This window comes from Agromyces arachidis (genome assembly GCF_052805135.1).
In genome coordinates this window covers 1-54,943 of sequence record NZ_JBRBDK010000012.1, presented here as the reverse complement: position 1 = coordinate 54,943, position 54,943 = coordinate 1, and the positions used below count along the sequence as shown (strand labels likewise).

The following is a 54,943-nucleotide window of genomic DNA, read 5'->3' as shown; positions in this document are numbered from 1 at the left end:
GGCGACCGAGGCGCCGTCGCTCGCCACCCTCGTGCGATGCTTCATCCTCGGCATGCCGGTCCCGACCGGCGACCTCGCCTCGGCGATGCCCCGGCTCGGCGTGGACGGCGCCCGGGGGCTCGGTCTCGTGCGCGTCGGCGGCGGAGAGGCGGCGCCGCTCGTCGACCTGCGGCCGTACGCCTTCGCCGACGCCGTCGGCGAGGGCGAGTGGTGGATCGCCTCGGACCCCGGGGAACTCGCCACGGGCGGCGCGCTCCCCGAGGCGCACGTGCTCGGGGTCGGCGGCGCCTCGACGACGCTCAGCGGCCTGCTCATCCAGCGTCGGGAACCCACGACGCTCGACCTCGGGACCGGGTGCGGGATCCAGGCCATGCACGCGTCGCGCTTCAGCGACCGGGTGGTGGCGACGGATGTCTCGCGACGGGCGCTGCGCTACGCCGCGCTGAACCTGAGCCTCAACGGCATCCGGAACGTGGAGCTGCGCCACGGGAGCCTCTACGAGCCGGTCTCCGCCGACCGCTTCGGCCGCATCGTGTCGAATCCGCCATTCGTGATCACGCCCCGCCGCGACGGCGTGCCGAGCTACGACTACCGCGACGGCGGCATGGTCGGCGACGGGCTGGTGGAGGCGGTGCTGCGCGGCGCCGCCGACCACCTCGAGCCCGGCGGCATCGCCCAGCTGCTCGGCAACTGGGAGTACCGCCGCCACGGCGACGACCTCGGCGACGACCTCGGTGACGGGCTCGAGCGCGTCGCGGGCTGGCTCGCCGAAGCCGGACTCGAGTACTGGGTGGTCGAGCGCGAGCGCCAGGACCCGGGCGAGTACGCCGAGACGTGGATCCGCGACGGCGGCACGCAGCCCGGCAGCCGCGAGTTCGAAGCGCTGTACGCGGCCTGGCTCGACGACTTCGCCGAGCGCGGCGTCGAATCCGTCGGCTTCGGGTACCTCCTGCTCCGGCGGCCCGCACCCGGCGACTCGGCCCGGCTCGCGCGCGCGGAGCGCCTGCACGGACCGCTCGGCGACGCGACCGGCGGTCTCGGCGCCCATCTTTCCGCCTGCGTCGCGGCGATGGACCGGATCGGGGCGCTCGACGACCTCGGACTGCGCTCGGCGCGCGTCGCGGTCGCCGACGACGTCACCGAGGAGCGCCATCACTGGCCTGGCGCGGAACAGCCCACGGTCATCCTGCTGCGGCAGGGCGGAGGCTTCGGCCGCACGGTCGACGCCGGCACCGGCCTCGCCGCCCTCGTCGGCGCGGCGGACGGCGAGCTCCCGCTGGGCGTGCTCTCCGACGCGATCGCCCACCTGCTCGAGGTCGACCCGACCGTCCTGTGGGACGAGCTCGGCTCCGCGGTGCGCGAGCTCGTGGCTGGCGGCATGCTGCGACCCGTCGACTGACGCGCGCATCCGGGGATCGTCCGGCCGTCGGCGGTAGTGTCGTGGACGCACCGAAAGCGAGCCCATGCCCGACAGCCCCCTCTCCGCCTCCCCGTACGAGGTGCTCGGCGTGCCGTCCGATGCGGACGACGCGCAGCTGCGCCTGGCCTACCGGCGCGCGCTCCGTCACGCGCACCCGGACACCGGGGGAGACGCCGCCCGCTTCCACGCCGTGCAGGCGGCGTGGGAGCTCGTGGGAACCCCGGAGGCCCGTGCGGCGTTCGACCGGGGCATCCGCACCACCGCCCCCTCCGACGCACCCCACGACCCCTTCGCCCCGGCTGCGCCGCGACCCCGGCGCGACTCGCGGCCCCTCGCGCGCTCGTACGGGCACCCGGGCGGCTTCTCGCGGGAACGGTACCTCGCGCTCATCCGCGAGTGGGCCGGCCGCGGCGTGACCCTCGACGACCCGTACGACCCGGCGCTCGTGCGCGGCGCGCCCCGCGACATCCGCCACGTGCTCGCCGACGCGCTCGCCGAGGAGGAGACCGCGCGCGCCCTCTCGACGCTCGGCATCGCCTACACGGTCTGGCACGACCTCGCGACGGATGCCGCGGGCCCCGGCCTGCCGCCGAAGCTCGACCACCTCGTGCTCGGACCGACGGGGCTCATCGCCATCCAGTCCGAGGACTGGGGCGGACCCGTGGCGCTGAAGCGCGGCGAGCTGATCGGCGAGGCGCTCGACGGCGAGCGACCCTTCCGCGCGCTCGCGGCGCGCGCGAAGGCGGTGACCCGGCCGGCGCGAGTGAAGCCGACGGCGCTCGTCATCGTGGTCCCCGACGAGCACGCCGCCGCTCCGCTCGAGGTCGGCGGCACCAATCGCGGTGCGGCCGTGGTGCTGATGCGCCGTTCGCGGCTGGCCGCCGCCATCCGCGAGGGCATCCCCGGCTCGCCGCAGCTCGGCGGGGTCGACTCGATGGAGGTCCGCGCCCGCCTGCAGGCGACCGTGCGCTTCGCGTGAGCCGCGGTACGCGAAGATGGAGGGATGGGCATCCCTGACGTCGACGCGTACCTCGAGGACTTCACCGGATTCGTGACGGCATCGCCGTCGTCGTACCACGCCGCCGCGGAGGTGGCGCGCCGGCTGGAGGCGGCGGGATTCGAGCGGCTCGACGAGCGCGAGGCCTGGCCGACCGGCGCGGGGCGCCGGGTGGTGGTGCGCGACGGCGCGGTGATCGCCTGGGTCCAGCCCGCGACGGCGGAGCCGACGACGCCGTTCCGCATCCTCGGCGCGCACACCGACTCGCCGTCGTTCAAGCTGAAGCCGAACCCGTCGAGCGCCTCGGCCGGGCTCTCGCAGGCCAACGTCGAGGTGTACGGCGGCCCCCTGCTGAACTCCTGGCTCGACCGCGAACTCCGTCTCGCCGGGCGCCTGGTCACGCGCGACGGCGCCGAGCACCTCGTCGCGACGGGCCCGCTCCTGCGCATCCCGCAGCTCGCGATCCACCTCGATCGGGGCGTGAACGCCGACGGACTCACGCTCGACAAGCAGCGTCACGTGCAGCCGATCTGGGGCGTCGAGGGCGGCCCCGAGCCGGCCGACGTCGTCGCCCACCTGGCCGGCCTCGCCGCCGTCGACCCCGAGGAGGTCGCCGGCCACGACGTGCACGTCGTCGACGCGGCCCCGCCCGCACGTTTCGGGCGCGGCGACGTCTTCCTCGCCTCCGGGCGCATGGACAACCTGACCTCGGTGCACGCCGGCCTGACCGCCCTGCTCGCGGCGCCCGTCGACGCGGGCCACATCTGCGTCCTGGCGGCCTTCGACCACGAGGAGCTGGGTTCGGAGTCGCGCTCCGGCGCGAGCGGGCCGTTCCTGGACGACGTGCTCACGCGCATCGGCGCCGGCCTCGGGGCCGGCGTCGAGGACCGCCGCCGCGCGTTCGCGCAGTCGTGGCACGTCTCGAGCGACGCGGGCCACGCCGTGCACCCGAACTACCCCGAGCGGCACGACCCCGTGAACCGGCCCGTGCTCGGCGGCGGCCCGCTGTTGAAGCTCAACGCCAACCAGCGCTACGCGACGGATGCCGCGGGCTCCGCGCTCTGGGCCGATGCGTGCCGCCGTGCGGGCGTCGGGATGCAGCCGTTCGTCTCGAACAACGCAATCCCCTGCGGCTCGACGATCGGGCCGCTCACGGCGACGCGCCTCGGCATCCGCACGGTGGACGTCGGTCCGCCGCTGCTGTCGATGCACTCCGCGCGCGAGCTCGCGCACGTCGAGGACCTGGCCGGCCTCGCCTCGGCCGTCGCCGCGTTCTTCGCCGCGAGCTGATCGGGTCGGAGCCCTCGGCTCCGGCGTCGGCCTCGGCTCGTGCCCCGGCCTGCGCTTCGGCAGGATCTCGCTCATCGACGGCACGATCCGCATCGCGCACGCGGCGGCCCGGTGCGAGCATCGGCCCATGACCACGACCTCCGCCGCACCCGCCCTGTTCGACGACGTCGCCTCGCCGGAGGACGCCGTCCGGCACTTCCGGGCGCGGCTCGCATACGAGACCGACGTGTCGGACGTGGCCGCCGCGCTCGCCGGGGGCCCGCGCGGATTCGTGCTCGTCGATACCCGGAGCGAGGTTGCCTGGGCCGCCGGGCGGATCCCCGGCGCCGTGCACCTGCCCGGACGGCGTATCGCCGACCTCGCCGGCGAGCGCCTCGCGCCGGGCACTCCCGTCGTCGTCTACTGCTGGGGGCCCGGCTGCAACGGCGCGACGAGGGCGGCGCTCGCGTTCGCCGCGCTCGGCCACCCGGTCAAGGAGATGCTCGGAGGGTTCGAGTACTGGGCCCGCGAGGGCTTCGAGGTGGAGCGCGACGGCGGAACCGAGCGGCATCCGCTCGACCCGCTCACGAACGTCTCGACCGGGGGCCCGGTCGTCGCGTGCGCCTGCTGACCCGCCCGCCCCGCGGGAACGGTCAGCGCAGCGGGCCTCGTCTCGACTCGAGCCAGAGCGTGTGCTCGCGCAGGCCGTTGCGCACCGCCGCCTTGATGATCAGGTAGCCGATCCAGAGGCTGAGCGCGATCGTCGCGAGGTACACGATCGTGAAGATGATCAGCGCGAAGGCGCCGACTCCGCCGATGACGTTCGGGTCGATGTTCGGGTCCACCCGCCATACCTTGCCAGAGGCGGCGGGGCGGAGGAAGGGACCCGTCCGGGGGACACGCGGCCGCGAGCGGTCAGCACTCGATGACGTTCACCGCGAGGCCGCCCTCGCTGGTCTCCTTGTACTTGGTCATCATGTCGATCCCGGTCTGCCGCATGGTCTCGATCACCGTGTCGAGCGAGACGATGTGCGTGCCGTCGCCGTGCAGCGCGAGTCGGGCCGCCGAGACCGCCGTCGAGGCGGCGATCGCGTTGCGCTCGATGCACGGCACCTGCACGAGTCCCGCCACCGGGTCGCACGTGAGCCCGAGGTGGTGCTCCATCGCGATCTCGGCCGCGTTCTCGATCTGGCGGGGCGTGCCGCCGAGCACGCCGCACAGCGCGCCCGCCGCCATGGCGCACGCCGAGCCGACCTCGGCCTGGCAGCCGCCCTCGGCGCCCGAGATCGACGCGTTCTTCTTCACCAGGCTGGCGATCGCCGCGGCGGTCAGCAGGAAGCGGCGCAGGCCCTCCTGGTCGGCGCCCGGCACGAACCGGAGGTAGTAGTGGCCGACCGCCGGGATGATGCCGGCCGCGCCGTTCGTCGGGGCCGTGACGACCCGCCCGCCCGATGCGTTCTCCTCGTTGACGGCCAGCGCGAAGGCGTGCAGCCACTCCGTGGAGGTGTCGCGCACGTGCTCGTCGCGGTCGTACTCCTCGAGGCGGCGGCGCACCTCCGGGGCCCGGCGCTTCACCTTGAGGATGCCCGGCAGGGTGCCCTCGGTGCGCAGCCCGTGCTCGACGCACTCGGCCATGGCCGCCCAGATCGCGTCGAGGCCGGCGACGATGTCGTCCTCGCCGTGCACGGCGACCTCATTGCGCCAGGCGACGTCGCAGAAGTTCACCCCGTGCCGGTCGCAGAGCTCGAGCAGCTCGGCGGCGGTCGAGTACGGCAGCGGATGCCGGAGCGCCTCGGCCTGCTCGGGCGCGTCGCCCTCCCGGCGCACGAAGCCTCCGCCGACGGAGTAGTAGGTCTCCTCCGCCAGGGGGAGCGCGTCGTCGTCGCCCCAGGCCTGCAGCGTCATCGCGTTGGGGTGACCGGGGAGCCGCGTGCGCGGCTCGAGCGAGACGTCGGCCCGGGTCATGGTGACCGGATGGCTGCCGGCGAGGCGGACCTCCCGGCCCTCGGTCCCGAGCCGCTCCCACGCGCTCCGGACCTCATCGGGATCGCAGTCGTGCGGGGTCAGCCCGGCGAGGCCGGCGACCACCGCGTCGGGGGTGCCGTGACCGAGGCCGGTGGCGCCGAGGGAGCCGTACAGCGAACAGGTCACCCGGCGGACTCGCTCGAGTCGGCCGTCGGCCGCGAGGGCCTCGATGAACGTGCGGGCGGCCCGCATCGGCCCCACGGTGTGGGAGCTGGAGGGCCCGATCCCGATCGAGAACAGGTCGAGGGCGGAGACGAACGCTGTCACCCGTCCAGCGTACGCCCGCTGCGACGCAGGATTCCGGTGCGGACGTGCAAGATCCTGCACATCCTGCGAGGCTGCGCGCGGGTGCGGCAGGGCCTGCGGACGACCGGGCCCGTTCACGGAGTCGGCCCAGCTTCGTCGCCATAGGCTGTCGGGATGCCCATCCATCCCGTTGCCGACGCCGTGCCGCCCGCCGGCGGCCTCGTCGTGCGTCTCATGCGCGACGACGAGTCGCCCATGGTCGGCGCACTCGTCCGGCGCGCCTACGAGGCCGACTTCGACCTGACCGAGGACTACCTCGTCGAGATCGAGGCGGTCGCCGACCGTGCGCGGGAGCACGAGGTGTGGATCGCAGAGGACGTCGCGAGCGGCGAGGTGCTCGGCACGGTCACCACGCCGCGCGCCGGCCGGCGCATGTCGGCGGTCGCGCGGCACGCGGACGAACTCGACTTCCGCTTCCTCGGCGTCTCCTCGGCGGCACGAGGCCGCGGTGTGGGCGAGGTGCTCGTCCGGTGGGTCGTCGACCTGGCGGCGAGCCGCGGCATCCGTCGCGTCGTGCTCAACACCGGACCGCAGATGGCCGCGGCCCAGCGCCTGTACGAGCGGCTCGGCTTCGAGCGGCTCGACGACCGTGCGTTCACGTTCGAGCGCCCCGACGGCACGAGCATCACGATCCTGGCCTACGGTCTCGACGTCCGCTCGCCGATCGAGGTCACGGCGGCCTGAGCCCGCAGGCGACCGGCGGAGCGCTCAGCGCCCGCCGCGGCGGCTCGTGATCCGACCGGTGTCGAAGCCGAGCAGGTGCAGGCCGCCGTGGAAGCGCGCATGCTCGACCTTGACGCATCGGTCCATGACGACCGTGAGGCCCCGCTCCTCGGCGTCGTACGCGGCCTGCTCGTTCCAGATCCCGAGCTGCACCCAGATCACCTTCGCGCCCGCGGCGACGACCTCGTCGACGACCGACGGGATGTCGCTGCCGCGCCGGAAGACCACGACGATGTCGGGCACCTCGGGCAGGTCCTGCAGGCTCGCGTACGCGGGCCGGCCGAGGATCTCGGTCTCGTTCGGGTTCACGAAGTAGACCCTGTAGTCGCTCGACTGCTGCAGGTACGTGCCGACGAAGTAGCTCGAGCGCTGGGGCTTCGGCGACGCGCCGACGATCGCGATCGACTCCGCCGCGTCGAGGATGCGGAGCCGCTGCTTCGCATCCGGCCCGATCCACGTGCGCTGCGACTTCAGCAGCTTCGCCAGCGGCGAGCTCGCGGGGAGTTCGCACGAGAGCCCGTTGACGAGGCGGACCGTCTCGACGTCGGTTGCCGCCGCATCCGTCTCGGTCGTGGTCGCGGCGGTGTCGCTCGCGATGCTCATCGTGCACCGCCCACGGCGGTCACGACGCGGTCGCGCGTCGCGGCGGCGAGCGCCTGGTCGAGGTCGGCGATGATGTCCTCGACGTCCTCGATGCCGACCGAGAGGCGCACGACGCCGGGCAGCACGCCCGCGTCGACGAGCTGCCGGTCGGTGAGCTGCGCGTGCGTCGTCGACGCGGGGTGGATGATGAGCGTCTTCGCGTCGCCGATGTTCGCGAGGTGGCTGGCGAGGTTCACCGACTCGATGAGCTTCTGGCCGACCTCGCGGCCGCCCTTGACCTCGAAGCTGAAGACCGAACCCGGCCCCTTGGGCAGGTACTTGCCGGCGCGCTCGAAGTGCGGGTGGTCGGGCAGGCCCGCCCAGAAGACGCGCTCGATGCGCGGGTCGGCGTCGAGCCACTCGGCGACCGCGCGGGCGTTGTCGATGTGCGCCTGGATGCGGTACGGCAGCGTCTCGACGCCCTGGGCGAGCAGGAACGCCGAGTGCGGCGCGAGCGCCGGGCCGATGTCGCGCAGCTGCTCGGCGCGAAGGCGCGTGAGGAACGCGTACTCGCCGAAGTTGCCCGACCACTGCAGGCCGCCGTAGCTCGGCACGGGCTCGGCGAACAGCGGGAACCTCTCCGAGTGCCAGTCGAAGCGGCCCGACTCGACGACGACCCCGCCGAGCGTGGTGCCGTGGCCGCCGAGGAACTTCGTCGCCGAGTGGGTGACGAGGTCGGCCCCCCACTCGATCGGGCGGTTGAGGTAGGGGGTCGCGATCGTCGAGTCGACGATGAGCGGGATGCCGTGCGCGTGGGCGACGTCGGCGAGCCCCTCGAGGTCGGCGACCTCGCCCGACGGGTTCGCGATGGTCTCGACGAAGATCGCCTTGGTGCGCTCGGTGATCGACGGGGCGTAGTCGGCCGGGTCGGAGGAGCGCACGAACGTCGTCTCGACGCCGAAGCGGCGGAGCGTGACATCCAGCTGCGTGATCGACCCGCCGTACAGGTTCGCCGATGCCACGATGTGGTCGCCGCTGCCCGCGAGGCTCGCGAAGGTGATGTACTGCGCCGACAGCCCGCTCGCGGTCGCGACGGCGCCGAGGCCGCCCTCGAGGCTCGCGACGCGCTCCTCGAACGCGGCCACCGTCGGGTTCGCGAGGCGCGAGTAGATGTTGCCGTACTTCTGCAGCGCGAAGCGCGCCGCGGCATCCGCCGTGTCGTCGAAGACGAACGCGCTCGACTGGTAGATCGGGAGCGCGCGGGCGCCCGCCTCGGCGTCGGGGATGTTGCCCGCGTGGATGGCGCGGGTCTTGAAGCCGTACTCGCGGTCTGCCATGGGGACACGGTAGCCGGGGGCGCCGCGGCATCCGCTCGCCGCCGTAACCCGGGGAAACGGAGGCCGCCGCCCCGCCGATGCCGTGCCCTCTCGAGCTAGCCGCCGAGGACGTCGTCGGTCGTCACGACTCGCGCGAACCCGCCGCCGTCCAGGTTCACCGCGGTTGCGCGGGCCAGCTCGGCCGCGGTGAGGCGGAGGCCGCCGGGCCCGGCCATCTCGAACGTGTGCGTCGCGTCGATCGGCAGCACGACGTCGTAGCCGAGGTTGCCGCCCATGCGGGCGGTCGTCTCGACGCACTGGTTCGTCTGGATGCCGCAGACGACCAGCTGCCTGATGCCGCGCTCGTCGAGCCACGCCTGCAGGTCGGGCTCGCCGTAGAACGCCGAGTTCACGTGCTTGGTCACGAACAGGTCGTGCGGCGCGTCGGCGACGACCGGTTTCAGGGCGTTGCCGGGGGATCCGGCCGCGAGCGGGGAGCCGGGCGTGCGCGAGTCGTGCCGGACGAGCACGATCGGCCGCGCGGCATCCGTCCACGCCCGCACGAGCCGGCCGATGTTCTCCTCGGCGTCGGGGTTGTCGCGCTCGCCCCAGTACGGGTCGTCGAAGCCCTGCTGCACGTCGATCACGATGAGGGCGGCGGTGTCGTCGAAGTCCATGCGTCCATGCTCGCGCGACGGTCGGCACGGCGTCGCCCGGCCGGCTGCCATTCCTCCGCGACCGGCTGCCAAACGGCGCCGGCGTGGGCCGGGTGATCCTGGAGCACGCGATCCTCCCCGTCGTCGGGGGACCGTCGACGGGCATCGCCGGGCGTCGCCGGGCACCGCGCGGCGGGTCGGCGGCCGGGGCGGCCTGCGGCCGCGCGCTGCACAGGGCCTGATCAGACGGCGTTGCTAGCCTCGGGCCAGGTCGCCGGACGGCGGCCCCGGACGAGGGAACCCAGTACCCGGAACGCGACAAGACTGGCCGAAGGAGTGCCGTCATGTCGTGGATCGTCCTCATCGCCTCGGGTGTGCTGGAAGCCGTCTGGGCCACCGCCCTCGGCAGGTCCGAGGGGTTCACCAGGCTCTGGCCGTCGATCGTGTTCGGCGTCGCGCTCGTCCTGTCGATGGGCGGGCTCGCCTGGGCCATGCGCGGCATCCCCGTCGGCACCGCGTACGCGGTCTGGGTCGGCATCGGCGCGGCCCTCACGGTGACCTGGGCCATGGTGACGGGGGAGACCGAGGTCTCGGGGGCGCGCCTCGCGCTCATCGCGGGCCTCGTCGGGTGCGTCGTCGGCCTGAAGCTCGTCGGGGGCGCCGATCACTGACCTCCGGACGGCTCGACGGGAGGTTTCTCCTCGTGAGTGCACCGCCGGATCGCCCGTCCGCGCGGAAACCTCCCGTCGAGGAGGTCCGCGCGATCGGCATGTAAAGAATGCTTGACATAGTGTCGAGAATGGTTGACACTTGCCATGTCAAACATTCTTCACATCAGGAAGAGGGAACGGATGTCGTACGAGGAGAAGGGCACGTGGTCGTTCCTCGTGGTCACGATCGTGGCCTACGGGGTCTACCTCTGGCTCGTGCTCGCGCAACTGGCCGACGGGACGCCGGTCGACGAGGCCGACTACGCGATCCCCATGCTCTGGACCATCGGCGGCGCGATCGTCGCCGGCATCGTCGGACGCATCCTGCTCGAGATCATCACGCCGAGCGAGAGCCACCGCGCCGACGTGCGCGACAAGCAGATCGACCGGGCCGGCGAGCAGGTGGGCAACTCGCTGGTCATCGCCGCCGGCGTGGGCGCGCTCATCCTCGCGATGCTCCAGGTGCACTGGTTCTGGATCGCGAACGCGATCTACCTCGGGTTCGTGCTCGCCGGCATCCTGTCGAGCGTCGCGAAGCTCGTGATGTACCGCCGGGGGGTGCCCGCATGGTGAAGCCCACGCGGGTCACGAACGACATCCGTTCGCTGCGCTTCCGCCACGGCGAGATGACCCAGGCCGAGCTCGCCGAGCGACTCGGGGTCACCCGCCAGACCGTCATCGCCATCGAGCAGGGGCGGTACTCGCCCTCGCTCGAGATGGCCTTCCAGATCGCTCGGGTGTTCGGGGTGCCGCTCGACGACGTCTTCCAGTACCCCCATGAGGAGGTGTCGGCATCATGAGGATCGCCGCGTATCACCGGTACGGTGCCCCGGAGGTCGTCGGGGTCGAGGAGCGGGAGCGGCCGGAGCCCGGTCCCGGAGAGGTCCGCGTGCGCGTGCATGCGGCGTCGGTCGGGGCGGCGGATGCCGCGGGCCGGTCGGGCTCGCCCTGGTTCGCCCGGCTCGCGTTCGGCCTGCGCCGTCCGCGCAACGCGGTGCTCGGGTCGGACTTCGCCGGGGTCGTCGAGGCGGTGGGCGCCGGCGTGACCGGGCTGCGCGTCGGCGACCGCGTGTTCGGGGCGACGGGGGCCGACGGGGGAGCCCACGCCGAGTCGATCGTGGTCCGCGAGGACGCGGCCGTCGTGCCGCTGCCCGCCGGGGTGTCCGTCGAGACGGCGGTCGCGCTGTGCGACGGCGCCATGACCGCGTTGCCCTTCCTGCGCGACGCGGGCCGGGTCGGGCGAGGCTCGCGGGTGCTCGTGAACGGCGCCTCCGGCGCGGTCGGGTCGGCGGCGGTCCAGCTCGCGATGCACCTCGGGGCAGAGGTCACCGCCGTCTGCGGGCCCGCGCACGTCGACGCCGTCGCACGTCTGGGCGCCGCCCGGGTCGTCGACTACACGCGAGTCGACCCGATGCGACCCGGCGCCGACGGCGCCCCCTACGACGTCGTCTTCGACGCGGTCGGGAAGTCCACGTTCGGCCGCGCGCGACGCGTCCTCGCCCCCGGCGGTCGCTACCTGACGACCGTCCCGACCTGGGCGATCATGCTCCAGCAGCTGACCAGCCGGCTCGGCGGCCGACGGGCGATCATCCTGTTCACCGGCCTGCGCTCCGCCGCAGCCAAGCGACCCGACCTCGAGGCGCTCGCGGCGCTCGCCTCCTCCGGCGTGCTCGACCCGCTGATCGATCGGGTGCTGCCGCTCGATTCCGTCGCGGAGGCGCACCGCATCGTCGACACCGGACACAAGGCCGGCTCGGTCGTGCTCACGCCCGTGCCGGAGCTCCAGGAGGCATGATGCGCGCGCTCGTCCAGCACGGCTACGGGGGGCCCGAGGTCCTCTCCGTCGACGAGGTCCCCGAGCCGTCGCCGCGGGCCGGCGAGGTCGCCATCGCGGTGACGGCGGCCGGCGTGCATGCCGGCGACGTGTGGGTCATGCGCGGCGAGCCGCTGCTGCTGCGGGCGGCGTTCGGCCTCCGCCGACCGCGCACGCCCGTCGTCGGTCGCGACATCGCCGGTCGCGTCGCGGCCGTCGGCGCCGGGGTGACGGACCTCGCGGTCGGCGACCGCGTGTTCGCGGAGTCGGACCAGGCCGGGTTCGCCGAGACCGCCGTGGTCGACGCCGCGTTCGTGCGCCGCGCCCCTACCGTGCTCGACGACGTGCACGCCGCGGTGATCCCGGTGTCGGCCACCACGGCGCTGCAGGCGCTCCGGCTCGGCCGGGTCGGTCGCGGCGACCGCGTGCTCGTGATCGGCGCGTCGGGCGGCGTGGGCACCTTCGCGGTGCAGCTCGCCACCGCGTTCGGCGCCGAGGTCACCGGCGTCGCGAGCGCCGCGAAGGCCGACCACGTGCGCGCCGCGGGCGCGACGCGCGTCATCGACCGACGGACCGACGACCCGACACGGGCGGGCGACGTGTACGACGTGATCATCGACCTCGTGGCGGCGCACTCGATCTCGGCGCTCGAGCGCATCCTCGCCCCGCGCGGCACGCTCGTGCTCTCGGCCGGCACCGGCTCGCGCCTCCTCGGGCCGCTGCCCCGGCTCGCCGCCGCGGCGCTGCGCTCGCCGTTCACCCGCCGCCGGTTGAAGCCGCTCGCGGCAAGGCGCAGCGGAGACGACCTCGACGAACTGCGCGAGCACGCCGAGGCGGGACGGCTGCGGCCCCGGGTCGACGAGGTGTTCCCGCTCGAGCGGGCGCCCGAGGCGCTCGCCCGGCTCGCCTCGGGCGCGGTCACCGGCAAGGTCGCGATCCTGGTCCGCGGCACTCACGACACGGATGCCGCCGGCCGGGCCGCGTCCCGGGGCGCGACGCCCCGGCAGCCCGCGGACTGAGCGCCGGCCCCACCGCAGGCGATCAGCCGAGCAGCGCCGCGCCGTAGGCGAGCGCGGCGACGAGCACCCACGACGACAGTCCCACCAGGAGAGCCCGCCAGCCGGTGCGGACCAGTGCGGCGATCCGGATCGACGCGCCGAGCGCGAACAGCGCCATCGCGAGCAGCGTCGTCTGCACGAGGTCGGCGGCGGCGAGCAGCGGCTCCGGCACCGGGACGAACGTGCGGAGCAGGACCGCGGCGAGGAATCCCACGACGAACAGCGGCACGACGGCGGGACGGGGGCCGGCGGCATCCGTGGCCCGTCGTCGCTCGACCCCGGCGGTGACCGCGACCATGGGCGCGAGCAGCAGCACGCGCGTGAGCTTCACCACGACCGCGACCGCCAGCGCCGACGTCCCCGCGACCTGCGCCGTCGCCACGACCTGGCCGACGTCGTGCACCCCGGCGCCGACCCAGTGGCCGAACGCCGGCGCGTCGAGGCCGAGCGGGATCCGCAGCGCGGGCAGCACCGCGATCGCGAGGGTGCCGCACAGCGTCACGAGTGCCACCGGCACCGCCTGCTCCTCGTGGCGCGCGCGCACCGCGGCGCCCATCGCGCCGATCGCGGAGGCTCCGCAGATCGCGAAGCCGCTCGCGACCAGGAGCGGTTCGCGGCCCGGCAGGCCGAGCGCACGACCGAGCCACCACGTGCCGCCGAAGGCGAGCACCACCACGGCGACGGTCGTCAGCACCGTCACCCACCCGAGCGCGGCGATGTCGCCGAGGGCGAGCTTCAGGCCGAGCAGCACGATCCCGGCGCGGAGGAGCGTGCGCGCGCTGAAGGCGAGCCCCGGACGGAGCGGGCCGTCGAGGGCGGGTCGCGCCCGCCGCACCTGGCCGATGACGATGCCCGCCGCCACCGCGATCGTCAGGAGGGGGATGGCGGGAACCGCGAGATGCGCCAGCCAGGCGACGACCGCGGCCCCCGCTGCGACGGCGAGGCCGGGTATCCGCTCCCGGAACCGCCGCGCGCGGCCGGGTTCCACGGCCGCGTCCTCGTCGCGCGGGTTCATCCCCAGCCCGGCAACCAGAAGTGGAGCTGCCGGAACTCGGGGCTCACCGGCATCGCGGTCCACAGGGGGAGGAAGAACAGCGACACCGCGATCGTCACGGACAGGTACACCGCGACCGTGGCGATGCCCCGCTGACGGCGCCACCGCAGGTCGTCGGGCCGCCCGAGCACGAGGCCGAGCACGTAGACGAGCGCGAGCGTCACGTAGGGCTGGTAGGCGATCGTGTAGAAGTGGAACACGGTGCGCTCGAGGTACAGGAGCCACGGCAGGTATCCCGCCGCGACGCCCAGCAGCACCGCCCCGGCCTGCCATTCGCGGTAGCGCGCGAAGCGGTACACGAGGTACACCGCGGCGAGCGTGGCCGCCCACCAGATCAACGGGTTGGCGATGCCGATGATCGACGCGACGCACTCGTCGGCGCCGCATCCCGACTCGTCGGCGTAGTACATGTTCGTCGGACGGAGCATCAGCGGCCACGTGAGCGGGTTCGCCGACCACGGATGCTCGCTGCGCACCCCCACGTGGTAGCCGAAGGCGGCCTGGTGGTAGTGCCAGAGGCTCTGCAGCGGGAGCGGCACCCACGACCAGAAGCCCGTCGCCGCATTCTCGGCCTGGGCGGCCCAGTCGCGGTAGTACCCGCCCGACGTCGCCAGCCAGCCCGTCCACGACGCCAGGTAGGTCGCCGCGGCGACCGGGACGAGCAGGAGGAACGTGACGGGCCCCTGCTTGACCACCGCGCCCTCGACGTAGAACGGCAGGCCGGAGCGGCGCCGCGCCAGGGCGTCGACGAGCACGAGGTAGATCCCCACTGCGGCCAGGAAGTACAGCCCCGACCACTTGACCGCGATCGCCGCGCCGAACGCGACGCCGGCCGCCACGACCCACGGGCGGGCCCAGACGACCGGCCCGGAGCGCGGTTCGCCGCCGCCCTCGCGGAGCGCCGCGAGTCGAGCCCGGAACCGCGACGACGTCCGGGCCCGGTCGAGGAGCACGAACCAGAATCCGAGCAGGCCGAAGAGCATCAGCCAGTTGTCCAGCAGTGCCACCCGGCTCATCACGATGGCGTTCCCGTCGATCGCGAGCAGGAGGCCGGCGATCACGGCGAGGGTCGTCGAGCGGAAGAGGATGCGACCGACCATCGTCATCGCGAACACCGCCACGACGCCGGCGAGCGCGGTCGAGGCGCGCCACCAGAACGCGCTGTCCGCGCCGAAGACGGCCATGCCGAGGCCCAGCATCCACTTGCCGAGGGGCGGATGGACCACGTAGGAGCCCTCGTCGGAGAACGCGTCGGTGTCGCCGCGGGCGAAGCCCGCGTCGGCCCCCTCCGGCCACGCCGACTCGTAGCCGTTCGCGATGAGGGTCCACGCGTCCTTCACGTAGTAGGTCTCGTCGAACACCACGACCTGCGGGTGGCCGAGGCTCCAGAACCGCAGCGCCGCGGCGACCAGCGCCACCGCGACGGGGCCGCCCCAGTCCCAGAGCGCCCGACGGCGCGGGGTGCGCAGGAGGTGCGCCCACCACTCGTCGAGGCGGGAGCCGCGGGGGCGGTCGTCGACGGCCTCGACGCTCGGCGCGGGCGGCGATCCGGCCGGCGGTGCGCCGGCCAGGACGGTGGGTCCGGTGTCCGAGGCGGCGTCGGGGACGGCGTCGCGCGCGTCGGCGTCGGCCCCGTTCGCACCCATGCGCCCCACTGTAGCCGCGCCCGGGTGGGCCTCCGTGCGTCAGACTGGAACCGTGATCATCCTCGCGGCGACGCCCATCGGCAACCTCGGCGACGCCTCGGCGCGGCTGCGCCAGGCCCTCGAGGATGCGGACGTCGTGGCATCCGAGGACACGAGGGTGACCCAGCGGCTGCTCGCCGCGCTCGGCGTCGCCAATCGGCCCAAGCTGATCGCGCTGCACGAGCACAACGAACGCGCCCGCGCCGGCGACCTCGTCGACCTCGCGCGCGAGGGCGACCTGCTCGTGCTCAGCGACGCGGGCATGCCGACCGTCTCCGATCCCGGCTTCCCGCTCGTGCAGGCGGCGGTCGCCGCGGGCGTGGCCGTCACGGCGATCCCCGGGCCGAGCGCGGTGATCACCGCGCTCGCCGTGTCGGGCCTGCCGACCGACCGGTTCGCGTTCGAGGGGTTCCTGCCGCGCAAGCAGGGCGAGCGGATGCGGCGGCTGGCCGAGCTCGCGCCGGATCGCCGCACCCTGGTGTTCTTCGAGGCGCCGTCCCGGATCGCGGCGAGCCTGGAGTCGCTCGCCGAGGCGTTCGGCGCCGACCGGCCCGCGGCCGTGTGCCGGGAGTTGACCAAGCTCCACGAGGAGGTGCGCCGCGGCCCCCTGGCCGAGCTCGCCGAATGGGCCGCGGGCGGGGTGCGGGGCGAGATCTGCATCGTCGTCGGCGGCGCACCCGAACCCGCGCCGGCCGACGAGGGGGAGGCCGTGCAGCGCGTGCTCGCGCTCGCGGCATCCGGGACCCGGCTGAAGGACGCCGCGGCGACGGTGGCCGCGGAGACCGGGCTCGGCAAGCGCGACCTGTACGAGGCGGCGCTCTCGGCGCGTCGTCCCGACTGAGCGCCGGCCCCGGATCGGGCGCGTCCGACGCCGCCCAGACCGATTCATTCGCATGCATCGGAATCACAGGTGGCTCCCAAGCGGCTCCCACCGTGCGAGCGCAGGATGACGGCGACATCGGAGTCCAGGGGGTGACGTCATGGCACAGGCGGTTCGGTTCAGTGAGTTCGGCGGTCCGGAGGTGCTCGAGGTTCGGGAGGTCCCGACGCCCGAGCCCGGACCGGGGGAGGTGCTCGTCGAGGTGTACGCCGCGGGGATCTCGCCGGTCGAGACGGCGGTACGGGCCGGATCGAACGCGGACCGGTGGCCGGTCGAGTTCCCCTCGGGCCAGGGTCGCGAGTTCGCCGGGGTCGTCGCGAAGGCCGGAGCGGGCGCGGGCCGGTTCCGGCGCGGCGCGGAGGTCATCGGCTACGTCGCCCGCGGCGCGCAGGCCACCCACGTGGTTGTGCCCGAGGCGCAGCTCGTGCCGAAGCCCATCTCGCTCTCCTGGGAGGTCGCGGGGTCGCTCTACGTCGCCGGGACGACCGCGCTGGGCGCCGTGGAGGGCGTGAACCTCGGTTCCGGCGACGTCGTGGTGGTCACGGCCGCGGCGGGCGGCATCGGCTGCCTGGCCGCGCAGCTCGCGAAGGCCCGCGGCGCCGTCGTGATCGGCACCACGACCGAGGAGCGCTTCGACTTCATCCGGCAGTTCGGCATCATCCCCGTCGCGTACGGCCCGGACCTCGCGGCCCGCGTCCGGGAGATCACCGGATCGCCGGTCACCGCGTTCCTCGACTTCCTCGGCGGCGGGGCCGACGAGGCCGCCGCGCTCGGCGTGGCGCCGTCGCGCGTGTTCACGACGACCGACTGGGCCGCGGTCGAGGACCACGACGCGGTCAAGCTCTACGCCGGCGACACCCTCGCGCTCGGGCGCGTGGCCCAGATGGTGGCCGATCGCCAGGTGCGGCTGCCCATCGCCGACGTCTTCTCGCTCGCCGAGATCGGGGACGCGTACCGGCAGCTCGACCAGCGCGACTCCGCCGGGAAGATCGTCATCGGCATGAAGCTCGTCGACTACAAGGGCCAGAAGGTGAAGCCCGCCCGCATCAAGCAGCAGGACGTCACCATCGGGATCCCCACGCCGCACGACCGGGTCGCGGTCGAGGACATGCTCCCGCCGGTGATCGGCGACGGACGCGCGCGCCGGCTGCGCACCGGACCGATCCCCACCGTGGAGGTGCCGGTCGGCGCCGGGGCACCCGCGCGCTGAACGTCGCCCGCGCACGTCCGGGGCGGATCCGCCCCGGCGTCGCGCCGCCGGCGCCGCCCGTAGGATTGAGGGCATGGCCGACGGCTCCTCGTTCTACATCACGACCCCCATCTTCTACGTCAACGACGTGCCCCACATCGGGCACGCGTACACCGAGGTGGCCGCCGACGTGCTCGCGCGGTGGAACCGCCAGGCGGGTCGCGACACCTGGATGCTCACCGGCACCGACGAGCACGGCCAGAAGATCCTCCGGACCGCGACCGCCAACGGCGTGAGCCCGCAGGAGTGGGCCGACAAGCTCGTCGCGGAGGCGTGGAAGCCGCTCCTCGACACCGTCGACGTCGCCAACGACGACTTCATCCGCACGACCGACGAGCGGCACGAGGCGAACGTGCGGAAGTTCCTCCAGCACCTGTTCGACGAGGGCTGGATCTACACCGGCGAGTACGAGGGCTACTACTGCGTCGGCTGCGAGGAGTACAAGCAGCAGTCCGAGCTCATCGACGGCGAGGGCGAGTACGCCGGCCAGCTCGTGTGCGCCATCCACTCCAAGCCCGTCGAACTGCTGCACGAGAAGAACTACTTCTTCCGCATGTCGGCCTTCCAGGAGCGCCTGCTCGAGCTGTACGAGAGCCGCCCCGACTTCGTCCAGCCCGAGTCGGCCCGCAACGAGGTCGTGAGCTTCGTGCGCTCGGGACTCGCCGACCTCTCGATCTCGCGGTCCACGTTCGACTGGGGCGTGAAGGTGCCGTGGGACGAGACCCACGTCGTCTACGTGTGGTTCGACGCGCTGCTCAACTACATCACCGCCGTCGGGTACGGACAGGACGATGCGGAGTTCGCGCGTCGCTGGCCGGCGCAGCACGTCGTGGGCAAGGACATCCTCCGCTTCCACGCGGTCATCTGGCCGGCGATGCTCATGGCCGCCGGCCTCGAGGTGCCGAAGGGGGTCTTCGGTCACGGCTGGCTCCTCGTCGGCGGCGAGAAGATGTCGAAGTCCAAGCTGACCGGCATCGCGCCCGAGCAGATCACCGACACCTTCGGCTCCGACGCGTTCCGGTACTACTTCCTCTCGGCGATCTCCTTCGGGCAGGACGGCTCGTTCTCGTGGGAGGACCTCGCGGCCCGCTACCAGGCCGAGCTCGCCAACGGCTTCGGCAACCTCGCCTCGCGCGTGGTGGCGATGATCGGGCGGTACTGCGACGGGGAGGTGCCCTCGGGCAGCGCCGGTCGCACCGACGCCGACGAGGCGATCGCGACGCTCGAGGCCGAGGTGACGGATGCCGCCTGGCGGGCCGTCGAACGGCTCCAGGTGCACGAGGCGATCGCGGAGACCTGGCGTCTGGTGGACGCGCTGAACGGCTACCTCACCGAGCAGGAGCCCTGGGCGCTCGCGAAGGATCCCGCGAATCGCGAGCGGCTCGAAGCGGTGCTCGCCACGGCCTACCACGGTCTCGGCACGCTCGCCGTGCTGCTCTCGCCCGTGGTCCCGAAGTCGACCGCGAAGCTCTGGACCGCGCTCGGGGCGCCCGGGACCGTGCAGGAGCAGCGCATCGAGCGGGCCCACGAGTGGACGCCCGGCGCTCGCGTCACGGCGCTCGAGCCGCTCTTCCCGCGGGTCGAGGTCGCCGAGTGACGGCTCCGGCCGACCACCTCCGAACGCGCTCCGACGGCGGTCGCGCGGCCGAGTACCCGCCGCTGCCCGAGCCGCTCCCGGTCGCCGTCTACGACAACCACACGCACCTCGAGATCGCCGACGGGGCGCTGCCGCTGACCGCGCACGAGCACCTCGAGCGAGCGGCCTCCGTCGGCGTCGCCGGCGCGGTCCAGGTCGGCACGGATGTCGCGACGAGCCGATGGTCGGCCGAGATCGCGGCGCGCGAGCCGCGCCTGCTCGCCGCCGTCGCGCTGCACCCGAACGAGGCGCCCGAGCTCGACGCACGCGGCGAACTGGATGCCGCACTCGCGGTCATCGACGAGTTCGCGGGACGGCCGCGCGTCCGGGCGGTCGGCGAGACCGGCCTCGACTTCTACCGCACCGGCGAGGACGGCCGCGACGCGCAGTTCCGGTCGTTCGAAGCCCACATCGACATCGCGAAGCGCCACGGCATCGCCCTCCAGATCCACGATCGCGACGCCCACGACGAGGTCGTCGCGACCCTCCGGAGGGTCGGACCGCCGACGACCACGGTCTTCCACTGCTTCTCGGGCGGCGAGGACCTGGCGAGGCTCGCCGGCGAGTCCGGCTGGTATTGCTCGTTCGCGGGCAACGTGACGTTCAAGAACGCGGAGAACCTCCGCGAGGCCCTCCGCATCCTGCCGCGGGAGCTCCTGCTCGTCGAGACCGACGCGCCGTACCTCACGCCGGTGCCGCTGCGCGGACGCCCGAACGCCCCGTACCTCGTGCCGCACACGATGCGGTTCATGGCCGACGTCCTCGGCGCCGACCTCGACGAGCTCTGCGCGCAGGTCGCGGGCAACACCGTCCGCGCGTACGGATCGTGGGCGGAGGGGCTCGCGCCGTCCGCCGACGGGCCCGTGGCCGATCCGGCGGGATCGCCGTGATGCGGCGCGCCGCGACCACCGCGGCACCGGCGTGCCGCAGCATCGAGACCGTGCGGGGGTACAGCCGGTGAACGCGCGCCGCCACGAGGCCGACGGCGCGGACCGAACGCCGCGCCTGCTCGGGCCCGCCGAGATCCGCGACCTCGCCGAGCTCCTCGGCGTGACGCCGACGAAGAAGCTGGGCCAGAACTTCGTGCACGACGCGAACACCGTGCGCCGGATCGTGCAGGCCGCCGGCGTCCGTCCCGGCGAGACCGTCCTCGAGATCGGACCCGGCCTCGGGTCGCTGACGCTCGGGCTGCTCGAGGCGGGCGCCGACGTCGTCGCCGTCGAGATCGACGCGCGCCTCGCGGCGCAGCTCCCGCACACCGCGAGGGTCATGCAGCCCGACGCGCGCCTCACGGTCGTGCACGACGACGCTCTGCGCGTGATGACGCTGCCCGGCGAACCGAGCCGGCTCGTGGCGAACCTGCCGTACAACGTCTCGGTCCCCGTGCTGCTGCACCTGCTCGAGCACTTCCCGTCGCTGCGCAGCGGCATCGTGATGGTGCAGGCCGAGGTCGGGCACCGGCTCGCGGCGGAGCCGGGATCCAAGGTCTACGGCGCGCCGAGCGTGAAGGCCGCCTGGTACGGGCGCTGGCGCATCGCCGGCCAGGTCTCCCGGATGGTCTTCTGGCCGGTGCCGAACGTCGACTCCGTGCTCGTCGGCTTCGAACGCGGCCCGGCGCCGGGCGACCCGCCGGGCACCGAGGCCGAGCGGGTGGCCGTGTTCGACCTGGTCGACGCCGCGTTCCAGCAGCGCCGGAAGATGCTGCGGCAGTCGCTCTCGGGCCGGCTGGGCGGCTCGGCGGCCGCGGCGAGCGCGGTGCTCGAGCGTGCCGGGGTCGACCCGCAGGGGCGCGGCGAGCAGCTGACCGTCTCGGACTTCCTGCGCGTCGCGCGGGCCGCGATGGCCGAGCGCATGCCCTAGCGTGGAGCCATGACGATCGCGGCGACCGACGAGGCGGTGCACGTCCGGGCGCCCGGCAAGATCAACCTCTTCATGCGCGTCGGCGAGGCCGGCGCCGACGGCTACCACGACGTCGCCACCGCGTACCAGGCGGTGTCGCTGTACGAGGACGTCCGGGCCTGGCCGGACGACGAGATCACGGTCGGCTTCACCGGGTCCGTCGACACCTCGGACCTGCCGACGGATGCCTCGAACCTGGCGGTCCGCGCCGCCCGCCTCCTCGCGAAGCACGCCGGCGTGCCCGGCGGCGTGCGCCTCGAGATCGACAAGCACGTGCCGATCGCCGGCGGCATGGGCGGGGGGTCGGCGGATGCCGCGGCCACGCTCGTCGCGTGCGACGCGCTGTGGGGCACCGCGCTCCCGAAGGAGGAGCTGCACGCGCTCGCCGCGTCGCTCGGCGCCGACGTGCCGTTCGCGCTCACCGGCGGCACGGCGATCGGCACCGGGCGCGGCGATCGCCTCAGCCCCGCGCTGGCCACGGGATCGTTCCACTGGGTGCTCGCCGTCGCGGAGTTCGGCCTGTCCACGCCGGCGGTCTACGGCGAGCTCGACCGCCGCCGCGACGCCGGGCTCGAGGCCGACTGGCAGCCCGGCTCCGCGGTCGCGTCGGCGGCGCCCGCCGTCGACCTCTCGGTGCTGCAGGCGCTGCGGGCCGGCGACCCGCACCGGCTCGGCGCCGCACTGCACAACGACCTCCAGTCGGCGGCGCTCTCGCTCGCGCCCGGCCTCGGCCGGATCCTCGAGATCGGCCGAAGCAACGGCGCGCTCGCCGGACTCGTCTCGGGTTCCGGGCCGACCGTGGCGTTCCTCGTCGAGGACGGCGACGCGGCGATCGAGCTGCAGGTCGCGCTGTCTGCGGCCCGGCTCACTGCGGTGCACGTGCACGGACCCGTGCACGGTGCGCGCGTCGTGCTGCGCTGACGCCCGGCGCCGCCCCGGTGCGCAGTGGCTAGGGTGGAGCGCGACATGGCACACCTCCTCGGCGCCGAGCGCCTGCACCTCGAGTTCCCCACCCGCACCGTCTTCGACGAGGTCACCCTCGGCATCGACGAGGGCGACCGCATCGGCATCGTGGGGCGCAACGGCGACGGCAAGTCGACGCTGCTGAAGCTGCTCACGGGGCGCCTCGAGCCCGACGGCGGCCGCGTGACCGTGCGTCGCGGAGTGCGGATCGGCATGCTCGACCAAGCCGACGCCATCGACCCGGATGCCACGGTCGCCGATGCGGTCGTCGGCGGCATCGAGGAGCACGTCTGGGCGGGCGACGCCAAGGCGCGCGACGTGATCGCGGGCCTCCTCGCCGACGTGCCCTGGCAGGGCCGGGTGGGCGACCTGTCGGGCGGGCAGCGTCGCCGCGTCGGGCTCGCCGCGCTCCTGGTCGGCGACTGGGACGTGCTGTTCCTCGACGAGCCGACGAACCACCTCGACGTCGAGGGCATCGCCTGGCTCGCACGCCACGTGAAGGGCCGCTGGGCGGCGAACGACGGCGCGCTCGTCGTGGTGACGCACGACCGCTGGTTCCTCGACGAGGTGTGCACGGCCACGTGGGAGGTGCACGACCGCATCGTCGAGCCCTTCGAGGGCGGGTACGCCGCGTACGTGCTGCAGCGCGTCGAGCGCGACCGGATGGCCGCCGCATCCGAGGCCAAGCGCCAGAACCTGATGCGCAAGGAGCTCGCGTGGCTGCGCCGCGGCGCGCCGGCACGGACGTCGAAGCCGAAGTTCCGCATCGAGGCGGCGAACCAGCTCATCGAGGACGAGCCGCCGGTGCGCAATCCCGTCGAGCTCAACCGCCTCGCGGTGTCGCGGCTCGGCAAGGACGTCGTCGACCTCCTCGACGTGACGGTCGAGTACCCGGTGCGGGATGCCGCGCCCGGCGCGCCGGCGACCCGGACCGTCCTGCACGAGCTGGAGTGGCGCATCGCGCCGGGGGAGCGCACCGGCATCCTCGGCGTGAACGGCGCCGGCAAGTCGACCCTGCTGAAGCTGGTGACCGGCGAGGTGCAGCCGACCACCGGCCGGGTCAAGCGCGGCAAGACGGTCAAGATCGCCGTGCTCAGCCAGGAGCTCGCGGAGCTCGTCGAGTGGGCCGACGAGCGGGTCAGCGCCGTGGTCGCGGCGCAGAAGTCGAGCTACGTGTTCGGCTCGGGCTCGAAGGCGGTCGAGCTGACGCCCGGGCAGCTGCTCGAGCGCCTCGGGTTCACCAGCCAGCAGCTCGCGACGCCGGTGAAGGACCTCTCGGGCGGCCAGAAGCGCCGGCTGCAGCTCCTGCTCATCCTGCTGCAGGAGCCGAACGTGCTGATCCTCGACGAGCCCACGAACGACCTCGACACCGACATGCTGGCCGCGATCGAGGACCTGCTCGACGCGTGGCCCGGCACGCTCCTCGTCGTCAGCCACGACCGCTACCTCGTCGAGCGCGTCACGGACCGCCAGGTCGCGATCCTCGACGGGCACCTCCGCGACCTGCCGCGAGGCGTCGAGCAGTACCTCGAGCTGCGCCGCCAGCAGGAGGCGACGGATGCCGGGCGCGCGGCTTCCGCGGCCACGGCGTCGTCCGGCGCGGCGGCCGCGGCGGCGCCCGGACCCGCGCTCGCCGGAGCCGATCGGCGCGCGGCCGAGAAGGAGCTCTCGTCCATCGACCGTCGACTCGAGAAGCTGCAGGCCCAGATCGCCGAGCAGCACGAGCGACTCGCCCGCCACGACCAGTCCGACTACGTGGGCCTCGGCGCCCTCGGCGACGAACTGCGCGCGCTGGAGGGCGCGGTGGCGGACCTCGAAACCCGCTGGCTCGAAGTTTCCGAGCAGTTGGAAGGCTGAGTTCGCAGGATCTGTGACATGGCGTGACAACCACGCCAATCGAATGAAGCATCTTCGCCTACCGTGGGAAGCGCGTTCGCGAACGCGGCATCGACGCCCCACCGCCACCAGCGGTGGGGTTTCGTCATGCCGGGCACCATCCGCCACCAGCACCCGTTCGCGCGCGTCGAAGCGAAAGAGGAACCCCGCCCATGTCCGGAACCCGAACCAAGCTCGTCGCCGCGCTCGCCGCGGCCCCCCTCGCCATCGGCCTGGTCGCCTGCTCGTCGGCCGGCGCGGCCGAGACCGCCGACGTCGTCCGCATCGGCGTCGTCGGCAAGTCCGACCCCCAGTGGCCCGCCTTCGAGGAGGCCGCCGCCGAGGCCGGCATCGACGTGGAGCTCGTCGACTTCGCCGACTACACGCAGCCCAACCCGGCGCTCGCCGAGGGCGAGCTCGACCTCAACCAGTTCCAGCACATCGTCTACCTCGCCGACTACAACGTCTCGGCCGACGCCGACCTGCAGCCGATCGGCGCGACCGCGATCTACCCGCTCGGCCTCTACTCGCTGAACCACGACTCGGTCGACGACATCCCCGCCGGCAGCACCGTCGCCGTTCCGGACGACCCCTCGAACCTCGCCCGCGCGCTGCTCGTGCTGCAGTCGGCGGGCCTCATCGAGCTCGAGGGCGGCGGCTCGATCTTCTCGACCGTCGACGACATCGACGAGGCGGCCTCGAAGGTGGCGGTGACGCCCCTCGACGCGTCGCTGACCCCGACGAGCCTGCCGGATGTCGCCGCCGCCGTCATCAACAACGACTTCGTGCAGGACGCCGGCCTCACCTTCGCCGACGCGATCGCGCAGGACGACCCGAGCGACCCCAACGCGCTGCCCTACGTCAACGTCTTCGCGGCCCGTGCCGAGGACGCCGACGACGAGACGTACCTGAAGCTGGTCGAGATCTTCCAGACCGACCCCGAGGTGCAGGCGGGCCTGATCGAGGCGTCGGGCGACACCGCCGTGGCGCTGACGACCCCGGTCGACGAGCTCCTGGGCTCGCTCGCCACGGTCGAGGACGACACCCGCGCCCACGGCTGATCCCGACCACGACACGACCCCGCACGCGCGCGGGCGACGAGCCCCCACCGGGCGACGCCGCCCGCACGCGCGTGCGCGGAGGAGGTACCGCATGGCGCTCGTGACCCTCGAGCACGTGAGCAAGTCCTACCCGGCCGTGGGCCGGAACGCGGAGGCCGTCACCGCGGTCGACGACGTCTCGCTCGAGATCGAGGCCGGTGACGTCTACGGCATCATCGGCTACTCGGGTGCCGGCAAGTCGACGCTCGTGCGACTCGTGAACGCGCTCGAGCCCGCGACGAGCGGCTCGATCCGCATCGACGGGCGGGAGATCACGGGACTCCGCGAGCGCGAGCTCCGCCGCATCCGCCTCGGCATCGGCATGGTCTTCCAGCAGTTCGAGCTGTTCGAGGCGAAGACCGTGCGCGGCAACGTCGCGTACCCGCTGAAGGTGGCCGGCTGGGCGAAGGCCGACGTCCGCGCCCGCGTCGACGAGCTGCTCGCGTTCGTCGGCCTCTCGGACAAGGCCGACGCCCGCCCCGACCAGCTCTCCGGCGGGCAGAAGCAGCGCGTCGGCATCGCCCGCGCGCTCGCGACCCGGCCGCGCATCCTCCTCGCCGACGAGGCGACGAGCGCGCTCGACCCCGAGACGACGCACGAGGTGCTCGCGCTCCTCAAGCGCGTGAACGAGGAGCAGGGCGTCACGATCCTCGTGATCACGCACGAGATGGACGTGATCCAGTCGATCGCCACGAAGGTCGCCGTGATGGACGCGGGCCGCGTGATCGAGCACGGCGACGTCTTCGACGTGTTCTCCGCCCCGCGGCATCCGTCGTCGAGGAGGTTCGTCGGCACGGTGGTCAAGGGCGTGCCCTCGCCGGCCGAGCTCGCGGTGCTCCGCGAGCGGCACGAGGGGCGCATCGTGACCTGCTCGTTCCGCGACGGCGACGCCTCGCAGGCGCGCGTCTTCCTCGACCTCGCCGAGGCGGGACTCGAGTTCGAGCTCGTCTACGGCGGCATCAACGACATCCGGGGCCGCGCGTTCGGCCACCTCACCCTCGCCGTGCGCGGCGACGACGCCGCGATCGACGGCGCGCTCGCCGCGGTCGCGCGGCACGCCGACGTGACGGAGGTGCGCTGATGGACCGGCTCCTCGAACTGGGTCCCGAGTTCTGGGCCGCCGCCGGCGAGACGCTCTACATGGTCGCGCTCACGATGCTCTTCGGCGGCGCGGGCGGGTTCCTGCTCGGCCTCGGGCTCTACGCGACGAGGCGCGGCGGGCTGCTGCCGAGCACCATCGTGAACCAGGTGCTGAACCTCGTCATCAACTTCTTCCGGCCGATCCCGTTCATCATCTTCATCGCGGCCGTGCAGCCGCTGACCCGCGCGGTCATCGGGGTGGGCATCGGCACGGATGCCGCGATCTTCGCGCTCTCGCTCGCCGCGGCGTTCGCGATCGGGCGCATCGTCGAGCAGAACCTCGTCACCGTCCGGCCCGGCGTCATCGCGGCCGCACGGTCGATGGGTGCGGGCCCGGTGCGGATCCTCGGGACGGTCGTCGTGCCCGAGGCCCTCGGCCCGTTGATCCTCGGCTACACGTTCATCGTCATCGCGGTGATCGACATGTCGGCCATGGCGGGTCTCATCGGGGGCGGCGGCCTCGGGTACTTCGCGCAGCTCTACGGCTTCCGGCAGTTCGAACCGGTCGTGACGTGGGCGGCGGTGCTGCTGATCGTGGTGTTCGTGCAGGTCGTGCAGTTCGCCGGCAACCGGCTCGCGCGGCGGGTGCTCAGGCGGTAGGCGCCGGGGTCAGGCGAAGCCGAGCGAGAGCTTCCGCAGCAGCGCGGCGAGACGGCGCTGCTCGGCCGGCGGCAGGCCCGCGAGCAGCTCGGCCTCGGCGTCGACGAGCCGCGTGATCGCCGCGTCGACGCGCGTGAGCCCGGCCGGCGTCATCTCGACGAGGATGCCGCGGCCGTCGTGCGGGTCGGTCTGGCGCGTCACCAGCCCGCGCGCGACGAGCCGGTCGATCCGGTTCGTCATGGTCCCGCTCGAGACGAGCGTCTGGGCGAGGAGCGCCTTAGGCGGCAGGCGGAACGGCGCGCCCTCACGGCGCAACGCCGAGAGGACGTCGAACTCCCACGACTCGAGCTCGGAACGCTCGAACGCCTGCCTCCGCGCCCGGTCGAGGAGCTTCGCGAGCCGGCCCACCCGCGAGAACACCTGCAGCGGCGCGAAGTCGAGGTCGGGGCGCTCCCGCTCCCAGTCGTCGACGATCCGGTCCACCTCGTCCCGGTCCGCGGTCGTCATGCGGCCAGTATCCCATCGACGACGACTCCGCCCGGCGGAGCCGGGCGGCGTTCCGATCCGGCGGATGCCGCGTGGCAGACTTGGTAGGCGCGCTCGGCGGACTCCGCCCGGCGCGGTCCGCCATGGTGTAACGGCAGCACGACAGCCTTTGGAGCTGTGAGGCCCAGGTTCGAATCCTGGTGGCGGAGCATGGACAACAACCTCGCCATCATCGTCCTCGCCGCGGGTCAGGGGACCCGCATGAAGTCGGCCACGCCGAAGATCCTGCATCCGCTCGCGGGTGCGCCGATCATCGCGCACGTGCTCGCCACCGCGCGAGCGCTCGACGCCGCGCACGTGGTCGCGGTGGTGCGGCACGAGCGCGACCTCGTCGCGGAGGCGATCGCGACCGAGCTGCCGGGCACGATCATCGTCGACCAGGACGAGATCCCCGGCACCGGGCGGGCCGTCGAGCAGGCCGTCGAGGCGCTGCCGGCCGACTTCGCGGGGGAGGTGCTCGTGCTGAACGGCGACGTGCCGCTGCTGAACGCCTCGACCCTCACCGAGCTGCTCGAGCGGCACCGCGCCGACCGGCTCGCCGCGTCGGTGCTCTCGGCCCGCTACGACGACCCCACCGGGTACGGCCGCATCGTGCGCGCCGCCGACGGGTCGTTCGACCGCATCGTCGAGCAAAAGGACGCCTCCGAGGTCGAGCTCGCGATCGACGAGGTCAACGCGGGCGTGTACGCGTTCGGCGCGAACGCGCTGCGAGACCAGCTCGCGAACCTGACCACCGAGAACGCCCAGGGCGAGAAGTACCTCACCGACGTCATCGAGCACCTGCGGGCCGCGGGCTCTGAGGTCAAGGCGCGACCGGTCTCGGAGGGCTGGCTCGTCGCGGGCGTGAACGACCGCGCGCAGCTGTCCGAGACGGCCGCGCGGCTGAACGCCCTCATCGTGCGGGGCTGGCAGCTCAACGGCGTGACCATCGAGGACCCGGCGACCACCTGGATCGACCTGGCGGTGCGCATCGAGCCCGACGTCACCATCCGCCCCGGCACGCAGCTCAAGGGCGCGACCGCGATCGCGACCGGCGCGGTCGTCGGCCCCGACACGACGCTCGTCGACTGCGAGATCGGCGCGAACGCCGAGGTGAAGCGAACGGACGGCACGCTCGCCGTCATCGGCGCCGGCGCGACGGTCGGGCCGTTCTCGTACCTGCGGCCGGGCACCGTGCTGGGCGCGGACGGCAAGATCGGCACCTTCGTCGAGACCAAGAACGCGAACATCGGCGCGGGCAGCAAGGTGCCCCACCTCTCGTACATCGGCGACACCGAGATCGGCGAGGGCTCCAACGTCGGCGCCGGCTCCATCACGGCGAACTACGACGGCGTGGCCAAGCACCGCACCACGATCGGATCGCACGTGCGCACCGGATCGCACGGCGTGTTCGTCGCGCCCGTTACGATTGGGGACGGCGCCTACACGGGAGCCGGGACGGTCGTCCGCAAGGACGTGCCCGCCGGCGCACTCGCCGTGAACGTGGCCCCGCAGCGCAACATCGACGGGTGGGTCCTGGAGCACCGCGCGGGCACCGACGCGGCCGAGGCGGCCGGGGCCGCCGAGCCGGCGGGGGAGCCCGCCGACGACGCCGGCCGGCAGGCCGAGGACTGATCACACCAGAGAACGCCGTCACCGGTGGGAAGGACTGCACACATGATCGAGACCACCGGATCGAAGCGGCTGGTGCTGATCTCCGGGCGCGCGCACCCCGAGCTCGCGAAGCAGATCGCGGCCGAGCTCGGCTCCGAGCTCGTGCCGACCGACGCGCGCACCTTCGCCAACGGCGAGCTGTACGCGCGGTACGGCGAGAGCGTCCGCGGCACCGACGCGTTCGTGATCCAGTCGCACGCGGCACCCATCAACGAGTGGCTCATGGAGCAGCTCATCATGGTCGACGCGCTCAAGCGAGCCTCGGCCAAGCGCATCACGGTCGTCTCGCCCTTCTACCCGTACGCCCGTCAGGACAAGAAGGGCCGCGGTCGCGAGCCGATCTCCGCCCGACTGGTCGCCGACCTGTACAAGGCGGCCGGAGCCGACCGCATCATGTCGGTCGACCTCCACGCCGCGCAGATCCAGGGCTTCTTCGACGGTCCCGTCGACCACCTCTTCGCGATGCCGGTCCTCCTCGAGCACTTCCGCAAGCTGCTCGATCCGGAGACGCTGACGGTCGTGTCGCCCGACATGGGCCGCGTGCGCGTGGCCGACATCTGGTCCGACAAGCTCGGGGCGCCGCTCGCGATCATCCACAAGCGGCGCGACCCGCTCGTGCCCAACCAGGTCTCGGTGCACGAGATCGTCGGAACCGTCGAGGGCCGTGTCTGCCTGCTCGTCGACGACCTCATCGACACGGGGCGCACGATCGTCAAGGCCGCCGAGGCGCTGAAGAAGAACGGCGCCACGGGGGTCGTGGTCGCCGCCACGCACGCCGTCTTCTCGAACCCGGCCGTCGAGATCCTGCAGTCCGACTCCATCGACCAGGTCGTGGTCACCGACACCCTCCCCGTCCCCGAGGAGAAGCGCTGGGACCGCCTGACGGTGCTGCCCATCGCGCCGCTGCTCGCGCGCGCCATCCACGAGGTGTTCGAAGACGGCAGCGTCACCAGCATGTTCGACGGGGCGGCCTGATGGCGGCTGCCTCGGCGAAGCCCTGGCTCCGAAGCTACGCACCGGGCGTCCCGCACGAGCTGCCGGCGCCCGAGGGGTCGCTCTCCGACCTCATCCGCACCTCGGTCGAGCAGTACCCGAGCCGCCCCGCGCTCGAGTTCTTCGGTCGGGTCATGACCTACGCCGAGCTCGGCGACCAGGTCGATCGCGCGGCCGAGGGACTGCGGAGGCTCGGGGTGCGGGCCGGCGACCGCGTCGCGCTCGTGCTGCCGAACTGCCCGCAGCACATCGTCGCGTTCTACGCCGTCCTGCGGCTCGGTGCGATCGTCGTCGAGCACAACCCGCTGTACACGCCGCGCGAGCTTCGACACCAGTTCGAGGACCACGGCGCGCGCGTCGTCATCGCCTGGGACAAGGTCGTCGACACGATCCAGTCGTTCCCGAGCGACGTCGCCGTCGAGCGGATCGTCTCCGTCGACATCACGCGCGCCATGCCGTTCGCCACCCGCCTGGCGCTGCGCCTGCCCATCGCGAAGGCCCGCGAATCGCGCGCGGCGCTGACCACGGAGGTGCACGGAACGGTGCCGTGGCGCGACGTCGTGGCATCCGACCCGCTCGACCCCGCGGTCGCCGGCCCGGCGGTCGACGACCTCGCGGCCATCCAGTACACGAGCGGCACCACGGGCAACCCCAAGGGCGCCATGCTCACCCACGCCAACCTGCTGGCCAACGCCGCGCAGGCGCGCGCGTGGGTGCCCGAGATCGAGCGAGGCACGTCGGTCTTCTACGCGGTGCTGCCCATGTTCCACGCCTACGGGCTCACGCTGTGCCTGACGTTCGCCATGAGCATGGGCGCGCGGCTCGTGCTCTTCCCGAAGTTCGATCCCGACCTGGTGCTGAAGGTGGTCCGGAAGCGGCCGCCGACCTTCCTGCCCGCGGTGCCGCCCATCTACGAGCGGCTCACGGCCGCGGCCGATGCCGCGGGGGTCTCGCTGCGCGGCATCCGCTACGGCGTCTCGGGGGCCATGCCGCTCTCGGCCGACGTGGTCGAGCCGTGGGAGGCGCGCACCGGCGGGCTCCTCGTCGAGGGCTACGGGCTCAGCGAGACCTCGCCCGTGCTCATCGTCAACCCGGCGGCATCCACCCGCCGGGCCGGGACGATCGGCCTGCCCCTGCCGTCGACCGAGGTGCGCGTCGTCGACCCCGACGACCCCGCGCGCGGCATGCCGCACGGCGAGCGCGGCGAGCTCGTGGTCCGCGGCCCGCAGGTCTTCCGCGGCTACTGGCAGAAGCCGGAGGAGACCGAGGCCGTGTTCGTCGCCGATCCCGACGGCGGTGCACCGTGGTTCCGCACCGGCGACATCGTCACGATCGACGACGACGGGTTCGTCTGCATCGTCGACCGCATCAAGGAGCTCATCATCACGGGCGGCTTCAACGTCGCCCCGAGCGAGGTCGAGGAGGCGCTCCGCCACCACCCGGACGTCGAGGACTGCGCGGTGGTCGGGCTGCCTGACGAGCGCAGCGGCGAGGAGGTCGTCGCGGCCGTCGTGCTGCGGCACGGCGCGACGCTCGACGCCGACGCCATCCGGTCGTTCGGCCGCGAACGCCTGACGCCCTATAAGGTGCCGCGGCGCGTGGTCCAGGTCGACGACCTGCCTCGTTCGCTGATCGGCAAGGTCATCCGGCGCAAGGTGCGCGAACAGCTGCTCGAATCGTGACGCCCCGCCCCGCCCGGCGCGGGGTGCGTGCGATCACGCCTCGCGACCGGGCGAGGGTCGCGGCGCGGCGGGCATGAGCCCGAGGTTCCCGAGCAGGATGCCCCGGTCGCCGGGGCCGACCTGTGCGAAGCAGAGCCAGCCCGGGCCGCCCTCGGCGAACGGCTCGAACGACACGGACGAGGTTGCGAGCGCGCTGTAGTCGAGGGCGTAGATCGCGCACGCGCGCTCGGCGGCCGCCCGGGCGACCCCGTACGCGGAGAGCACGAGCGGGAGCACCATCCCCGCCAGTGCGACGAGCACGACGATCCGCAGCGCACGGCGGCGACGCGCCGTGCGGACCGGGCGGTCGTCGCCCCGGTCGTCGAGCTCGGGGTGGGAGTCGTTCACCCTGCCGATCCTTCCACGAGGACCGACCAGATCCCCGCGACGCTCGCGAGGACGGTCGCGGCGGTCAGCCCCGGGGCCGCCCAGCGGGGCGGCGACACGGTCAGTTCGGCACCGGAGAGCTGCGAGCGCCGGAGTGCGCCGACGGCGACGGCGCCGCCGGCGGCCGCGAGCAGCAGCGCGCCGATCGCCACGAGCGACGGCTCGCCGAGCACCAGCCCGGCGCGCAGCGACAGCAGCGCGTTGACCGACATCGCGAGCGACGTGCGGCCCCACGCGAGGGCGGTGCGCTCCGGCTGGAGCCCCGGGTCGGCGGGCGAGGGCAGGCTGGAGGCGGTCACGGCGCCGGGCTCACGACACCAGGAGGACGATCGTCAGCACCGCGGCGGTGACGAGGCTCGTCGCCGCCAGCACGGGCAGGGCCCATCCCTGCGGGAGCGGACGGCCGTGGCGCATCGCGATCTCGTTGGCGCGCCACCGGGTGTACGCGATCGCGCTGAGCACGGTGGATGCCGCGCCGAGGCCGACCGCGACCACGACGAGCACGAGGCGCGGCTCGAGATCGGTGGCGAACTGGTGGAGCAGCACCCCGCCCGCGAGCAGCGCGAGCGCGGTGCGGATCCACGCGAGGAACGTCCGCTCGTTGGCGAGCGTGAAGCGGTAGTCGGGGTCCTGCCCCTCGAGCCGCCACGATCGCCTCGCCATGGTCCGCCGCGCCCCCTCGCGCCCGCTGCCGCGCCGTCCCGTCAGTGCGACGAGGGCGTGGTCTCGATCTCCGAGCGGTCGCCCGACCACAGCGTGTGGAACACGCCCGGGCGATCGCTGCGCCGATAGGTGTGCGCGCCGAAGAAGTCGCGCTGGCCCTGGACGAGCGCAGCCGGCAGCCGGTCGGCGCGCAGCCCGTCGTAGTACGCGAGCGAGGACGAGAAGGCCGGGGTGGGGATGCCGGCGCCCGCGGCGACCTGCACGACGCGGCGCCAGCTCTGCTGCGCTCCGGCGACGGCGTCGCGGAAGTACGGCGCGGTCACGAGCGCGACGAGGCCGGGGTCCGCAGCGTAGGCCTCGGCGATCCGGTTGAGGAAGCGGGCGCGGATGATGCAGCCGGCGCGCCAGATCTTCGCGATCTCGCCCTTCTCCACGTCCCACCCGTACTGCTCGGCGCCCGCGACGATCTCGTCGAAGCCCTGCGAGTACGCGATGATCTTCGACGCGTAGAGGGCGCGCCGGACGTCCTCGACGAACGCGTCGGCGTCCTCCGGGGCGACGGTCCAGTCGCCGGCCGGGCCGGGGAGGTCGGCGGCCGCCTCGCGCTGCGCGCGCCGGGAGGACAGGCTGCGGGCGAACACGGCCTCGGCGATGCCCGAGACCGGCACGCCGAGGTCGAGCGCGTTCTGCACCGTCCAGGCGCCGGTGCCCTTGGCGCCGGCCTCGTCGAGGATGACGTCGACGAGGGGCTGCCCGGTCGCGGCATCCGTCTGGCGGAGCACCTCGGCGGTGATCTCGATGAGGTAGCTCTCGAGCTCGCCCGTGTTCCACTCGGCGAAGATGTCGGCGATCTCGGCGGGGGACTTGCCGGTGCCCTGGCGGATCAGGTCGTAGGCCTCGGCGATGAGCTGCATGTCGGCGTACTCGATGCCGTTGTGCACCATCTTGACGAAGTGCCCGGCGCCGTCGGTGCCGACGTGGGTCACGCAGGGCTCGCCCTCGGCCACCGCGGCGATCGACGCGAGGATCGGGCCGAGCGTCTCGTACGACTCGGCCGAGCCGCCGGGCATGATCGACGGGCCGTTCAGCGCACCCTCCTCGCCGCCGGAGATGCCCGCGCCGACGAAGTGGATGCCCGTCGGCTTGATCTCGGCCTCGCGCCGGATCGTGTCGTGGAAGTTGGCGTTGCCGCCGTCGACGATGATGTCGCCCGGCTCGAAGCGCTCGACGAGCTCGGAGATGACCGCGTCGGTGCCCCGGCCGGCCTGCACCATGATGATCGCGGTGCGGGGCTTCGCGAGGGATGCCACGAAGTCGTCGTAGCTCTCGGACGCGACGAAGCCGGCCTCGGGGTGCTCGGAGGTGAGCGTGTGCGTGCGCTCGGGGGAGCGGTTGAACACCGCGACCGTGTTGCCCTCGCGACTGGCCAGGTTGCGGGCGAGGTTCGAGCCCATGACGGCGAGGCCGACGACTCCGATGTTGGCGCTGGCGGGGGTGGTGCTCTCGGGCATGCGGACGCTCCTGCTCTGCGGGGGTTCGGGCACCACGCTAGCAAGGACGGCGCCGGTCAAGAATCAGACGTCACACGAGTATGGCATCGAATACGTATGATTTGAACGCGGATGGCCGCCGAGTCCGGCCGACTCGGCTCACGGGTCGACGAACACCCTCGGCACGCCCGTCCAGGCGAGTCCGACGTCGTCGGCCGTGCGGTCGAGCACCCGGAGCATGGCCTCGCGAGCCGCGTCGGCCCGGCCGGCGAGGATCGCGTCCGCGACGTCGACGTGCCATTGCATCGCCTCCTCGCTCGGGTGCGCCGGCATCATGCCGCTCGAGGTCCGTCCCCGCAGCACCTCGCCGACCGCGTCCCCGAGCGCGGCGAACATCTCGTTGCCCGAGGCCCGCAGCACGGCGCGATGGAACTCGACGTCGAGCTCGAGGAACGCGGCCGCGTCACCCTCGCGACCGGCGGTGCGCATGTCGGCGGCGATGCCCATCAGTCGCCGCCCCGCATCCGACGGGGCGAACCGGGCCGCGAGCTCGGCGGCCAGCGGCTCGACCGCGGTGCGCAACTCGGTCAGCGATCGGAGCTGCGCGCCCTTCCCTTCCGACGCGAGGCGCCAGCGGATGATCGAGGGATCGAACAGGTTCCAGGACGCCATCGGCAGCACGCGGATCCCGACCCGACGCACCGACTCGACGAGCCCCAGGGACTGCGCGACGCGGACCGCCTCGCGGACGACCGAACGCGACACCTCGAGGTCCTCCTCGAGGGCGTCGGTGCGCAGCACCGTTCCGGCGGCGAGCTCGCCGCCGACGATCCGCATGCCGAGGTGCTCGACGGCTAGGTCGTGCAGGCGGGAACCCATGCGGCGAGCATAACGGCGGGCCCGGCGGCGATCACCTCGGCGCTGCGCCGTGCCCCTGCGCCCAGCGCCGCTCGGCCCGGGAGCCCCTCGCCAGCACGCGATCCAGCCGGCGGAAGTCGCCCGCGAGGATCCGATGCGTCGCCCACTGCGGGAGCCAGCCGGCCTGCCAGCGGAGCGCGCCGCCGAGGTCGCCGCGGTAGTCGGCCCGGATGCGCGTCTCCGCCCCGGACGCCGTGCACGCGTACTCGACGCGGGCGTTCCAGGGGTCGGACGAGTGCCAGACCACGCGCTCGTTCTCCTCGAGGAGCTCGAGCGTGTCGATGAAGTGCGCCCGGAACGGACCGATCCGATCCGTGGACATCCACCGGGTGCCGACCCGGATCGGTCCGTCGTCGAGCTGGCGGCGGAACGCGACCGCCGGGGCGAACTCGTGCCAGCGCATCGGATCCGCGAGGTACGGGAAGACCGCCTCGACCGGGTGACGCACCGTCGCGTCCACGACGACATGACGCTCCCACCGACGCCGCCCGGACGGATCCGCGTCGGTCGGGCCCGCTGGTGCGGCGGCTCGATCCTCCACGTGCGCGAGTGTATTTCGGTGCTCCGGACGCCCGCAATCGTCCGGCGCGCGTGCCGAGCGGACGGCCACGCGGGCCGGCCCGGCCGGGTGTAGAATCCGGGTGTTCGCCGCGGGATGCGGCATGCGCCCGTCCCCCCGCGGCGAGATCGGGGGTGAGATGGCCGAGAAGCTGCCGTCGTCCGGTGCCCTTCCCCACGGTCAGGTCCCGGGGTGCGACACCTCGGGCATGATCCTCGTCCATCGCATCTTCCGCTGGCTGTACCGCCAGCTCCCGCTCCTGGTCCGCGAGGTGGAGCCGGGCGACGTGGAACGCGCCGAGGTCGTCGGGATCTACGCCAAGCTCGACTTCTTCGCCCTCCACCTCCATCACCGGACGGAGGACACCGTCCTGTGGGATCGGCTCGCCGCACGCGACCCCGCCTGCGCGGTCCACGTCGAGCGGATGCGCGCGCAGCACGCCGAGGTCGCATCGCAGCTCGCGCGGATCGAGCCCCAGCTCGATCCGTGGCTCGAGACCGCCGACACGGGGCTCCGCGACGCGTTCGCGGGCGACATCGAAGTGCTGCGCGACACGCTCCTCGTGCACCTGGGCCAGGAGGAGGACGACATCCTCCCGGTCGCCGGCGCCGTGATGTCCCAGCAGGAGTGGGACCAGCTCGAGGCGCACACGCGCGCCGCGCTCCTCAGGCATCGGAGGGAGTTCCCGAGGGACGTCCTGTCGATGCAGCTCGGCCTGATCCTCGCGAGCGTCCCCGAGGCCGAGCGCGAGGAGTGGTACCACGCGAACGTCCCCGCCCCGATCCGGCTGCTCAACGTCCTGCTCATGAAGCGCAGGTTCGACCGCGCCATGCAGGAGCTCTACCCCGACCGCCCGGTGCCGTCGATGTTCTGAGCCCGGCGCGCGCCGCGATCGGCGGTCAGTCGACGAGCGCGCGGCCGGAGACGACGACCTGGGCGGCCAGGAGCAGGGCGGCGAGCATCACGAGCCGGAAGAGCAGGCGCGACGGGGGTCGCAGGAACGCGAGCGCCACCGTGGCCGTCGCGACCACGAGCACTGCGCCGAAGCACGCCCAGGAGGCCACGGGCACGCTCGACCAGTCGCCGCTCGCCGATCCCGACAGGGCCGCCACCCCGCCCAGGACGACGGCGACGGCGGCGACCGAGGTCGCCGCCCTCGGTCCCAGCCGGTGCGGGAGCCCGCGGACCCCGGTCGCGGCATCCTGCTCGAGGTCGGGCAGCACGTTCGTCAGGTGCACGGCCGCGCCGAACGCGGCGCCCGCGACCCACGCCCACGGCGGAGCGAGGGCGGGCTGCGGAGCCGCCAGCGTCGCCAGGCTGGGGAAGATCCCGAAGCTCACGAGGAACGGGACGATCGAGGCCGGAGTCGACTTGAGCCACGCGTTGTACGCCCACGCCGACGAGAGGGCGACGGCGTGCGCCGCGAGCACGCGCCACCCCAGCAGCGCTGAGAGCACCAGGGCGGATGCCGCCGCGGCGAGGGCCGCGATCCAGGCGACGCGGAGCCCGACCTCGCCGCGCGCGATCGGCTTGTCGCGTCGGGATGCCGCCCGGTCCCTCGGCGCGTCGATCGCGTCGTTGGAGATCCCCACCGAGAGCTGACCCGCGAAGACCGAGAGCGCGAGCACGCCGACGCGGATCGGATCGAGCCCCGCCGACCAGCCGAGCGCGAGCGCGAGCGCGGTCACGACCGAGGTCGGACCGGGGTGCGAGGATCGCCACAGGGCCCCAGGAGTGCTCACGGGCACGATGCTCTCACGACGTCGTCGCCGGCTCGCGACATCCGGTAGACTGCCCCATTGAACTTCGGCGAGGGATGCCGCCGGAGCCGGGCCCGACCCGGTGCGGCATCCGTGATCGACGCGGTGGAACGAGACTCACGGCTGTTCCTCACGCTGGCTGCGCGCGCGCAGTGCCGGGCGTTCGAGTTGACATCAGAAACCCCACCCTGGGCCGCGAGCCCGCTAGGAGCCATCACCATGGACCAAGACAACAAGGTCGTCGCCGAACTGCGCGAGTCGTTCGGCAAGGGCGCTGCCCGCAAGATCCGCGCCGCCGACAAGATCCCGGCCGTGCTCTACGGCCACGGCAGCGAGCCGAAGCACCTGACGCTGCCCGGTCACGAGACCGCGCTGCTCATCCGCAAGGCCAACGCCGTGCTCGACCTGCAGATCGGCGGCAAGAGCCAGCTCGCCCTGGTCAAGGACGTGCAGAAGGACCCGGTGCGCCAGCTCATCGAGCACATCGACCTCATCGTCGTCAAGCGCGGCGAGAAGGTCCAGGTCGAGGTGCCGGTGCACGTCGAGGGCGAGCCCGCCTCGGGCACCATCGCCGACCTCGACGCCCACACGCTGCTGCTCGAGGTCGAGGCCACCCACATCCCCGAGAACGTCACCGTCTCGGTCGAGGGCCTCGAGGAGGGCACCCAGGTGCTCGCGAGCGAGGTCGAGCTGCCCAAGGGCGCGACCCTCATCAGCGACGCCGACATGCTCGTCGTGAACGTGCACGTGCCGCAGAAGGTCGACCTGGGCGAGGAGCCCGCCGAGGCCGAGGCCGAGGAGACCGCCGAGGGCGAGGCCGCCGAGGGCGAGACCGAGGCCGCCGAGGGCGAGTCGGCCGAGTAGTCGATCCCGCACCGTCGCGAGGGTCCGCGGCGCCGCATCCGGGTACGCTCGGATCGCGGGGCCGCGGGCCCTCCGCCGTACCCACCCACCCCAGCCCGGAGGCAGCCGTGAACCTCATCGACCGCCTCCTGCACCGCCGGAAGGACGAGGTCGTGTCCGACAACACCTGGCTCGTGGTCGGCCTCGGCAACCCCGGCGCGCAGTACGCCGGCAACCGGCACAACGTCGGCCAGATGGTCGCCGACGAGCTCGCCTCGCGCATCGGCGCGACGTTCAAGAGCCACAAGACGCCGTCGCGCGTCGCCGAGGGCTTCCTCGGACCCGGCCGGCCGAAGCTCGTGCTCGCGAAGCCCAACAGCTACATGAACACCTCGGGCGGGCCGGTCTCGGCGCTGCTGAAGTTCTACTCGCTCGGCGCCGACCGCCTGATCGTGGTGCACGACGAGCTCGACATCCCGTTCGACACGGTGCGGCTGAAGCGCGGCGGCGGCCACGGCGGCCACAATGGCCTCCGCGACATCCAGAAGGCCGCCGGGTCGCCCGACTTCACGCGCGTGCGCGTGGGCATCGGCCGCCCGCCGGGGCGGATGGATGCCGCGGACTACGTGCTCCGCGACTTCGCCGGACCGGAGCGCACCGCGCTGCCGAGCCTGCTCTCGGATGCCGCGGACGCCGTGGAGGCCGTCGTCGAGCACGGGCTCGTCGCGGCGCAGCAGCGGTTCCACTCGCCGGCCTAGGCACCGGACCTCTCCATCGGGTGGACCGCGCGCGACCTCACGCGCCGTCGAGGCCGAACAGGCCGCAGACGAGGTCGTTGCTGGCGGAGACGTCCTCGCCGTCGGCGATCGCGGGACCCCGGTGGTACAGCACCTCGTCGGTCGCGAAGTCGTAGACCGAGATGCCGGCGTAGTTCAGCACCGCGCCTTCACCCGCGATGGTGAGGTTGCGGTAGCTGCCGGTGTCGGTGACCGTGCCCTCCGCGAACTCGATGAGGAGCCTCCGGGTGCCGTGGGGATGCACGCTCTCGCCGGTCGAGGAGAGCGTCCAGGTCATCTTGTACTCCATGGCGATCGCGAGCGAGACGAGGTTGCCCTCCTCGTCCCAGCGCTCGTGGAATGACGCCTCGCCGTCGAGCGGCCCCTGCACGGTGCTGCCGTCGGCGCACGTGGCCACGACGATGTCGTCGTGGCTGCCGATGTCGACGCGGTTGCCGTTGCCCGGTGCCGCGTGCGCCGCCGACGGCGCGAGCAGTGCCAACGCGCAGGCCGCCCCGGCGGCGGCCATCGCGAGAACGTCGTTCCGGTGCATCGTGCGCATGATTCCCCCTCTTACTGCGACCCGACCGCGCACGAGCGAGCGCAGTCAGCGATATGGTGCGCCCGAGCCGCGGCCCGGGCAACGGCGACGCGGCATCCAGCCATAACGGGTCTCAATGGATGACGTCGGTCGCCGCTCGGAGCACGAGCCCGGCGGCATCCGACAACGGCGACCGCCAGGCGAGCAGGTGCTCGCATCGCGGCCCGCCGGACGGCTCGAGGTACCGAAGGCCCATCGCCTCGCCGATCCGTCCGATCTGCCGCGGGACGAAGGCGACCGCCTCCGTCGTCAGCGCCGCGAGGAAGGTCGCGCCCAGCGAGTCCACCGGTGGTCCCGCCCGGCGGAGTCGCTCGCCGTTCATCTGGGGCCGGTAGGCCCACTCGTCAGTCCATGCGATCGGGGTGTCGACGGGGTCGATGGTGGCGTGCGAGGACAGCAGCTCGAACGTGAGGTCGTCATCGGAGGCCTCGAACAGGCCGTTTCGCGGTCCGATGAGGATGCCGCGAGGTTCCGTGCGGAATGGGGCCGTGCGCACGCGCCGGTCCAGGATCGGAGCGGTGACGACCGCGAGGTCGACCTCCCGTCGCAGTACGCCCTGGACCTCCCAGGGGCGGTGGCGTCCCACGACGAGCCGCACCTGGACGCCGGCGAGGGCCGCGGCCGCAACGGCCTCGGACACGAGGGGGATCATGCCCGGGTCGGTGAGCGCGAGCCGCACCTGACCCTCGACGTCGCGGGCTGCGCGTGCGGCGAGGGCGGCGAGCTCCGCGTCGTCGAGCATGCGTCGGGCGATGCCGAGCACCGCCTGGCCGGAGGGAGTGAGGCGCACCCCGTCTCGGCCCCGCTCGAGGAGCCGGGCCCCGAGTTCGCGTTCGAGCTGTGCGATCATGACGCTGATCGCAGGCTGGGTCAGGTGCCCCGCCCTCGCCGCGGCCGACAGTGAGCCGGCCTCGACGGCCGCGACGAACCAGCGAAGCTGCCGCAACTCCATTGCGCCCCCTCACCTCCCGGACGCGTCCATCATGGCCTCGGCCGGGATCCCTGTCCCGGAGCGTGCTGCATCGACGGCATCCGTGTCGTCAGGGCGGGCCCTGAGCTGCGGGCCGCGCCACGGGGGAGGGTCAGTCGGGCGCCGTGCAGCGGCTCGTCGACAGCAGGATGATGCGGGGCGACCCGCTCTCGATGCTCGCCGTGATCCTCGTCACGAGGAGCCGGCGGTCGACGAGCTTCGCGCGCAACGGCTCGGTGCGGTACGCAGGACCTCGATACGCCCACCCGTCCGACTCCGGGAACTCCCGGCCGAGTCCGTTCACCCATGCGACGCGGTCGATCGCCGGGTCGAGGTCGATGACGCGGCGCACGTGCACCTCGCGACCGCCGTCACCGGTGACGCAGTCGACGACTTCGCTGGTCTGGGTCGAGGCCAGCCGCATCGACGTCGGCACGGTCCGCTCGATCTCGTCGAACACCTCGGTGAGCTCGGCCTCGGCCGCTGCGGTGGTGGCCGGCCTCGGATCGGGCACCGCCTGCGTGGCGATCCATGCGACGAGGAGCAGGATGGCGACCGCGACAGCGGAGATGAGGGTGATCCCCGGGCGCCGTCGTCCGGAGGTTCGGGTCATGGCCAGACGCTATCCCATGCCTCAGATGAGGCCGCGCAGGAACTCCTCGGGCGTGGCACCGGCCGCGCGGGCGCGCTCGACGAGGCGCGTGTGCTCCTCGGTGGTGAGCTCGAGCGAGAGGGTGCGCCAGTCGGCGCTGGGGTCGTCGAAGTCGAACAGCGCCGCGTCCTCGGTCTCGCGGTCGGCGAGCACGGCCGAGACGGAAACCGGGTCGGCGACGGGCGCCGCGGTGCCGGGCGTCTCCACTCCGGCGTCCGGCGTCGTGGCCACGGGCTCATCCTCGCACTCGCCCGACCATCCGGGCCCGCTCGGGATGTCGCCGCCGCCCTTCTGGTAGGCGACCGCGACCGCGCGGGCCCGTTCGTCGGCCGCCTCGTTCATCGGGTGCCCGGCGTGGCCGCGCACCCACTCGAACCGGAACCGGCGACCGCGCAGCGCCTCGTCGAGGGACTGCATCAGCTCGAGGTTGAGCACCGGGGAGCCGTCGGCCTTCCGCCAGCCCTTCCGCTTCCAGTTCGGCATCCACTTCGTCAGCGCGTTGATCACGTACTGGCTGTCGCACTGGACGAGCAGCTCGTCGTCGAGGTGGGCCGTCGCCCGGAACAGCTCGAGGACGGCGGTGAGCTCGCCCTGGTTGTTGGTGCCGTGCGGCCACCCGCCCGCGGCCCAGCATCCGTCGTCGACGTACCAGCACCATCCGGCCGGACCGGGATTGCCGAGCGCGGATCCGTCGGCGGCGGCGATGATCATGCGGGTCCTTCCGTGGGGGGCGGGCGGCGACCATGCTATCGGCGGCGACCGACTCCCGGGGCGCTGTCAGTGCGCGGCCGTAGACTGTGCCGGTGATCCTGCAGGGCTTGAACACGGCGCTTTCGCGCGCCTCCACGATCGATCGAGCCCTCGCCGAGGCCGAGCGCAACGCCGACTTCTCGGCGCCCGCCGGGCTGTCGGCGCCGCTGCTCGCCGGCCTCCTCGAGCGACGCGCGGCCGCGGGACTTCCGCCCGCCCTGTTCGCCGTCACGGCCACCAGTCGCGAGGGCGAGGCGCTCCGCGCGTCGCTCGCGCCCTACCTCGACGACGCCGAGATCCTCGAGTTCCCCGCGTGGGAGACGCTCCCGCACGAGCGGCTGAGCCCGTCGGCCGAGACGGTGGGCCGGCGGCTGCACGCGCTGCGCCGCCTCCGCACCTGGGAGGAGGAGGGCGCGCGGCATCCGCTCGTCGTCGTCGCGTCGGTGCGCGCCGCGCTCCAGCCCCTGGCCGACAACCTCGGCGACCTCGAGCCGATCGTGCTCGCCGCCGGCGCGCGGGGCAACGACCTGTCGCAGATCGCGCTCCGGCTCGTGGACCTCGCCTACTCCCGGGTCGACATGGTCTCGCGGCGCGGCGAGTTCGCGGTGCGCGGCGGCATCCTCGACGTCTTCCCGCCGACCGCCGACCACCCGGTGCGCGTCGACTTCTTCGGCGACGAGGTCGAGGAGCTGCGCGCGTTCTCGGTGGCCGACCAGCGCTCGCTGCCCGAGCGGGTGGAGCGGGTCGAGCTGCCGCCGAGCCGCGAGCTGCTGCTCACCGAGCCGGTCCGCCAGCGCGCGCGAGAGATGGTCCACGAGTTCCCCAACCTCTCCGGGATCCTCGAGAAGGTCGCCGAGGGGATCCCGGTCGAGGGCATGGAGTCGCTCGCGCCCGCCCTGCTCGACCGGCTCGTGCCCGTCACCTCCTACCTGCCGGTCGGCGCGGCGGTCGCCGTGCTCGGGCCCGAGCGCGTCGCGTCGCGCGCCGTGAACCTGGCCGACACCAACCGCGAGTTCCTCGCCGCCGCGTGGAACGCCGCGACGGCCGGCGCCGCCGCCCCGATCGACCTCGAGGCCGGCGACTTCCTCACGCTGCGACGGCTGCGCGAGACGGCGCTGCACAGCGCCCCGGGCGAGCCCGACCCGCGCCGGGCGTGGTGGACCTTCTCCAGCTTCGACCAGGGCGACGCCGCCGAGGCGGTCGGCGAGACGCCCGGCGGGTCGGATGCCGCGTACGTCCGCGTCGCGGCCGCGAGCGTGCCGAGCTTCCAGGGCAACGTCGAGGGCGCCGTCGCCCACGTCGCTGAACGGCTCCGCGACGGGTGGAGCCTCGTCGTCGCCGCGGCGGGGCACGGCCTCGTCGAGCGGGCCCGCGACGTGCTCGCCGAGCACGGCCTGGCCGGCCGGCTCGTCGACGAGGTGCCCGCCGAGCTCGAGCCGGGCGTCGCGTTCCTCGTGCAGGCCCAGGCCGCGGCGGGCTACGAGGTCCCCGAGGCCCGGGTGGGCCTCATCGCCGAGGCCGAGTTCTACGGCCGCTCGGCCGGCTACGACACGCGGCAGGTCAAGAAGCTCGCGAGCCGCCGCCGCAACGTCGTCGATCCGCTGCAGCTCAAGCCGGGCGACCACGTCGTGCACACCACCCACGGCATCGGGCGGTTCGTCGAGCTGGTGCAGCGCGAGGTCGCCGGTGCCCGCCCGACCGGGCCGAGCCGCACCGCGGGCATCCAGCCCGCGCCCAAGACCGTGCGCGAGTACGTCGTCCTCGAGTACGCGCCGTCGAAGCGCGGGCAGGCCGGCGACCGGCTGTACGTGCCGATGGACCAGCTCGACCTGCTCTCGCGCTACGTGGGCGGCGAGGCGCCGAGCCTGTCGAAGATGGGCGGCAGCGACTGGGCGCAGGCCAAGAGCCGCGCCCGCAAGGCCGTCCGCGACATCGCGGTCGAACTCGTGAAGCTGTACTCGGCGCGCATGGCCGCGAAGGGCCACGCGTTCGGGGCCGACACCCCGTGGCAGCACGAGCTCGAGGAGGCGTTCCCGTACGCCGAGACGCCCGACCAGCTGCAGACGATCGACGAGGTCAAGGCCGACATGGAGCGGCCGATCCCCATGGATCGACTGCTCGCCGGCGACGTCGGGTTCGGCAAGACCGAGGTCGCCGTCCGCGCGGCGTTCAAGGCGATCCAGGAGGGCAAGCAGGTGGCGATGCTCGTGCCGACGACCCTCCTCGTCAAGCAGCACCTCGAGACCTTCGCGGAGCGCTACGCCGGATTCCCCGTCCACGTCCGTGCGCTCAGCCGGTTCCAGACCGACAAGGAGGTCCGCGAGACCGTCGCCGGTCTTGCGGACGGCACCGTCGACATGGTCATCGGCACCCACCGCATCCTGACCGAGAAGGTCCGGTTCAAGGACCTCGGCCTCCTGATCATCGACGAGGAGCAGCGATTCGGTGTCGAGCACAAGGACCAGCTGAAGAAGCTCAAGACCAACGTCGACATCCTCGCCATGAGCGCGACGCCGATCCCGCGCACGCTCGAGATGGCGGTGACCGGCATCCGCGAGATGTCGACGCTCGCCACGCCGCCGGAGGACCGGCACCCCATCCTCACGTACGTCGGCCCGTACTCCGACCAGCAGGTCGCGGCGGCCATCCGTCGCGAGATGCTGCGCGAGGGCCAGGTGTTCTTCGTGCACAACCGCGTCTCGTCGATCAACCGGGTCGCGGCCCAGCTGGCCGAGCTCGTGCCGGAGGCCCGCATCGCCGTGGCGCACGGCCAGCTGAACGAGCACGCGCTCGAGCAGATCGTCGTCGACTTCTGGGAGCGCAAGTTCGACGTGCTCGTCTCGACCACGATCATCGAGACCGGACTCGACATCTCGAACGCGAACACGATCATCATCGACCGGGCCGACAAGTACGGACTGTCGCAGCTCCACCAGCTCCGCGGCCGTGTCGGCCGCGGACGCGAGCGCGCGTACGCCTACTTCCTCTACGACCCCGCGAAGCCGCTGTCCGAGACGGCGCACGACCGGCTCGAGACCATCGCGGCCAACAACGAGCTCGGCAGCGGCATGCAGGTCGCGCTGAAGGACCTCGAGATCCGCGGAGCGGGCAACCTCCTCGGCGCCGAGCAGGCGGGGCACATCGCCGGCGTCGGCTTCGACCTCTACCTCCGCATGATCGGCGAGGCCGTCAACGCGTTCCGCGGCGAGGTCGCCGAGGGCCAGACCGAGCTCCGGCTCGAGCTGCCCGTCGACGCGCACATCCCCGAGGACTACGTCGACAGCGAGCGCCTGCGCCTCGAGGCGTACCAGAAGCTCTCGGCGGCGAGCGGCCCGGCCGCGAAGGACGGCCAGATCGACCTCGTGGTCGAGGAGCTCGTCGACCGCTACGGCGAGCCGCCCGAGGCCGTCGAGCACCTCGTCGCGATCTCGCGGCTGCGGCGGAAGGCCCAGCTGGCCGGGCTCTCCGACGTCATCGCCACGGGCACGAAGCTGCGCATCGCCCCGGCGAAGCTCCCGGACTCGCGCCGCGTGCGACTCGAGCGCATGTACCCCGGCGCGAAGGTGTTCGCGCAGAACGACGTCATCCTCGTGCCGTTCCCGACGCCGGGCGGCGAGGCGCCCGGCGATGCCGACCTCATCGAGTGGGTGTCGAACCTGATCGGGGTGATCTTCCCGGTCGACCAGCCCGCCGACGCGGGAGCTTCGGCGGGCGCGACGACGGGCTGAGCCGCGGCGGCGCGTCCGCCGCTCAGCGCGAGAGCGCGCCGCCGACGCCCTCGGCCTCGCCGAGGCGCCGGTAGTACCGCGAACGCAGGCTGACCAGCACGCCCGAGACGACGATCGCCGCCCCCGAACCGAGCAGCACGGCCACCGTGCCCTGGTCGATCACGTCGGGGTACTCGCGGAACGCAAGTTCGTTCATGAGCAGCGACACGGTGAACCCGATCCCGGCGAGCGCGCCGACGACGAGGATGTCGGCCCAGGTCAGGGGCTTCACCCCCGTGCGCCGGTGGACGACGAGCGTCGCGAGCCCGCCGACGATCGTGACCCCGACGATCTTCCCGACCGGCAGGCCGACCAGGATGCCCCAGAACGCCGGGTCGAGCTCGCTCGGGCGCACCTGCGGGATGGCCACGAGCGCGGCCGAGAAGGCGAAGAGCGGCAGGATGACGCCGTTGGACCACGGCTCGAGGCCGTGCAGGGCGCGACCCGCGGGCCGGCGCGACATCACGAGGCCGAGCAGGACGCCGGCGATCGTGGCGTGCACGCCGGACAGGTACACGAAGCTCCACGTGAGCACGCCCAGGAGGACGAGCACGGCGACGACCGGCCACGGCGAGCGCCGCGCCAGCACGTACGGCGCACGGGGGCGCAGCAGGCGGCTCGTCATGCCGAACAGCGTGACCGTGATCGCCGCGAACCCGAGCCAGGCGAGGTCGGCGTCGGAGGTGAAGAAGAACGCGATCAGCAGGATCGCGATCAGGTCGTCGAGCACCGCGAGCGCGAGGAGGAACACGCGCACGCGCGTGGGGATGAACCGGCCGAACATCGCCAGCACGCCGAGCGCGAACGCGATGTCGGTCGCGGTCGGGACGGGCCAGCCGTCGGCGGTCGGTCCGCTGCCGGCGAACCCGAGGAACACCAGCGCGGGCACGATCACGCCGCCGAGCGCCGCGATCGCCGGCAGCGCCGCCTTCGAGAAGCTGTTGAGCTCGCCGATCACGAGCTCGCGTCGCAGCTCGACCGCGACGATGAAGAAGAAGACGGCGAGCAGACCGTCGCTGATCCAGTGCCCCACCGAGAGCTTCAGCGGCGTGAACGGCACCTGCAGGTAGGCGTGCTTCAGGTCGATGAGCGCGGGACCGAACGCGAGGTTCGCCAGCACCAGGCCGAGCACGGCGGCGGACAGCAGGAGCGACGCGGAGACGCGCTCGGAGCGGAGGATGTTCATGGCACCTCTGACGGGGTCGGGGACGGCGGCGGGGCCGTGCGGAGACAGCGACGACGCGCGACGCGTCGGCCGACCAGACTTCCCGGCACTCCTGCCGTCGAGTCTATCGGGCGCCCCGGTTAGGCTCGCAGCGACGGATCGGGCACGGCCCGGTGAGGGATGGTGGTCATGACGCGAGCGAGCGGCGGGCACGGTGCGGGGGAGCGGGCGACGACGGATGACGCGGCCGCGGCATCCGCCCCCGGAGACGGGCTGCTCGGACTCGTGGCCATGGTCGGCCGCCTGCGCGGCCCAGGCGGGTGCCCGTGGGACGCGGAGCAGACCCACGAGTCGCTCGTGCAGTACCTCGTCGAGGAGTGCTGGGAGCTCATCGACGCGATCGAGTCGGGCAGCCGCGAGGAGATGATCGAGGAACTCGGCGACGTGCTCTACCAGGTGCTGTTCCACGCCGACCTCGCCGCCCACACCCCGGGCGAGGACTACGACATCGACGACGTCGCGCGGCACATGACGGCGAAGATGGTCGCGCGCCATCCGCATGTGTTCGGCGACCGGGAGGCCGAGACGGCGGCCGACGTCGTCGCGTTCTGGGACGACCTGAAGGCGAGCGAGAAGCCGCACCGCACGAGCGTGCTCGACGGCGTGCCGCAGGGCATGCCCGCGCTCGCGCTCGCGCAGAAGCTGCTCGGCAAGGCCGAGAAGGTCGGCGTGACGAGGGCGGCGACGGATGCCGCGTCCGCGCCCGCCTCGGAGGCCGAGCTCGGCGACACGCTCATGGCGCTCGTCGCCTCTGCCCGGGCGCAGGGGTTCGACGCCGAACGCGCGCTCCGCGGCGCCATCCGCTCGATGCAGGACGACGTGCGCGCCGCCGAGGCCTGAGCGCGGACCGACGCGACAGCCCCGCCGCGGCCGGGCGGCGTTCGGCCGCGGCATCCGCTGCTGGAAGAATGGAGCGCATGGCCCAGACCGTGACGCCCCCGCGCGGCATGCGCGACTTCCTGCCCGCCGAGAAGGCCCGCCGCGAGCACGCCCTCGCGGTGATCCGCGGGGTCTACGCGGCGCACGGGTTCGACGAGATCGAGACGCCGGTGATGGAGGACTCGGCCCGACTGCACGCGGGGCTCGGCGGCGACAACGAGAAGCTGGCGTTCGCCGTCATGCGTCGCGGCCTCACGCCGGACGACCTCGCGGCGGCCGCCGAGTCGGGCGACGCGCTCTCGCTCGCCGACCTGGGCCTGCGCTACGACCTCACCGTGCCGCTCGCCCGGTTCTACGCGACCCACCGGGCCGCGCTGCCGCCGGTGTTCCGCGCCATCCAGATCGCGCCGGTGTGGCGGGCCGAGCGGCCGCAGAAGGGCCGCTACCGCCAGTTCGTGCAGTGCGACATCGACATCATCGGCGAGGCCGGGCCGCTCGCCGAGCTCGAACTGCTCACCGCGACGGTGGGCGCGCTCGACGCGCTCGGGCTCGAGGGGTGCCGCATCCGCCTGAACGACCGGCGCATCCTCGCCGGCATCCTCCGCTCGTGGGGCGTGCCCGACGAGCTGCGCGAGCGCGCGCTGATCACGATCGACAAGCTCGACAAGATCGGGCCGGACGGCGTGGCGGCCGAGCTCGCGACGCTGGGCGTCGAGAAGGCGGACGTCGCCGACGAGCTGCGCCAGCTCGCGACGGCGGACTGGCACCTGGCGGACGGAGTCGTGCCGCCGCCGGCCTGGCTCGACCTCGACGCGTACCGCGAGCTCATGGCGCTGCGCGACGCGGTACCCGGCACGGCCGTCGACTTCGACCCGACGCTCGTGCGCGGCATGGGCTACTACACCGGCACGATCTTCGAGATCGCGCACACCGACCATGGCTACTCGCTCGGCGGCGGCGGGCGCTACGACCACATGATCGGCCGCTTCCTCGGCCACGAGGTGCCCGCGTGCGGGTTCTCGATCGGGTTCGAGCGGATCGTCGACCTGCTCGCCGTGCGCGACGAGGGACGCCCGCGCTCTGTGGTGCTCGTGCACGACCGCGACGTCGCACCCGCGGCGCTGCTCGCGCTCAAGCACGAGCTCGTGGCATCCGGCATGCGGGTGCGCTTCGAGCGGCGCGCGAAGAACACCCGGGCGCTGCTCGAGCGCGTGACGGCGGACGGCTTCGACGCCTGGGCGACCGTGACGGCCGACACGACGGATGCGGCGTCGCTGGAGTTCCGCGAGCTCGCCCCCGCCTGACCCGGGAACCGCCCGAGACGGATCGGCGGGCGGCCTCGGATGACAGAGGCGAGGCGGCCTCGGATCGAGGGTCCTAGACTGTGGGGCGGGCCACGACGGAGTCGTCCACGCACACCCCCATCACAGAGGAGTTCACTGTGGCATTCATCGAAGCTGTCGGCGCGCGGGAGATCCTGGACTCGCGCGGCAACCCCACCGTCGAGGTCGAGGTCCTGCTCGACGACGGAACGGTCTCGCGGGCGGCCGTGCCCTCGGGCGCGTCGACCGGCGCGTTCGAGGCGTACGAGCTCCGCGACGGCGACGCGGACCGCTATCTCGGCAAGGGCGTGCAGAAGGCGGTGGACGCCGTGCTCGACGAGCTCGGGCCGGCCATCGAGGACCTCGACGTCAGCGACCAGCGCGTCATCGACGCGACGCTGATCGAGGCCGACGGCAGCGACAACAAGGGCCGCCTCGGCGCGAACGCGATCCTCGGCGTGAGCCTCGCCGTCGCGAAGGCCGCCGCGGACTCGGCCGACCTGCCCCTGTTCCGCTACCTCGGCGGACCCAACGCGCACGTGCTCCCCGTGCCGATGATGAACATCATCAACGGCGGCGCCCACGCCGACACCGGCGTCGACATCCAGGAGTTCATGATCCTGCCCGTCGGGGCCGACACCTACTCCGAGGGGCTCCGCTGGGGCGTCGAGACCTACCACGCGCTGAAGAGCCTGCTGAAGTCGAAGGGGCTCTCGACCGGGCTCGGCGACGAGGGCGGCTTCGCCCCCGATCTCGCCAACAACCGCGCCGCGCTCGACCTGATCGCCGAGGCGATCGGGAAGGCCGGGTTCACCCTCGGCACCGACATCGCGCTCGGCCTCGACGTGGCCTCCACCGAGTTCTTCGAGAACGGCGTCTACCGCTTCGAGGGCCAGGAGCGCTCCGCCTCCGACATGAACGCCTACTACGCCGAGCTCGCCGCCGCGTACCCGCTGGTGTCGATCGAGGATCCGCTCGCCGAGGACGACTGGGACGGCTGGGCCGAACTCACCTCGTCGCTCGGCACGAAGGTCCAGCTCGTGGGCGACGACCTGTTCGTCACGAACCCGAAGCGACTGGCCGACGGCATCTCGCGGCACGTGGGCAACTCGATCCTGGTCAAGGTGAACCAGATCGGCACGCTCACCGAGACGCTCGACGCCGTCAAGATGGCGCAGCGCGCCGGCTACACCGCGGTGCTCTCGCACCGCTCCGGCGAGACCGAGGACACGACCATCGCCGACCTCGCCGTCGCGACGGACTGCGGCCAGATCAAGACGGGCGCGCCCGCCCGGTCCGAGCGGGTCGCCAAGTACAATCAGCTTCTGAGGATCGAAGAAGAGCTCGGCGAGGCCGCGGAGTACGCGGGCCGCTCGGCATTCCCGCGCTTCACGGCGTAACGCGTCCGCGAGACGAACGACGGGAGCGGCCGGACGGCCGCTCCCGTCGGTGCGTTCCCGGGCCACGAGAGGAGGGGCGACGATGAACGCTGCACGCCGTCCGACCCCTCCGAGGTCCCGGAACGGATCCCCGAAGCCGGCGGCGCCGACCGCCGAGCAGGCCCCCTCCGCGTCGAGGGCGAAGCCGACTGCCGGGTCCGCCGCCTCGGCATCCGGCGGCACGAGGCCGGCTCCGCCGCCCAAGGCGTCCAGGCCGGGCGCCAAGGCCGGATCGCGCCAGTCGATCCGGCAGGTGAGCGCCGACTGGCTGGCCGGCATCCGCTTCTCGGGCTTCTCGATCATCATGATGGGCGTGCTCGTGCTCGCCGTCGTCGTGCTCGCGCCGAGCATCGCCGCGTACGCGGAGCAGCGGCAGCAGATCGCCGAGCTCAAGGCCGATGTCGCCCTGCAGGAGGCCGAGGTCGCCCGCCTCACCGAGCAGCGCGAACGCTGGAACGACGAGACCTACATCGTCACGCAGGCGCGCGAACGCCTGTACTACGTCCTTCCCGGCGAGGTCAGCTACCTCGTCATCGACGATCGCTCGCCCGAGACGCTCGCCAATGCCGACCGCGCGGTCTCGCGCGAGGTCACCGAGCAGCGCGGCGACTGGATGCAGACGATGCTGCGATCGGTGATGACCGCGGGGCTCGCGCCCGCGCCATCCGATGCACCGGCCGGGACCGAACCGGTCGAGCCGGCGCCCGCCGGCACCGACCAGCCCGATGACGAGGGGACCCGATGACCCGCCCGCCGTTCCCCCCGGTCTCGGAGCGCGACCTGCGCATCGTCTCGGCACAGCTCGGCCGACCCGCTCGTGACGTCGTCGGCATCGCCGCGCGCTGCGTGTGCGGCGCGCCCACGGTCGTGTCGACCCGGCCCCGGCTGGCCGACGGGACGCCGTTCCCGACGTTCTACTACCTCACGCATCCGGTGGCCACGGCGTCGATGTCCTTCCTCGAGGCGGCGCAGGCGATGGTCGAGTTCACCGACCTGCTCGAGCACGACGCCGACATCGCCGCCGCGTACCGTGCGGCGCACGAGCAGTACCTCGCCGACCGCGAGTCGTTCGGCACCGTGCCCGAGATCGCGGGCGTCTCGGCCGGCGGCATGCCCACGCGCGTGAAGTGCCTGCACGCCCTGGCGGGCCACGCGCTCGCCGCCGGACCGGGCGTGAACCCCATCGGCGACCTCGCGCTCGAGCGCTCCAGCTGGTCGCCCGACGTGTGCCGCTGCCCCGACTACGGCGTCGACGACGTCGACGACGGCACGGGAGCCGGGGGCGCGCCGTGAGCACGGCGACCCACGATCCGCGGCGCCGCCGCCGCGCCGGCTGGCGTGCCGGGCTGACCGTCGCGCTCGCCGCCGCCCTGGCCGTGGGCGGGGCCTCGCCGGCCAGTGCCGACACCGTCCGCGACCTCGAGTACTGGCTGGCCGACTACGGCTTCACGCAGGCGTGGACCATGTCGCGCGGCGAGGGGGTGACCGTCGCGGTCATCGACACGGGCGTCAACGGCGACGTGGCCGAACTGCGCGGGGTCGTGGTGGGCGGCACCGACGCGTCGGGGATCGGCTCGCCCGACGGCCAGACGCCGGTCGGCGAGGAGAGCGACCACGGCACCCTCGTGGCGTCGCTGCTCGCCGGTCGTGGCACGGGCGAGGGCAACGGCGTGATCGGCGTGGCTCCGGACGCCGAGCTGCTCACGGCCTCCGTCGCCTTCGGCGCGGACTCCGGGTCCGAGAGGACCAACGACGAGCAGATCGCCGAGGCGGTGCGCTGGGCGGTCGACAACGGAGCCGACGTGATCAACATGTCGCTCACCCGCAACACGAGCGACTGGCCCGAGAGCTGGGACGACGCGTTCCTCTACGCGTTCGAGAACGACGTCGTGGTGGTCGCCGCCGCGGGCAACCGCGGCTCCGGCACCACGCAGGTCGGTGCGCCCGCGACCATCCCCGGCGTCCTGACCGTGGCGGGGGTCGACCGTGACCAGAACGCGAGCTTCGACGCCAGCTCGCAGGGCATCACGATCGCGGTGGCGGCACCGAGCGAGGACCTCGTCGGCGTGCTCCCGGACGGCGGCTACGTGCAGTGGTCGGGCACGTCGGCCGCCGCCCCGCTCGTCTCGGGCCTCGTGGCGCTCGTGCGCGCCGAGTTCCCGGACCTGGATGCCGCGAACGTCATCAACCGCGTCATCCGCACCGCCGACCCGAAGGGCGAGGACGTTCCGAGCCCGCTCTACGGCTACGGCATCATCGACCCCGTCGAGGCGCTGACGGCCGAGGTCGAGGCGGTCGAGGCGAACCCGCTCGGCAGCCTGGAGGACTGGATCCGCGTGCACCGTCGCGCCGACGTGAGCCAGCCCGACGGGTCCGGTACCGGCGACGACTCGGCGATCGTGCCGATCGCGGACCCGCCCCCGCCGCGGTCCGAGAGCGCCAAGACGCTGCTGCCCACGCCGTGGACGCTCGCCTATATCACGGTCCCGCTCTCACTGGTCGCCGGGTTTGGTACGCTAGCAGCGCTGTTGGGCATCGGCGCCACTCGGCAGATCAGGCGGGCTGAGCGCATCCGCGCCCAGTGATCGCACCCCCACATCACTACCAAGGAGTCCATTCACCGTGCCCAAGATCCTCATCGTCGGTGGCGGCTACGCAGGCTTCTACACGGCATGGAAGCTCGAGAAGTGGCTTCGCCCCGGCGAGGCCGAGGTGACGGTCGTCGACCCCCTCCCGTACATGACGTACCAGCCGTTCCTCCCCGAGGTGGCGGCCGGGTCGATCGAGCCGCGCCACTCCGTCGTGTCGCTGCGCCGTCACCTGAAGAAGACCGACGTCATCACCGCCAAGGTCACCGGCATCGACCACGCCTCGAAGACCGCGACGATCACGCCCGAGGTCGGCGAGCCGTGGCAGTTCGACTACGACGTCGTCGTGGTCACCGGCGGCGCCGTGTCGCGCACGTTCCCCATCCCGGGCATCGCCGACCAGGCGATCGGCCTGAAGACCATCGAGGAGGCCGTCGCGATCCGCGACCGCCTGCTCACCAACTTCGACAAGGCCGCGACCCTGCCCGCCGGTCCCGAGCGCGACCGCCTGCTGACCTTCGTGGTCGTCGGCGGCGGGTTCGCCGGCATCGAGGCGTTCGCCGAGCTGCGCTCGTTCGCGAGCTCGCTGCTGAAGTTCTACCCGCAGCTGAGCTTCGACGACACCCACTTCCACCTCATCGAGGCGATGGGCCGCATCATGCCCGAGGTGTCGCTGCCGACCAGCCACTGGGTCATCAAGCACCTCGCCCAGCGGGGCGCAGAGATCCACCTCGACACGCAGCTCACGAGCGCGGTCGACGGCCGCATCGAGCTCTCCACGGGCGAGACGTTCGAGTCCGACCTCATCGTGTGGACCGCGGGCGTCATGGCGAACCCGCAGATCGTCCGCACGAGCGACCTCCCGGTCGAGGAGCGCGGGCGCATCATGGCGCGCCCCGACCTCCGCGTGGGCGACGAGGACGACATCGTGCCCGACGCCTGGGCCGCCGGCGACATCGCCGCCGTCCCCGACCTGTCGGGCGGCGGCGTCGGCGGCTACTGCGTGCCGAACGCCCAGCACGCCGTGCGCCAGGGCAAGCTCCTCGCGAAGAACATCGTCGCGGTGCTTCGCGGCGAGGAGCCGAAGGAGTACTTCCACAAGAACCTCGGCGCCGTCGCCGGCCTCGGCATCGGCTCGGGTGCGTTCCAGTCCGGGAAGATCGCCATCACCGGCCTGCTCGCCTGGTTCGCCCACCGCGGCTACCACGGCCTCGCGATGCCCACGTGGGAGCGGAAGCTCCGCGTGTTCTGGGGCTGGTGGAACAACTTCTGGCTCGGTCGCGACATCGTCTCGCTCGCCGCGGTGCAGCAGCCGCGCGCAGTGTTCGAGCAGTTCGCCGCCCGCCCGAAGCCGGCGGTCGAGTCGGCGCCGTCGAAGCCCGTCGAGTCCGCCGCCAAGGGCGCCAAGAAGGCACCGGCGAAGGCCGTCGCGGCGAAGTAGTCGCCCTATGCTGTGACGCGGTGCCGGCCGTTCGGCCGGCACCG

General features: G+C 73.0%; 54 protein-coding genes, 1 tRNA gene and 1 riboswitch (1 of these 56 cut by a window edge). Of the genes, 35 read left to right on the top strand and 20 right to left on the bottom strand.

Features of this window, described 5'->3' with window-relative positions; translation table 11 throughout:
• From ACUY4T_RS13680 to ACUY4T_RS13665, 4 genes are all read left to right on the top strand, one after another.
• A protein-coding gene (locus tag ACUY4T_RS13680; RefSeq protein WP_446019516.1) for a DUF7059 domain-containing protein crosses the window boundary here: on the top strand, positions 1-1,399 show its 3' portion. Its footprint begins 212 nt before the window's first position; the window shows 1,399 of its 1,611 coding nt (coding positions 213-1,611); the start codon falls outside the window, past its left edge; the stop codon is at positions 1,397-1,399.
• 64 nt (positions 1,400-1,463) lie between these two features.
• Entirely contained in the window at positions 1,464-2,399 is a 936-nt protein-coding gene (locus ACUY4T_RS13675) for a DnaJ domain-containing protein (RefSeq protein ID WP_446019515.1), read from the top strand.
• 24 nt (positions 2,400-2,423) lie between these two features.
• On the top strand, positions 2,424-3,707 hold the full coding sequence (locus ACUY4T_RS13670; protein ID WP_446019514.1) for a M18 family aminopeptidase: 1,284 nt from the start codon (positions 2,424-2,426) through the stop codon (positions 3,705-3,707).
• 127 nt (positions 3,708-3,834) lie between these two features.
• Positions 3,835-4,317: a rhodanese-like domain-containing protein gene (locus ACUY4T_RS13665; RefSeq protein ID WP_446019513.1), complete on the top strand. Its 483-nt coding sequence runs from the start codon at positions 3,835-3,837 to the stop codon at positions 4,315-4,317.
• A 22-nt stretch (positions 4,318-4,339) separates the two neighbouring features.
• Here ACUY4T_RS13665 and ACUY4T_RS13660 read toward each other — a convergent pair whose 3' ends face one another.
• Positions 4,340-4,531, bottom strand: a complete 192-nt coding sequence (locus tag ACUY4T_RS13660; RefSeq protein ID WP_446019512.1) for a hypothetical protein — start codon at positions 4,529-4,531, stop codon at positions 4,340-4,342.
• Positions 4,532-4,601: 70 nt separating this feature from the next.
• Positions 4,602-5,978: an L-serine ammonia-lyase gene (locus tag ACUY4T_RS13655; RefSeq protein ID WP_446019511.1), complete on the bottom strand. Its 1,377-nt coding sequence runs from the start codon at positions 5,976-5,978 to the stop codon at positions 4,602-4,604.
• A 153-nt stretch (positions 5,979-6,131) separates the two neighbouring features.
• Between ACUY4T_RS13655 and ACUY4T_RS13650 the strand changes: the two genes are divergently transcribed.
• The gene (locus ACUY4T_RS13650) at positions 6,132-6,701 is read left to right on the top strand and encodes a GNAT family N-acetyltransferase (protein WP_446019510.1); all 570 of its coding nucleotides are present in this window, start codon (positions 6,132-6,134) and stop codon (positions 6,699-6,701) included.
• Positions 6,702-6,725: 24 nt separating this feature from the next.
• On the opposite strand, the gene ACUY4T_RS13645 is transcribed toward ACUY4T_RS13650, so the two are convergent.
• The 3 genes from ACUY4T_RS13645 to ACUY4T_RS13635 all read right to left on the bottom strand — a co-directional run bounded on the left by ACUY4T_RS13645 (position 6,726) and on the right by ACUY4T_RS13635 (position 9,315).
• Complete coding sequence (locus ACUY4T_RS13645) at positions 6,726-7,343, bottom strand: CoA-binding protein (RefSeq protein ID WP_446019509.1); 618 nt, start codon at positions 7,341-7,343, stop codon at positions 6,726-6,728.
• A complete protein-coding gene (locus ACUY4T_RS13640; RefSeq protein ID WP_446019508.1) occupies positions 7,340-8,659 on the bottom strand; it encodes an O-acetylhomoserine aminocarboxypropyltransferase/cysteine synthase family protein in 1,320 nt (439 codons plus the stop codon). Before ACUY4T_RS13640 ends, ACUY4T_RS13645 begins: the two co-directional genes overlap by 4 nt.
• A gap of 95 nt (positions 8,660-8,754) precedes the next feature.
• Positions 8,755-9,315, bottom strand: a complete 561-nt coding sequence (locus ACUY4T_RS13635; protein ID WP_446019507.1) for a cysteine hydrolase family protein — start codon at positions 9,313-9,315, stop codon at positions 8,755-8,757.
• A gap of 245 nt (positions 9,316-9,560) precedes the next feature.
• Positions 9,561-9,627: riboswitch (guanidine-III (ykkC-III) riboswitch) on the top strand.
• Positions 9,628-9,638: 11 nt separating this feature from the next.
• On the opposite strand from ACUY4T_RS13635, the gene ACUY4T_RS13630 reads away from it, so the two are divergent.
• The 5 genes from ACUY4T_RS13630 to ACUY4T_RS13610 all read left to right on the top strand — a co-directional run bounded on the left by ACUY4T_RS13630 (position 9,639) and on the right by ACUY4T_RS13610 (position 12,836).
• A complete protein-coding gene (locus tag ACUY4T_RS13630) occupies positions 9,639-9,965 on the top strand; it encodes a DMT family transporter (RefSeq protein ID WP_446019506.1) in 327 nt (108 codons plus the stop codon).
• A 180-nt stretch (positions 9,966-10,145) separates the two neighbouring features.
• Entirely contained in the window at positions 10,146-10,577 is a 432-nt protein-coding gene (locus tag ACUY4T_RS13625) for a hypothetical protein (RefSeq protein ID WP_446019505.1), read from the top strand.
• Positions 10,571-10,804: a helix-turn-helix transcriptional regulator gene (locus tag ACUY4T_RS13620; RefSeq protein WP_155843796.1), complete on the top strand. Its 234-nt coding sequence runs from the start codon at positions 10,571-10,573 to the stop codon at positions 10,802-10,804. The genes ACUY4T_RS13625 and ACUY4T_RS13620 overlap by 7 nt, the downstream gene beginning before the upstream one ends.
• Positions 10,801-11,799, top strand: coding sequence for an NAD(P)-dependent alcohol dehydrogenase (locus ACUY4T_RS13615; RefSeq protein WP_446019504.1), 999 nt, complete (start codon positions 10,801-10,803; stop codon positions 11,797-11,799). Before ACUY4T_RS13620 ends, ACUY4T_RS13615 begins: the two co-directional genes overlap by 4 nt.
• Entirely contained in the window at positions 11,799-12,836 is a 1,038-nt protein-coding gene (locus tag ACUY4T_RS13610; protein ID WP_446019503.1) for an NAD(P)-dependent alcohol dehydrogenase, read from the top strand. Before ACUY4T_RS13615 ends, ACUY4T_RS13610 begins: the two co-directional genes overlap by 1 nt.
• A 22-nt stretch (positions 12,837-12,858) precedes the next feature.
• Here ACUY4T_RS13610 and ACUY4T_RS13605 read toward each other — a convergent pair whose 3' ends face one another.
• The gene (locus tag ACUY4T_RS13605) at positions 12,859-13,890 is read right to left on the bottom strand and encodes a YeiH family protein (protein WP_446019502.1); all 1,032 of its coding nucleotides are present in this window, start codon (positions 13,888-13,890) and stop codon (positions 12,859-12,861) included.
• A complete protein-coding gene (locus ACUY4T_RS13600; RefSeq protein WP_446019501.1) occupies positions 13,887-15,575 on the bottom strand; it encodes a dolichyl-phosphate-mannose--protein mannosyltransferase in 1,689 nt (562 codons plus the stop codon). The genes ACUY4T_RS13605 and ACUY4T_RS13600 overlap by 4 nt, the downstream gene beginning before the upstream one ends.
• A gap of 52 nt (positions 15,576-15,627) precedes the next feature.
• Here ACUY4T_RS13600 and rsmI point away from each other — a divergent pair, with 52 nt between their 5' ends.
• From rsmI to ACUY4T_RS13550, 10 genes are all read left to right on the top strand, one after another.
• Positions 15,628-16,455 carry a 16S rRNA (cytidine(1402)-2'-O)-methyltransferase gene (rsmI, locus tag ACUY4T_RS13595; RefSeq protein WP_446019500.1) on the top strand — a complete coding sequence of 276 codons (828 nt, stop codon included), beginning with the start codon at positions 15,628-15,630 and terminating at the stop codon, positions 16,453-16,455.
• Positions 16,456-16,594: 139 nt separating this feature from the next.
• Positions 16,595-17,704 (top strand): NADP-dependent oxidoreductase, encoded by a 1,110-nt coding sequence (locus ACUY4T_RS13590; RefSeq protein ID WP_446019499.1) that lies wholly within the window; start codon positions 16,595-16,597, stop codon positions 17,702-17,704.
• A 73-nt stretch (positions 17,705-17,777) separates the two neighbouring features.
• Complete coding sequence (gene metG, locus ACUY4T_RS13585; RefSeq protein WP_446019498.1) at positions 17,778-19,340, top strand: methionine--tRNA ligase; 1,563 nt, start codon at positions 17,778-17,780, stop codon at positions 19,338-19,340.
• Positions 19,337-20,269 (top strand): TatD family hydrolase, encoded by a 933-nt coding sequence (locus ACUY4T_RS13580; protein ID WP_446019497.1) that lies wholly within the window; start codon positions 19,337-19,339, stop codon positions 20,267-20,269. The genes metG and ACUY4T_RS13580 overlap by 4 nt, the downstream gene beginning before the upstream one ends.
• Positions 20,270-20,336: 67 nt before the next feature.
• Positions 20,337-21,239, top strand: coding sequence for a 16S rRNA (adenine(1518)-N(6)/adenine(1519)-N(6))-dimethyltransferase RsmA (gene rsmA, locus ACUY4T_RS13575; RefSeq protein ID WP_446019496.1), 903 nt, complete (start codon positions 20,337-20,339; stop codon positions 21,237-21,239).
• A gap of 9 nt (positions 21,240-21,248) precedes the next feature.
• On the top strand, positions 21,249-22,199 hold the full coding sequence (locus ACUY4T_RS13570; protein WP_446019495.1) for a 4-(cytidine 5'-diphospho)-2-C-methyl-D-erythritol kinase: 951 nt from the start codon (positions 21,249-21,251) through the stop codon (positions 22,197-22,199).
• Positions 22,200-22,244: 45 nt separating this feature from the next.
• Positions 22,245-24,098, top strand: a complete 1,854-nt coding sequence (locus ACUY4T_RS13565; RefSeq protein WP_446019494.1) for an ABC-F family ATP-binding cassette domain-containing protein — start codon at positions 22,245-22,247, stop codon at positions 24,096-24,098.
• A gap of 191 nt (positions 24,099-24,289) precedes the next feature.
• The gene (locus tag ACUY4T_RS13560; protein WP_446019493.1) at positions 24,290-25,177 is read left to right on the top strand and encodes a MetQ/NlpA family ABC transporter substrate-binding protein; all 888 of its coding nucleotides are present in this window, start codon (positions 24,290-24,292) and stop codon (positions 25,175-25,177) included.
• 91 nt (positions 25,178-25,268) lie between these two features.
• Positions 25,269-26,297, top strand: a complete 1,029-nt coding sequence (locus ACUY4T_RS13555) for a methionine ABC transporter ATP-binding protein (RefSeq protein ID WP_446019492.1) — start codon at positions 25,269-25,271, stop codon at positions 26,295-26,297.
• Positions 26,297-26,956: a methionine ABC transporter permease gene (locus tag ACUY4T_RS13550; protein WP_446019491.1), complete on the top strand. Its 660-nt coding sequence runs from the start codon at positions 26,297-26,299 to the stop codon at positions 26,954-26,956. Before ACUY4T_RS13555 ends, ACUY4T_RS13550 begins: the two co-directional genes overlap by 1 nt.
• Positions 26,957-26,965: 9 nt before the next feature.
• Here ACUY4T_RS13550 and ACUY4T_RS13545 read toward each other — a convergent pair whose 3' ends face one another.
• The gene (locus ACUY4T_RS13545; protein WP_446019490.1) at positions 26,966-27,463 is read right to left on the bottom strand and encodes a MarR family winged helix-turn-helix transcriptional regulator; all 498 of its coding nucleotides are present in this window, start codon (positions 27,461-27,463) and stop codon (positions 26,966-26,968) included.
• Positions 27,464-27,579: 116 nt separating this feature from the next.
• On the opposite strand from ACUY4T_RS13545, the gene ACUY4T_RS13540 reads away from it, so the two are divergent.
• From ACUY4T_RS13540 to ACUY4T_RS13525, 4 genes are all read left to right on the top strand, one after another.
• Positions 27,580-27,651: transfer RNA gene (locus tag ACUY4T_RS13540), tRNA-Gln, on the top strand.
• A gap of 1 nt (position 27,652) precedes the next feature.
• A complete protein-coding gene (gene glmU / locus ACUY4T_RS13535) occupies positions 27,653-29,116 on the top strand; it encodes a bifunctional UDP-N-acetylglucosamine diphosphorylase/glucosamine-1-phosphate N-acetyltransferase GlmU (protein ID WP_446019489.1) in 1,464 nt (487 codons plus the stop codon).
• A 42-nt stretch (positions 29,117-29,158) separates the two neighbouring features.
• On the top strand, positions 29,159-30,130 hold the full coding sequence (locus tag ACUY4T_RS13530) for a ribose-phosphate diphosphokinase (RefSeq protein ID WP_446019488.1): 972 nt from the start codon (positions 29,159-29,161) through the stop codon (positions 30,128-30,130).
• Positions 30,130-31,830: a long-chain-fatty-acid--CoA ligase gene (locus tag ACUY4T_RS13525; RefSeq protein ID WP_446019487.1), complete on the top strand. Its 1,701-nt coding sequence runs from the start codon at positions 30,130-30,132 to the stop codon at positions 31,828-31,830. Before ACUY4T_RS13530 ends, ACUY4T_RS13525 begins: the two co-directional genes overlap by 1 nt.
• A 33-nt stretch (positions 31,831-31,863) precedes the next feature.
• On the opposite strand, the gene ACUY4T_RS13520 is transcribed toward ACUY4T_RS13525, so the two are convergent.
• The 6 genes from ACUY4T_RS13520 to ACUY4T_RS13495 form a co-directional block, all read right to left on the bottom strand.
• The gene (locus tag ACUY4T_RS13520) at positions 31,864-32,217 is read right to left on the bottom strand and encodes a hypothetical protein (RefSeq protein ID WP_446019486.1); all 354 of its coding nucleotides are present in this window, start codon (positions 32,215-32,217) and stop codon (positions 31,864-31,866) included.
• A complete protein-coding gene (locus ACUY4T_RS13515; RefSeq protein WP_446019485.1) occupies positions 32,214-32,555 on the bottom strand; it encodes a DUF202 domain-containing protein in 342 nt (113 codons plus the stop codon). Before ACUY4T_RS13515 ends, ACUY4T_RS13520 begins: the two co-directional genes overlap by 4 nt.
• Before the next feature lie 10 nt (positions 32,556-32,565).
• Positions 32,566-32,919: a YidH family protein gene (locus ACUY4T_RS13510; protein WP_446019484.1), complete on the bottom strand. Its 354-nt coding sequence runs from the start codon at positions 32,917-32,919 to the stop codon at positions 32,566-32,568.
• Positions 32,920-32,960: 41 nt separating this feature from the next.
• Positions 32,961-34,430 carry an NADP-dependent phosphogluconate dehydrogenase gene (gnd, locus tag ACUY4T_RS13505; RefSeq protein WP_446019483.1) on the bottom strand — a complete coding sequence of 490 codons (1,470 nt, stop codon included), beginning with the start codon at positions 34,428-34,430 and terminating at the stop codon, positions 32,961-32,963.
• A gap of 138 nt (positions 34,431-34,568) precedes the next feature.
• Positions 34,569-35,288, bottom strand: coding sequence for a FadR/GntR family transcriptional regulator (locus ACUY4T_RS13500; protein WP_446019482.1), 720 nt, complete (start codon positions 35,286-35,288; stop codon positions 34,569-34,571).
• 31 nt (positions 35,289-35,319) lie between these two features.
• Positions 35,320-35,868 (bottom strand): SRPBCC family protein, encoded by a 549-nt coding sequence (locus ACUY4T_RS13495; RefSeq protein WP_446019481.1) that lies wholly within the window; start codon positions 35,866-35,868, stop codon positions 35,320-35,322.
• A gap of 121 nt (positions 35,869-35,989) precedes the next feature.
• Here ACUY4T_RS13495 and ACUY4T_RS13490 point away from each other — a divergent pair, with 121 nt between their 5' ends.
• On the top strand, positions 35,990-36,760 hold the full coding sequence (locus ACUY4T_RS13490; RefSeq protein WP_446019480.1) for a hemerythrin domain-containing protein: 771 nt from the start codon (positions 35,990-35,992) through the stop codon (positions 36,758-36,760).
• Between the two features lie 25 nt (positions 36,761-36,785).
• On the opposite strand, the gene ACUY4T_RS13485 is transcribed toward ACUY4T_RS13490, so the two are convergent.
• Entirely contained in the window at positions 36,786-37,628 is an 843-nt protein-coding gene (locus tag ACUY4T_RS13485) for a UbiA family prenyltransferase (RefSeq protein WP_446019479.1), read from the bottom strand.
• A gap of 237 nt (positions 37,629-37,865) precedes the next feature.
• Between ACUY4T_RS13485 and ACUY4T_RS13480 the strand changes: the two genes are divergently transcribed.
• Positions 37,866-38,510: a 50S ribosomal protein L25/general stress protein Ctc gene (locus ACUY4T_RS13480; protein WP_446019478.1), complete on the top strand. Its 645-nt coding sequence runs from the start codon at positions 37,866-37,868 to the stop codon at positions 38,508-38,510.
• 107 nt (positions 38,511-38,617) lie between these two features.
• Complete coding sequence (pth, locus tag ACUY4T_RS13475; RefSeq protein WP_446019477.1) at positions 38,618-39,247, top strand: aminoacyl-tRNA hydrolase; 630 nt, start codon at positions 38,618-38,620, stop codon at positions 39,245-39,247.
• A 37-nt stretch (positions 39,248-39,284) separates the two neighbouring features.
• Here the strand turns inward: pth and ACUY4T_RS13470 are convergent, their stop codons facing one another.
• The 4 genes from ACUY4T_RS13470 to ACUY4T_RS13455 all read right to left on the bottom strand — a co-directional run bounded on the left by ACUY4T_RS13470 (position 39,285) and on the right by ACUY4T_RS13455 (position 42,199).
• Positions 39,285-39,818 carry a hypothetical protein gene (locus tag ACUY4T_RS13470; protein ID WP_446019476.1) on the bottom strand — a complete coding sequence of 178 codons (534 nt, stop codon included), beginning with the start codon at positions 39,816-39,818 and terminating at the stop codon, positions 39,285-39,287.
• A gap of 121 nt (positions 39,819-39,939) precedes the next feature.
• On the bottom strand, positions 39,940-40,818 hold the full coding sequence (locus ACUY4T_RS13465; RefSeq protein WP_446019475.1) for a LysR family transcriptional regulator: 879 nt from the start codon (positions 40,816-40,818) through the stop codon (positions 39,940-39,942).
• A gap of 130 nt (positions 40,819-40,948) precedes the next feature.
• Entirely contained in the window at positions 40,949-41,449 is a 501-nt protein-coding gene (locus tag ACUY4T_RS13460; protein WP_446019474.1) for a hypothetical protein, read from the bottom strand.
• A 21-nt stretch (positions 41,450-41,470) separates the two neighbouring features.
• Positions 41,471-42,199, bottom strand: a complete 729-nt coding sequence (locus tag ACUY4T_RS13455) for an RNase H family protein (protein WP_446019473.1) — start codon at positions 42,197-42,199, stop codon at positions 41,471-41,473.
• A gap of 92 nt (positions 42,200-42,291) precedes the next feature.
• On the opposite strand from ACUY4T_RS13455, the gene mfd reads away from it, so the two are divergent.
• The gene (mfd, locus tag ACUY4T_RS13450; RefSeq protein WP_446019472.1) at positions 42,292-45,966 is read left to right on the top strand and encodes a transcription-repair coupling factor; all 3,675 of its coding nucleotides are present in this window, start codon (positions 42,292-42,294) and stop codon (positions 45,964-45,966) included.
• Positions 45,967-45,988: 22 nt separating this feature from the next.
• Here mfd and nhaA read toward each other — a convergent pair whose 3' ends face one another.
• Positions 45,989-47,191: a Na+/H+ antiporter NhaA gene (nhaA, locus tag ACUY4T_RS13445; RefSeq protein WP_446019471.1), complete on the bottom strand. Its 1,203-nt coding sequence runs from the start codon at positions 47,189-47,191 to the stop codon at positions 45,989-45,991.
• Positions 47,192-47,461: 270 nt separating this feature from the next.
• Here nhaA and ACUY4T_RS13440 point away from each other — a divergent pair, with 270 nt between their 5' ends.
• The 7 genes from ACUY4T_RS13440 to ACUY4T_RS13410 all read left to right on the top strand — a co-directional run bounded on the left by ACUY4T_RS13440 (position 47,462) and on the right by ACUY4T_RS13410 (position 54,899).
• Positions 47,462-48,070, top strand: a complete 609-nt coding sequence (locus ACUY4T_RS13440) for a nucleoside triphosphate pyrophosphohydrolase (RefSeq protein ID WP_446019519.1) — start codon at positions 47,462-47,464, stop codon at positions 48,068-48,070.
• 77 nt (positions 48,071-48,147) lie between these two features.
• On the top strand, positions 48,148-49,413 hold the full coding sequence (gene hisS, locus ACUY4T_RS13435) for a histidine--tRNA ligase (protein WP_446019470.1): 1,266 nt from the start codon (positions 48,148-48,150) through the stop codon (positions 49,411-49,413).
• Between the two features lie 137 nt (positions 49,414-49,550).
• Positions 49,551-50,831 (top strand): phosphopyruvate hydratase, encoded by a 1,281-nt coding sequence (eno, locus tag ACUY4T_RS13430; RefSeq protein ID WP_446019469.1) that lies wholly within the window; start codon positions 49,551-49,553, stop codon positions 50,829-50,831.
• Between the two features lie 292 nt (positions 50,832-51,123).
• Complete coding sequence (locus ACUY4T_RS13425) at positions 51,124-51,615, top strand: FtsB family cell division protein (RefSeq protein WP_446019468.1); 492 nt, start codon at positions 51,124-51,126, stop codon at positions 51,613-51,615.
• Entirely contained in the window at positions 51,612-52,163 is a 552-nt protein-coding gene (locus tag ACUY4T_RS13420; RefSeq protein WP_446019467.1) for a DUF501 domain-containing protein, read from the top strand. Before ACUY4T_RS13425 ends, ACUY4T_RS13420 begins: the two co-directional genes overlap by 4 nt.
• A complete protein-coding gene (locus tag ACUY4T_RS13415) occupies positions 52,160-53,455 on the top strand; it encodes a S8 family serine peptidase (RefSeq protein ID WP_446019466.1) in 1,296 nt (431 codons plus the stop codon). Before ACUY4T_RS13420 ends, ACUY4T_RS13415 begins: the two co-directional genes overlap by 4 nt.
• 37 nt (positions 53,456-53,492) lie before the next feature.
• Complete coding sequence (locus ACUY4T_RS13410) at positions 53,493-54,899, top strand: NAD(P)/FAD-dependent oxidoreductase (RefSeq protein WP_446019465.1); 1,407 nt, start codon at positions 53,493-53,495, stop codon at positions 54,897-54,899.
• Positions 54,900-54,943: the final 44 nt, after the last annotated feature.

Bases quoted from the DNA above. Each gene is read 5' to 3' on its own strand.
- ACUY4T_RS13675 (WP_446019515.1), top strand. From the start codon at position 1,464: ATGCCCGACAGCCCCCTCTCCGCCTCCCCGTACGAGGTGCTCGGCGTG.
- ACUY4T_RS13670 (WP_446019514.1), top strand. From the start codon at position 2,424: ATGGGCATCCCTGACGTCGACGCGTACCTCGAGGACTTCACCGGATTC.
- ACUY4T_RS13665 (WP_446019513.1), top strand. From the start codon at position 3,835: ATGACCACGACCTCCGCCGCACCCGCCCTGTTCGACGACGTCGCCTCG.
- ACUY4T_RS13650 (WP_446019510.1), top strand. From the start codon at position 6,132: ATGCCCATCCATCCCGTTGCCGACGCCGTGCCGCCCGCCGGCGGCCTC.
- ACUY4T_RS13645 (WP_446019509.1), bottom strand. From the start codon at position 7,343: ATGAGCATCGCGAGCGACACCGCCGCGACCACGACCGAGACGGATGCG.
- ACUY4T_RS13640 (WP_446019508.1), bottom strand. From the start codon at position 8,659: ATGGCAGACCGCGAGTACGGCTTCAAGACCCGCGCCATCCACGCGGGC.
- ACUY4T_RS13635 (WP_446019507.1), bottom strand. From the start codon at position 9,315: ATGGACTTCGACGACACCGCCGCCCTCATCGTGATCGACGTGCAGCAG.
- ACUY4T_RS13630 (WP_446019506.1), top strand. From the start codon at position 9,639: ATGTCGTGGATCGTCCTCATCGCCTCGGGTGTGCTGGAAGCCGTCTGG.
- ACUY4T_RS13625 (WP_446019505.1), top strand. From the start codon at position 10,146: ATGTCGTACGAGGAGAAGGGCACGTGGTCGTTCCTCGTGGTCACGATC.
- ACUY4T_RS13620 (WP_155843796.1), top strand. From the start codon at position 10,571: ATGGTGAAGCCCACGCGGGTCACGAACGACATCCGTTCGCTGCGCTTC.
- ACUY4T_RS13615 (WP_446019504.1), top strand. From the start codon at position 10,801: ATGAGGATCGCCGCGTATCACCGGTACGGTGCCCCGGAGGTCGTCGGG.
- ACUY4T_RS13610 (WP_446019503.1), top strand. From the start codon at position 11,799: ATGCGCGCGCTCGTCCAGCACGGCTACGGGGGGCCCGAGGTCCTCTCC.
- ACUY4T_RS13605 (WP_446019502.1), bottom strand. From the start codon at position 13,890: ATGAACCCGCGCGACGAGGACGCGGCCGTGGAACCCGGCCGCGCGCGG.
- ACUY4T_RS13600 (WP_446019501.1), bottom strand. From the start codon at position 15,575: ATGGGTGCGAACGGGGCCGACGCCGACGCGCGCGACGCCGTCCCCGAC.
- ACUY4T_RS13590 (WP_446019499.1), top strand. From the start codon at position 16,595: ATGGCACAGGCGGTTCGGTTCAGTGAGTTCGGCGGTCCGGAGGTGCTC.
- metG (WP_446019498.1), top strand. From the start codon at position 17,778: ATGGCCGACGGCTCCTCGTTCTACATCACGACCCCCATCTTCTACGTC.
- ACUY4T_RS13570 (WP_446019495.1), top strand. From the start codon at position 21,249: ATGACGATCGCGGCGACCGACGAGGCGGTGCACGTCCGGGCGCCCGGC.
- ACUY4T_RS13565 (WP_446019494.1), top strand. From the start codon at position 22,245: ATGGCACACCTCCTCGGCGCCGAGCGCCTGCACCTCGAGTTCCCCACC.
- ACUY4T_RS13560 (WP_446019493.1), top strand. From the start codon at position 24,290: ATGTCCGGAACCCGAACCAAGCTCGTCGCCGCGCTCGCCGCGGCCCCC.
- ACUY4T_RS13555 (WP_446019492.1), top strand. From the start codon at position 25,269: ATGGCGCTCGTGACCCTCGAGCACGTGAGCAAGTCCTACCCGGCCGTG.
- ACUY4T_RS13550 (WP_446019491.1), top strand. From the start codon at position 26,297: ATGGACCGGCTCCTCGAACTGGGTCCCGAGTTCTGGGCCGCCGCCGGC.
- ACUY4T_RS13545 (WP_446019490.1), bottom strand. From the start codon at position 27,463: ATGACGACCGCGGACCGGGACGAGGTGGACCGGATCGTCGACGACTGG.
- glmU (WP_446019489.1), top strand. From the start codon at position 27,653: ATGGACAACAACCTCGCCATCATCGTCCTCGCCGCGGGTCAGGGGACC.
- ACUY4T_RS13530 (WP_446019488.1), top strand. From the start codon at position 29,159: ATGATCGAGACCACCGGATCGAAGCGGCTGGTGCTGATCTCCGGGCGC.
- ACUY4T_RS13525 (WP_446019487.1), top strand. From the start codon at position 30,130: ATGGCGGCTGCCTCGGCGAAGCCCTGGCTCCGAAGCTACGCACCGGGC.
- ACUY4T_RS13510 (WP_446019484.1), bottom strand. From the start codon at position 32,919: ATGGCGAGGCGATCGTGGCGGCTCGAGGGGCAGGACCCCGACTACCGC.
- gnd (WP_446019483.1), bottom strand. From the start codon at position 34,430: ATGCCCGAGAGCACCACCCCCGCCAGCGCCAACATCGGAGTCGTCGGC.
- ACUY4T_RS13500 (WP_446019482.1), bottom strand. From the start codon at position 35,288: ATGGGTTCCCGCCTGCACGACCTAGCCGTCGAGCACCTCGGCATGCGG.
- ACUY4T_RS13490 (WP_446019480.1), top strand. From the start codon at position 35,990: ATGCGCCCGTCCCCCCGCGGCGAGATCGGGGGTGAGATGGCCGAGAAG.
- ACUY4T_RS13480 (WP_446019478.1), top strand. From the start codon at position 37,866: ATGGACCAAGACAACAAGGTCGTCGCCGAACTGCGCGAGTCGTTCGGC.
- ACUY4T_RS13470 (WP_446019476.1), bottom strand. From the start codon at position 39,818: ATGCACCGGAACGACGTTCTCGCGATGGCCGCCGCCGGGGCGGCCTGC.
- ACUY4T_RS13465 (WP_446019475.1), bottom strand. From the start codon at position 40,818: ATGGAGTTGCGGCAGCTTCGCTGGTTCGTCGCGGCCGTCGAGGCCGGC.
- ACUY4T_RS13460 (WP_446019474.1), bottom strand. From the start codon at position 41,449: ATGACCCGAACCTCCGGACGACGGCGCCCGGGGATCACCCTCATCTCC.
- ACUY4T_RS13455 (WP_446019473.1), bottom strand. From the start codon at position 42,199: ATGATCATCGCCGCCGCCGACGGATCCGCGCTCGGCAATCCCGGTCCG.
- nhaA (WP_446019471.1), bottom strand. From the start codon at position 47,191: ATGAACATCCTCCGCTCCGAGCGCGTCTCCGCGTCGCTCCTGCTGTCC.
- ACUY4T_RS13440 (WP_446019519.1), top strand. From the start codon at position 47,462: ATGGTCGGCCGCCTGCGCGGCCCAGGCGGGTGCCCGTGGGACGCGGAG.
- hisS (WP_446019470.1), top strand. From the start codon at position 48,148: ATGGCCCAGACCGTGACGCCCCCGCGCGGCATGCGCGACTTCCTGCCC.
- ACUY4T_RS13420 (WP_446019467.1), top strand. From the start codon at position 51,612: ATGACCCGCCCGCCGTTCCCCCCGGTCTCGGAGCGCGACCTGCGCATC.